This is a genomic window from Moorena sp. SIO1G6 (genome assembly GCF_010672795.1).
In the GTDB taxonomy this organism is placed as follows: domain Bacteria; phylum Cyanobacteriota; class Cyanobacteriia; order Cyanobacteriales; family Coleofasciculaceae; genus Moorena; species Moorena producens.
In genome coordinates, this window is sequence record NZ_JAAHFZ010000040.1 from 1 (window position 1) to 53,098 (window position 53,098).

The following is a 53,098-nucleotide window of genomic DNA, read 5'->3' on the forward strand; positions in this document are numbered from 1 at the left end:
CATGGCCTGTAATCGGCATCTGGTTTACTGCACTGGGCATCAGCACCATGGCATTTAACCTGAATGGCTTCAACTTCAACCAGAGCATCATTGACTCACAAGGTCACGTGATCAACACCTGGGCTGACGTACTCAACCGTGCCAACCTAGGTTTCGAGGTCATGCACGAGCGTAACGCTCACAACTTCCCTCTAGACCTAGCTGCGGCTGAAGCTACTCCTGTAGCTTTGACTGCTCCAGTTATCAACGGCTAATAAGAGTTTAATCTCATCACCCCTAGGGGAGTACACAAGTACCCCCTATCAGCGCTCTCCAAAAAGGGAGCGCTTTTTTATTTGGTGGCAAAGCACCAATCGCTTTTCCAAAAAAAATAAGAGAGCCGTCAAAAAGACTCTCTAGGTCATCAGGGTGCATCTATCTACTGATATCAATATAACAGATTTAGTGAGGGGTGTCACCCCTCATTTAATAATTTTCCAAGCAGCTGACCCTAGGTATAGCGCTACGCGCAAGTCAGCAAGGTTCGAAGTCAGAAGTCAAAAGTAAGCTATGACTAAGTTTTGGAATTTAGGAATGTCCTAATCTAAATGGGTAGTGCTATATGTTCACGTATCAATTTTCCCAAAAAAAAAAAATAAGAGAGCCGTCAAAAAGACTCTCTGGATCATCAGGGTGCATCTATCTACTGATCTCAATATAACAAATTTAGCGAGGGGTGTCACCCCTCATAGATAAAATTTGGTAAAAATTCCCTAATCGACAGTATTGTTCAGCTTAACTGGCTGCTTCCCAATCAAAGCTAAGATTGGCAGTTATTCAGTAATTTAAGATTACGATAGTGCTCTAGTTCCGAGAAAAGGCGAAATTAGCAAAACTCAATTCATTTGTGCCATGCCACTTGTAAATTTGCTTGCGAAACCCCTTCCACTGTTCATAAACCTTCTTAAACTTGGGATCTTTGCTAGCATCTTCCTCAAATAAATCGAATGATGCTTTCTCAGCCGCCTGCAAAATGTCTTGAGAGTAAGGAGTCAACTTAGCACCTGCTTTAATCAAGCGTTCCAATGCCGCTCCATTCAAAGCATCATACTTAGCCCCCATGTTGATATTGGCGTACCTGGCGGCATCTTTAAAGATTTCCTGATAGTCCTTAGGCAACTTATCCCAAGCTTTTTTATTAACCTGTACCTCTAGGGTTGGTCCGGGTTCCCACCAGCCGGGATAATAATAGAACTTAGCTGCTTTGTACAAGCCCAGCTTCTCATCATCATAGGGACCAACCCATTCAGCAGCATCAATGGCTCCCCGGTCTAGGGCAAGGAAAATGTCACCCCCAGGTAATACTTGGACATTCACCCCCAAGCGCTCCATCACTTTACCTCCTAATCCAGGGATACGCATTTTTAATCCCTTCAGGTCAGCTACAGAATTAATTTGTTTCTTGAACCAACCTCCCATCTGAGCACTGGTGTTACCCGCTGGAAAATTAATCACGCCAAAGTCAGCATAGAGTTCCTGAAGTAATTCCAAGCCACCACCGTGGTACAACCAGGCATTTTGTTGTGGAGCGGTTAGACCAAAGGGTACACTAGTGCCGAATGCTAAGGCTGGATTTTTGCCAACGTAGTAGTAACTAGCGGTATGACCACACTCAACGGTTCCCTGTTGCACGGCATCGAGAACCGCTAATCCTGGTACAATTTCACCAGCAGCAGAGGGGGTAATCTGGAAACGCCCATTGGTCATGGCACTGACCCGCTTACAGACAGTATCAGCTCCCCCATAGATAGTATCCAGGGATTTTGGCCAGCTGGTGACCATTTTCCATCGAACTATAGGCTGACTGCCAGATTGAGCAACGGGTCCTGTACTAGCTTGATTACAGGATGCTAAGGCAGCTGTACTGGCTGCACCAAGCGCAGCGTTACTAAAAAATTTTCGGCGTTTCATGGTTGTTGATTCAATAGTGGGTCATCTTTTGGGCAAATTCTATCAACTTTATTAACTAGACACCCTTTCGCCAAAGGAATATCGCAGGTAAGCATTCAGTTATCAGCCGTCAGCCGTCAGCTAATGAATGGACTGAATTGTGATCTCATTTCTGGTTGAATACTTACACTTTTGCGAATCGAAGGCATTTGGCACCCACCCCTAACCCCTCCCAGGAGGGGAATGGCAGCTATGCTGAAGTAAAGGAGTAAGGTTTCAAGGGAGAAAGTTTTTTATCACTAATTCTCCGGACATGATATGAGAATTTTGTTCCCAGATCCGCTGTTCCCAGATCCGCTGTTCCCAGATCCGCTGTTCCCTATTCCCAGATCCGCTGTTCCCTTTGCTATTTACCGAGATGTAATATCTGCGATCGCATTTTTAGTCATAGCTGCGATCGCTTTATCTGTAGCTTTCGGTAAATGATAATACTTACCACCTGCTTGTTTGGCCAATTCCTTAGCAAAACCAGTAGAAACAAACTTACTCTCGGTATCAATCACTAATAATTGAACCCCATTAGCTCGAATCCGAGCGGCAATTTCCAACAATTCCCCTTTAATATCTGGCTTTTCCCCTTCTGGTAGAGGTTCTCCCAAAGAACGAGCTAAGGGAATATTGCCCCGACCATCAGTAATTGCCACAATTACCACTTGACCAATATCCCCAGACAATTGAGCATTCATGCCCACATGCACTGCCTGAGTCAATCCATGAGCTAAAGGGGAACCGCCACCACAAGGTAATCGCTCTAAACGCCGCTTTGCTAAAGCAATGGAACGGGTAGGGGGTAACAGCACATCGGCTTGTTCTCCCCGGAAGGGAATCAGGGAGACTTGATCACGGTTTTCATAAGCTTCCGTCAGAAGCTGCATCACTGCTCCTTTAGCAGATTGCATCCGGTTTAGAGCCATAGACCCTGACGCATCTACCACAAAAACTACCAAGGAGCCAGCTTTTCGGGCTAACCGCTTGGATCGTAAATCCCCTTGTTCGATAATAACCCGACGGTTAGGATGACGTTGCCTACGAGCTTTTTGATAGGGTGCAGCAGCTCTGAGGGTGGCATCTACAGCAATCCGCCTTACTTTACCCTTCGGTAGTATCGGTTTGACATACCGACCCCGGTCTTCTGAAAAGATAATGCTACGGTTTCCGGACTTACCTTGCCGTTGTGCCATCTGGGCAAAGTAGAGCACACTCGGGTCAAGGATCACCCCTTCTGGGTCAAAGAGAAACTCTTCCGGGATATTCGGAGCTTCCTGTTCTTGCTCCTCTGAGTCATTGTCGTCCTCTTTGTCTTCCTCTTGGTCTTGCTCTTCCTGAGATTGATCTTGTGGGGGTGGGGGAGGAGGAGGTTGTGGTGCTTCTTCTGGTGGTGTTTCTACCATAGTGGCACGGGGGACAATTACCAATTCCACCGCCCGACGCAAATCCTCGGAATTAACTGTCTGACGACCCTCTAAGGCTGCTGCAGCTTTTGCAACTCGAACGGCAAACAGTTCTGCCCGATGACCTTGGACACCACCTCGGATGGCTTCATTGACGAGATAGGTAATTTGGTCATGGGTAATCTCAACATCCTTGAGCCACTCTCGCGCTAGAATAATATCCGTCTTGAGGGTATCAAGATCCTCCTGATATTCCTCCAGAAACTGCTGGGGAGAGTTAGCGTATGCGATCGCTTGTTCTACTGCCTCCACCCGTTGCTCTAATGCCAAAACACCGTCAGCAGAGAGGGTAATGGCAATTCTGTCCAATAAATGTTCCCGTAATGGTCCCTCGTCGGGATTGTAAGTGGCAATTAAAATTGGTTTGCAGGGATGTTGGAAACTAATGCCTTCTCGCTCAATTAGGTTCCGCCCTTCGGTTAAAACACTCAGTAGCTGATTAGCAATTTGGTCATCAAGGAGGTTAATGTCATCCACATACAACACACCCCGATGAGCTTGGGCAAGTAATCCTGGTTGAAAGACAGGTTCCCCTTGTTTGACAGACTGTTCCACATCCACTGAACCCAGGAGTCGGTCTTCAGTAACTCCTAGAGGAATTTGGATGAAGGGAGCTGGGATGATTTCGGTATCTGGAGAACCGTCAACCTTCAACTGGTCAACCTGTAACTCTTCTTCTTCTGGAGTACAGTTACTCAAGGAACCCTTAACCACTTCAATTGGGGGGAGCAGAGTGTGGATTGCCCGTGCCATCACTGATTTAGCTGTGCCACGGCGTCCTGCGATCGCAACGCCTCCTAATCCAGGGTCAATGGCCGCGAGGAGGAGGGCGAGTTTAATAGCTTCTTGACCCACCACGGCGGTGAGGGGAAAGGTAGGGTTGGCAGGTTTTGTGGTCAGTGCGGGCATAGAGCAACTATTGTCAAACTTCCCTGAGTCAAATCATAGTAGTCTAATAGTACTCTTTAACGACTCCCTATGGTTGATCTAGCCCCATGGGAAATTCTTGAGGGCGACTTTTTCAATAGGTAAGCATTCAGCCATCAGCTATCAGCTATCAGCTATTAGCGATTCGGCGCTTTAACTGCACTGGTTCGGATCAGTAAAACGAGCAGGGATTGTCAACCAGCCATACTCGTTCGTAAGCTTATTTACTACCTCCTAGCTGACGGCTGACGGCTGATAGCTGAATGCTTACTCCAATAGTAATCTGATTTGGAAGCAGACATATAAGCACCTACACAGAATTAATTACCTACTCCCAATCTCTGTAACCCTTACATTGTAATACTTTGAGTTTTGTAAAATGTGTAATTAATTTTGTTTACCTGCTTAGCCTTTCTCCTAGTGAGGGGAGAGGGAAAAAAACCTGTGTAGCTAATTACTATGAGAAACGCTATAAGTCTAGAAGCTAAACGATTACCATCAATTCAAAATTGCTCTAGGAATCTAGGTCTGACCACACTTATTGTAAAGACTTATGATCCTCGGGTAATTCTAAAACCACCCGATAGGCCGTCGCATAGTATGATGATTGGATCATGGTACCCGCTGTCGCCGCAAAAAGTATCCGGAACGTGCGCCAGATTTGTTCATTTGACTTGTCGATAATATCTGCTTTTTTTTCCATCCAGCGCTCATACATACCCTTAGCCCAAAGATAATAGTTGCGACGGTCATTATAGATGGCTTGGATCTCAAATGGTGATTCTCTAACAGCATCGATAAATTCCGTCATATACACCATCCGAAAGGTCCCCGGCCAGATATACTTGGTAATAAAACTGTGCGTAACAAATGACTCTTTGTCTGAGGCAAAGTCGAGATATACTCGTCCGCCAGGTTTAAGATAGTTCAAGAGACGCTCCATCACGCGAGGATAATCAGACAAATCTTCGATTACCCCCATCATGACTATGCCATCATATTTCTGGCTAGGTTGGAAAGAGAAAAAGTCTTGATACTTGACCTCTGCATCATCAAAGTTGTTTTTTTCAATTAAATCTTCTACATACTGTTTTTGGTGCTTGGATAAGGTAATTCCAGTCACACGGATATTTCTGCGTGCGGCAAAACGCAGGAAACCGCCCCAGCCAGAGCCAATATCGAGTACCGAATCATTCGGTTTGAGATTAAGAGATTGAAAGGCAAAGTCTAACTTGCGTTCAGCTCCAACCTCTAGGCTATCCTCATCTTTATCATATATCCCAGGAGTATAAGTATTGTAATCGGTATCCATGGCGAACAATTGGATATTATTGGAGTCATAATGCTTTGATATCCAATCTGGATTGCATTTTTCCCGCCCAAGTAAGATGGGTTTGAGTCGGCGACCTATCTTTAGCAAAATATGCTGATCGGATAACAGCTCCTGGAACGACATGGCGTTGATTAAGTTCCCTTCGAGATCAATATCACCCTTGATGTAAGCTTCCAGTATCAGTAATTCGTCTAAAGACATGAAAGCTTTTCGACCAGCTGGATTTTTGATGTATATATCCAAGATCGGTTTCTCTTCTCCCATAGTGGTGCTTGACCCATCTTCCCAATGAAGTACAAAGCTAATTGGTAGTTTGCCACGTTTGGATAAGGAGGAGACGAAGTTGGTTACAAATTGGTTTTCAATCATGGGTAACTTAAGATGTTATTGGTTTTTATGCAATTAGCTTACCCCACTAGCTGTCAGCTATCATGCTTACAGCGGTTTGCAATTCAGTCAGGTACAAATTCTTGGGTTTTAGGGAGCAGGGACTTCGGAGCAGGGACTGAGGCCGTAGGCCACGCGGGGCGCGTTCGGAAGAGGGAAGAAAGAGAAAATCCTGTGTACTTGATAGTTATGCAAACCGCCGTAAAATAAATCTTGTTAGCGTAGTGTGCGCCTATGGGCAATGCGCAATACGCAAACGGGAGAATTTAATAGTTCGAGATTAATCAGAATGGAAAGTCTGGGTAAAAGCCCTTGGCCTTTGGCTGATAGCTGACGGCTGATAGCTGAATGCTTAGGATTAACTGACTTATGAAACCATAGTTGGTTAACCGGGATCAATTGTCAATCTAGAATATTCTCAGGCATTGTCAGGTATTTCCAACTGGAACGATGCCGATATAACTAAGCCCAGGAGTTATGAGACCAGGAGTGATGGTGATGAATCCCAAGGCTATTTTAGGACTGCTTAAAGAAACGTTTAAAGAATGGAAGGAGGATAACGCATCTCGACTAGCAGCAGCATTATCCTATTACATGATTTTTTCCCTAGCGCCAGTGCTAATAATTGCGATCGCAATTGTGGGGTCTATTTTTGGGGAAGAGGCGGCTAAGGGCGAGATTGTAGAACAAATCCAAGGATTGGTTGGGGAACAGGGGGCACAGTTTATTCAGACAGCAATTACTAATGCCAATCGGCCTGATGCTAGTGGGGGGTTGGCTTCCTTGATTAGTATTGTGGTGCTGTTGTTCGGTGCATCTGGGGTATTTGGCGAACTCCAAGATGCCTTGAATACGATTTGGGATGTGAAGCTGAAACCAGGACGGGGCATCTGGGGTATTTTGAAAAAACGGATTCTTTCGTTTCTGACCGTGCTGGGTGTAGGACTTTTTCTGCTATTATCCGCTGTGATCAGTACTGCCTTATCCGCTGTGAGGTCTTATAAGAGCGAATTTCTCCAGGAACTGGGTTTACTGTGGCTCTACCAACTTGACTTTGTCTGGACAATTCTGGACTTGCTGGTGTCCTTTGGTATTCTTAGCCTGATGTTTGCTCTGGTTTACAAGTACTTGCCAGATGTGAAAATTGCCTGGAAGGATGTCTGGGTTGGAGCAATTATCACTACCTTACTGTTTAACTTGGGTAAATGGCTATTGTCATGGTATCTCGGCAGAAGCAGTTTTTCTTCAAGTTACGGTGCTGCTGGTTCTTTGGTGGTTTTATTGGCTTGGGTATACTATTCCTCTCAAATTATCTTTTTAGGAGCTGAATTTACCCAAGTTTACGCTAAAATATTTGGTTCAAAAATCGTTCCCGATGACCATGCTACCCCTCTCCCGGCAGTAGGTCAGTTGCCCAGTATCGAGGAAAGGGATAACCCAAGATCGTAGGAACAGTGAACAGTGAACAGGGAACAGGGAACAGGGAACAGGGAACAGGGAATAGGGAATAGGGAATAGGGAATAGGGAATAGGGAAAAAATCCTATGTACCTCATTAAACTAAAAACCGCTTTAATTAATTACGATTAATTAAGATTAATTAATCGTAATTAATATCTTAATTAATATTTAACAAATAATATAGGTCAGATTGTGCTAAACTACCTGAAGTTCCATCGGTTCTGGTGAAGAGCACTCACCAGAGGTAACGGGGAAAGTCCGGTGCAAGTCCGGCGCTGTCCCGCAGCTGTGATGAGGTCTGTCACCTCTTAGTCAGAATGCCCGCCAATGGTGTCAGTTGTTGTTAAATGCATCTGCGAGGTACAGATGATGTCTGATGTAGCATTTCCATAAAAATTAGTCAGTAGGCAACCACATTTCCCAGTAACGTTTGTGATGCCCTTTTTGAGAACTAGTGGTTGAGTAAAAAGTATTTAATAGGTTTGATCTGTAAGCTATCAGCTATCAGCTATCAGCTATCAGCTATCAGCTATCAGCGAACAGCGATTAGCGCTACGCGCACGCTACTTGAGGTGCCAAAGGCCAACGGCTGACCACTGAGCACTGACCACTGATTGCTGACGGCTGACGGCTGACGGCTGACGGCTGACGGCTGACTGCTTACAAAGTAACTAACCCCTAAGAAAGCGCTGACAGTAACTAAGTAAGAAGAAAGTGATAAGAGACTAAAAATTAATAAATTCAACGCTTTATCACTTTCTATTTTATCAGTTTAAATGTGCTACAAGACTACTTTATACTTTTTCAAGCTAGTCTTATAAAGCCTAGTCTGTCAAGGTAATTAGCACTAAACTGTTGCAAGTATTTTTATCAGTCATTGACCAGCATTTACCAGATGTCAAAAAGCAAATTTTCCCCAAGCAATCGGTCTTCTATCTCCCGTTACCAAAACCAGAAACTTGGCTTTAATGCTATGGCTCTGTTGGTATGGATGGGGATTTTAAGTACAGCACAACAAGCTATGGCTCACCATCCCTTTGGTGGCGAGACACCTGATAATTTCATCACAGGATTTTTGTCTGGATTAGGTCATCCCGTCATTGGTTTCGATCATCTCGCGTTTGTGATTGGTGTTGGCTTAATTGCAGCAGGATTTACCAGTGGTTTCCTGATTCCTGGTGCTTTTGTCCTCACCACCCTAGTCGGCACAGGTATTCACTTGCTGGGAATGGACTTACCAATACCAGAGATTGCGATCGCTACTTCAGTGGTGCTGTTTGGCGGACTACTGTTGAGTGCCAAAATTCCCAATATATCCGTAGTGCTAGGGTTAGCGAGCTTAGCTGGTATTTTTCATGGCTATGCCTATGGTGAAGCAATTGTAGGTGCTGAAATCAGTCCACTCTTGGCTTACCTGATTGGCTTCAGTGTGATTCAGTATGGTATCGCCATCCTAGCACTATACCTGAGTAAGAGCTTGATCAAACAATGGAGAGATCAACCCTTCCCACTGATGCGAATTTTAGGCTTTGGTATCTGCTCAGTAGGAGTAGTTTTCTTATCTTCTGCAATTTTTGGATAAGAGGTTTTAATAATGAAGAATGAAGAATTAAGAATGTATAATTAAGAATGTATAATTAAGAATTGATGAGAATTTATAATTCTGCTTTATGTATTCTGCTTTCAGCATTCACCATTCTTCATTTTGCCTTCCGCCTTAGAGGATATCTAAAAAGTTTTTTGATACTGAATTTTGCCCCCTAGCCCCCCAATTATGCGGTGCGCACCGGTGGGGAAGAATCAATTTGCTGCTAAAAGTCCCCCAAGCGAGGGATTGCTCGCTTGGGGGACCAACGGGGGCTTGGATGTAGCAAATGAGACTTATCAGACAACCTCTTAGGTAGCTAGTCCTTTAATTCTGTGTCAAAAACCGATGAAAGCTAACCAAGTTAAACAACTTAACTTTTCCGGTGCCTACATAGATGGGAAGTACGTTGAAAATGTGGAAAATTATCCCATTAACAGTCGTACTATCACCGTTAATCCTGAAGAGACAGATGCTTACCTGAGCGAAACGAACACCAGCATTATTCCGGCTTTTTCATCGACCATCCTCAAAGATACTACTGTCCAAAAAGCCAAATCCTTACTTTTGCTGGAGGTAGTAGAGAGCAAAAACATCGGCAAGATTGTCTTTGAGCCAGGGTGGAATCTATTAGGTAATTTGATCGACTTCCCCAAAGATGTACCGCTGTGGAAGTCTCCTCAAGATGAGGCTGGAATTATAGAAGTCGATCCCTATTTTATGGCAAGGCAATCGAGTACACCCCATCAACAAGAAAAGTTCTCTGTTAAAGTTAACCTTTGGTATGCCCCTTCTCGTACCAATTGTGCCATCCATAACCAACATGACTTTCTTGAAATTCACACCCAAGTCTTGGGACAGGGACGAATGCAGAAGTTCAAAGAAGAGGATTTTGGGACTCTCTATGAAGATCTCTTGATGACTGAGGGATACACCCAGATCGTTCCTTTTTGTGAAGTACACGAAAACCAGCAATATACCTATCCGTGGCATCAGTATTATTCAGATACGGATTGTATCTGGATGGCGATCGAATATCATCCGATTAAAATTTCTAACTGAACCGTTAGATATTGATGTCTTCTCTTATTGGTTTTACTTTCCCGGAAGATTCCAAAGTTGCCAATTGCTCATTGAGCAGCTATAAATACCTCAGCCAAAAAGCTGAGAGGTCACAACTAAAAAGTATTGTTAGCTTATTGAAGAGTTATAAAAAGATAGTCTATGATTTATATAAGTATTTTGGGACGTTTGAAGTGGTTAAAAGCCGGGATATTAACTGCGATCGCAATCGGGCTTTGCTGGGCGTGTTTTTCCGCTCCAGTACTTGCAGATGCTTCTGTTGGGAACGCGGAACCGAGCTTGAACACCAATTTGGTAGCCTATTATAACTGGCGTGCCGATGAAACAACAGAGGAAACGAGAAAGGTATGGGAACACCACATTAATGCATGGGCAAACTCCGACCTAGAGGACATTATCTCTGACTATTCCGAAGACTCCATCTTGATTCTCAACAACACAGTTTACAAGGGTATTGACCAAGTAGCCTGCGTTTTTGACAGTCTTTTTGAAATATTTGCAGATGGCAATAATATAATCGTTCCGGAAACGATCGAAGGTGAAGTTATTTACATTACTTGGAACTACACGCCCTTAAATGACCATGCCTACGATGGAACAGACAGTTTTGTAGTCCGAAACAGCATCATTGAATACCAAACAATTGCTTCTCGATTGTTTGAAAAATACCCAGTATGTACGTTTAGGTAATAGACTTCTTGCAGAAGTCGGGAACAGGGAACAGGGAACAGGGAACAGGGAACAAAAATGATCACAATTCCTACACGGATCCCTATCCCAACCTTAAACCTACCCTACACCAAACGCCAAAGGCGAACAACCAACTAACCTTGGCCAAAAGGCCACGCTACGCGAACAACAAAATAACCTTCAACCTTCAACCTTCAACCTTGGCCAAAAGGCCACGCTACGCGAACAACAAAATAACCTTCAACCAACCAACCTTGGCCAAAAGGCCACGCTACGCGAACAACCTTGGCCAAAAGGCCACGCTACGCGAACAACCAACCAACTTTCAACCAAATAACCTTCAACCAACCTTAAACCTTAACTGTACTCCTTAACTTACTTAAAATGGCTGCAAAAATTCCTGTTACTGTTGTTACCGGATTCCTCGGTAGTGGCAAAACTACTCTCGTGCGTCACCTGCTGCAAAATAATCAGGGCAGGCGCATTGCTGTAATTGTTAATGAATTTGGTGAAGTAGGAATTGATGGGGAACTATTGCGTTCCTGTCAGATTTGTGATGAAGATGATGACGCCAATAACAATATTTTAGAACTAGCGAATGGTTGTCTGTGTTGCACGGTTCAAGAAGAATTTTTACCGACAATCCAAGAATTGCTGAAGCGTCGTGACAAAATTGATAATATTTTGATTGAAACCTCGGGATTAGCGTTGCCTAAACCTCTAGTTCAAGCCTTTCGTTGGCCAGAAATTCGCACTGGCGCTACGGTGGATGGGGTGGTGACTGTCGTAGACTGCGATGCCTTAGCGGCTGGTACTTTAGTCAGCGATATCAATGCTTTAGAAGCCCAACGTCAGGCTGACCCAACCTTAGAACATGAAACTCCCATCGAGGAATTGTTTGAAGACCAGCTAGCTTGTGCTGATATGGTGCTGTTGACTAAAGTGGATTTAGTGGATAGTCCTACTCAAACCAAAGTAAATAATTGGTTGCAACAGCAGTTACCAAGTAGTGTGAAAGTCGTTCCTTGTCAGGAGGGAGACATTAGTCCTGATTTACTGCTAGGATTTAATGCCGGAGTGGAAGATAATTTAGAATCCCGTCCTAGCCATCATGACCATGAAGAAGACCATGACCATGATGATGATATTAATTCAGTTAATTTGATTTTAGATCAGGCATTTGACCCACAGGTAATCAAGACAAAATTACGACAATTGGTGCAACAGCAAGAGATTTATCGCATTAAGGGATTTGTGAATGTTGCTAATAAACCGATGCGGATGGTGATCCAAGGAGTAGGCGATCGCATTGAGAGTTTCTTTGACCGTCCTTGGCAAGCTGATGAAAAGCGTCAGACTCTCTTGGTCTTGATTGGGCGAGGGTTGGAGCAGTTAGAAATTCAGGAGGTATTTGGGTAGTAAAGGGAATCGGGAATCGGGAATCGGGAATCGGGAATCGGGAATAACCAATTTGGTAGAGTGGGCATCTTGCCCGCTCGGGAATAACCAATTTCGTAGAGTGGGCATCTTGCCCGCTCGAATAGATCGCCGAACAGGCAAGATGCCTATTCCACCAAGATGCTCATTCCACCAAGATGCCGGAACATGAAACAGGCAAGATGCCTGTTCTACCAAGATTCCCATTCTAACCATCGGGTCAAACAGCTTTTAGGAGCTGCACCGGATCAGATTACCGTGCAGTTCCAATTTCAATGATGCACAATATTATTGTGCAACTCAGCCTCAATGAAACGATGTCAAGTCGGGAAACTACCTATTCTCAAGCAAAAGCTAACCTAGCTAGCATCCTAGATCAAGTTTACGATCAGCGCGAAATTATCGTCATCAAGCGTAGTAACCAGAAAAATGTGGCGTTAATTGCTGAAGATGAATTGTCCGGTATCTTAGAAACTATTTATTTGTTGCGATCGCCAGAAAATGCCAAGCGTCTGTTTAGGGCCTTGGAATGGGCAGAGTCAGAAGAAGCTACTCCTCAAAGTTTGGAAGAATTGAAAGAGGAATTAGGGATTGAGTCGTGAGAAGGGTAAGAAAGACGGCATTGCTGAATTAACAGAGTTGAGATTCAGTCAATTTATCCAAATCTAGCTACAATACAGCCAATACTCCCATTTTTAGTGCATTGAGGGTGCTCATGGCTGAAAAGGGATATAGGATTGGCTTTACCGTGAGGGGCTAAGGAGAAATTAGTTATGAGTGGCGATCGCAATATTCAAGCTGGTAGGGATTACCGTGAAACAGTAGGTAGAAACTACCGTGACAGCAACTTCAGGGACCAAGGTGCTTACGTCGAGGGCGATTATTACAATAATAACCCAGAGCAAAAACAAAACCTCGCTAAAGCTGCAGCAGAGATTCAACAATTACTAGAGACCTTAGACAAAACTTACCCTACCGATACTACCACTGGAAAGATGAAGGTGGCAGCAGCAGCAGTTGAGCAGATTGACACTAACCCTGCTTTGAGTAATAGAGTACTCAGTGCCTTGAAAGCTGGTGGTGTCAGTGCTTTTGAGCAACTGCTGAACCATCCGGCTGCTAGTTTTGTTATCGGTGCCCTGCAAGATTTGCAGGAAACTAGGCGTTGCTGATTCTGAGTATGGTTTCGCCCCCCTAACCCCCCAATTCTGGGGGGAAAAAACTCTAAAAGTCCCCCAAATTTGGGGGATTTAGGGGGCTTTAGCAAAACCAAACGATTGCGCATTCATACTTCAATTCAGCAACGCAAACTCAGCAGTATTAACAGCAGACTAGACCTCGATCACCCTAGCTTGATTTACAGTCGTGACTGAAGAACCAAAGCAGCCAGAGCGTGAAATTAAGACAGGACGTAATTACCGCGAGACTGATTTTGCTGACCACGGTGTGTATGTTGAGGGTAATTACATTAATCATCGGGAGCAGCCAAGAAATTTGCCAGCTCCCCTTTGGAGAGAATTACAACGCAAGCTAATTGGCTGGCTTGAGCGTGATCAGTATGCTGCTAGTTGCAATCGCAAAGACTTACTGAAAGCAGTTAATTGGGAGGTAACAACTCGACTCCAGGATTCTCTGCACCAAGACCAGTTAGAGATTAATCTGTATCTGGAATTACCAATGGAGCAGAGCAAGGGGGCGGTAGAACGTGACCAGCGACAGAAAGTAATTCCCCTAGCGCCTCAAACCTCAGCAATGGAGGTATTTGAACGGCCAGATGTGCAAGGTCGGTTACTCATTTTAGGGGAACCGGGGTCTGGGAAAACCACCACTTTACTAAGACTAGCAGAGGATTTAGTTAAGCAAGCAGAACAGAATCATGCTGCACCGGTCCCGATCATCTTCGAGCTTTCTGCCTGGAAAAATGATCAGCAACCGATTGATCAATGGTTAGTGGCTCAACTAAAACACAATTACAGCATTGACGAAAAAATTAGTCAACAATGGCTCAAAAACCATCAACTACTGCCCCTTCTCGATGGTTTAGATGAGTTAGGCATACCCCGTCAAAGGCTGTGCGTCACCAAAATTAATCAGTTTTTCAAGCAAAACATCCAACGCCGTGGGGTGGTTTGCTGTCGCCTGGAAGAATATCAGCAGGGAATAGTCAAACTACGTAAACTTAATGGGGCTTATTGCTTGCAGTCCCCCAATGATGTCCAAATCCAAAATTATCTCCAGCGCCTCGGTAAACCGAAGCTTTGGCAAGTGCTATCCAGTGATGCCCAGATGAGAGAACTGGCAGATAAACCCCTGTTTTTAAACGTGATGGTGACGGCATACCAGGGGCAGCCGATTACCAATAAAGCACAACTTTGGTCAGCCTATGTGGAGGAGCGCTTAAAGTTACCCCTTGATCAGCAAAAATATCCCAAGGGAGTTCCTTATGGGGATGAGGATACTAGACATTGGTTGACTTATCTAGCTCGGCAATTAGTAGCCGATTCAACCACTGAATTTTTGATTGAAAATATGCAGTCATATTGGTTAAAAAAAGGTTTTCAAAGAATTATTTTTAGATTAATTTCTGGACTGATTGTTGGTCTGCTTTATGGTTTGATATTTGGTCTGCTTTATGATTTGATATTTGGTCTGCTTTATGGGCTGATATTTGGTATAATTTTAGGGCTAAAATTCACTGATTTTAAAGACTCCGAAAGACAAGCTGAAGCTTTTGATGTCAGTTGGTCTGGGCTGACTTCTTCTCTAATTTTTGGGCTGACTTCTTGTCTAATTTTTGGGCTGACTTCTTGTCTGATTTTTGGGCTGAAATTTTTGCTGATTTTTGGACTGACTTCTTGTCTGATTTTATTTTTAGGTTGGATGATTTTTGGGCATTTTTTTTGCTTAAAAACAGAAATTGCTAAGGAAAATCCTAATCAAAGTATAAAAGAATCTTTTAAAAAAACTTTTATTATTCCCCTGTTTGCTTTTCCGGCTGGGGCATTAATTTTTCCCTTTGTCTCCATCTTTACCCCAGCTAACTTTGATTTGACTAGCTCTTTAAGAATGGGTTTACTTGTAGGATTGGTTTCGGCAATAGCAAGTGGGGGTCAAGACTGGATACCGCACTTAACCCTGAGGCTAATTTTGTGCCAAAGGGGAGCAATTCCTTGGAACTATGCCAAGTTCCTCAGTTATGCCGCAGAACGGCGGTTGATTCAGCAAGTGGGAGGGCGTTACCGTTTTCTTCATGATGCCCTGCGTCAGCATTTTGTGGGCAATCAACCTGTTTCAGCTCCCCTGATTGAAGGTTCTAAAAACACTGGGCTGGGGTATATTCTGTTGGGATTTTCTCTGTTTGTTTTTCTAATTATTAGTAGCAGTATCTATAGGGTTGACAGTGGGCTAGAATCAACGGTAGTACCAGTAGTCCAGAGCGGTGATGTGGTTCTCAGGGATATTGTGACCCGTCATTGGCGCAAATTCCACCACGGAGATCTGATTGACTTTTGGGTTAAAAAAAATTTGGCGCAGCAAGGCTTTAATCGTAAGAAGTACATTATGCGGATTGTGGCTTTACCTGGGGAAACGTTTGCCATTAAGCAAGGAGAAGTTTATATAAATGGTCAACGCTTGAAAACTGACTACATTCAAGGAATTCCCATCCAATATGACCACGAAGTAGACAGAGAAATCCCCTCTTGTTGCTATTTAGTTTTGGGTAAAAATCCAGATGATCAGGATAATCTTTTGATGGGTGTGGTGGCTAGGGATGAAATTTATGGTGAAGTTTTATTCCGTCTGTTTCCTCTTAGGCGATTTGGCCGGGTGGATTAATATATATAGTTGTTTCAATTAAGGATAAGACGGTAATGAGGTAAAATAAAAAGGGTATATTTTCAATAACTGACAGCAATGCCATACAGTCTAGATTTCAGAAAAAAAGTAATAAACTATATAGAAAAAGGTGGAAAGATTACAGAGGCAGCGAAAGTATTTGGGATAGGAAGAGCGACAATATACAAGTGGTTAAATCGTTCAGAACTAAAGGCGACTAAGGTATAACGTCGTCAAAGAAAGCTAGATTGGAAAGCCTTAGAACAAGATGTCAAATAAAATCCAGATGCTAAATTAATAGAGAGAGCGAAAAAATTTGGAGTGCGCCCGAGTGCAATATTCTACGCACTCAAAAAAATGAAAATAACTCGTAAAAAAAAAGAACTTCGTTATCGGGAAAGCGATGCAGCGCGGTCTTGGGGGTTTCCCCGGAGACGAAACCTGATTACGTTGAGCCTTTATGGTTGGTAGGTTATGCAAAAAAGGGTTAAAACTTGAGGCGCGACCCCGTAATTTAATTCGCCATAGGAAAGCGCGCCTCCATTGATTAAGGCGAGCCTGTCTTACGGTAACTATCGCCAAAGGCGACGCTTGGCCGTAGGCCACGCCAAAGGCGAACGCGAACAAACCATGAGCGACTGCATCAAGACAGAGATAGAAAAGAAAGAATAAAGTATTTAAGAGCATTAAGAGAATTAATAAAAATATCTGGAATCAAAAGCCTTGTATTCATTGATTAATCAGGGTTTGACAAAATACAGTCATGCCTTTATGGATGGTCAAAAAAAGGGAATAAACTGTATGGTGAACAAACAGTAAAACGAATAAAAATAGAAAATTTAGTAGCAGGAATAAGGAAGAAATCAAAAGATTTAATAGCCCCTTGTTTAGTGGTAGTCTGAATGCAGAAGTATTTGAAGGATGGTTAAGCCAATATTTATTACCCTCATTAACAATTCCTTCAGTATTAATTATGGATAATGCACCAATTCCTAGAAAAAATGCAATTAGAGAATTAGTAGAGTCAGTCAGTCATCAAGTATTATTTTTGCCGAAATACTCTCCAGATTTCCATGATATAGAGCATGATTTTAGTGCTTTAAAGAGAGCCAGAATGTCTACTTCTATAGACACTTCTCTGGATGAAGTGATTCGTGAATATTGTGCTTCTTAGTGTCTCCTCCTTATTTAAAATAACTATATTTGTTGCTATAAAAGCTGTTGTACTTTGACCCAGCAGTGGTGCGTTACGGGGCGGGCTGTTCCAACTGGCTACGAGGCGAAAAATAAGAGCCCCCCTAACGCACCCTACTCCCGATTCCCGATTCCCGATTCCCGATTCCCGATTCCCGATTCCCGATTCCCGATTCCCTACTCCCTACTTTCTCCTTGTTTGCGGATCCAATGCATCTCTCAATCCATCCCCAATATAATTAATACTAAGCACTGTTAAAAAAATCGCTAATCCTGGAAAAATTGCCATATGAGGCGCTATTTCAATATAATTTTGGGCATCAAATAGCATTCGTCCCCAGGTAGGAACATCAGGGGGAAAACCTAAGCCTAAAAAACTCAGAGTAGACTCAGTAATAATCGCATTTCCCACCGCCAAGGTAGCTGCAACAATTACCGGACTAAGCACATTAGGAAGAATATGAGCCCAAATCAATCGACGAGGTTTAGCACCAATCGAGCGAGCTGCTGTTACAAAATCCATCTCTCGCACTGTCAAGAAACTAGCTCGTACTAATCGCGCCACCGACATCCAATTCAAGCAACCAATTACTAGCACTATCAATATAAAAATACCCAACTCTGGCCCAGCCAGCTGCCGCATGACATCTCGGAATAAATAAATCACTAACAGTAACAACGGTAGCTGAGGTAATGCTAAAAATAAATCCGTCAGACGCATTAGGAAGGTATCAATTACTCCTCCATAGAAACCCGATAACGCTCCAATTAAAGTTCCCAAGGAAATCGCCACTACCATAGCCGCAATCCCCACCGTTAAAGAGATGCGTCCCCCCCACAATACCCGAGCCAGTTGATCCTGCCCTAAATCATTAGTACCAAAAGGATGTTCCCAACTTGGTGGCGCACTGGATAGACTAAAGTCAATTTTGTCAATAGGTGTTTTATCAATGAATGGCCCTAAAACAATGGTAAGCACCATAATTATAAGTACAATAGACCCGATTACAGCCATTCGGTCTTGGCGAAACCGACGCCATCCATCTCCACCAAAAAACTTCCACAGAAAATTCATTTTTTGTATAGTGTATAGGCTTTTAATTAGGTGAGGTAAATTTTAGGGAGCAGGGAGCAGGGAGCAGGGAGCAGTTAAGTTCTAATAAGTAATAGTTTAAAAATTCTGTGTACCTCATTATATAGCAATTCTATATCCCATAAGGTACAAAATGACCCCCCTAAATCCCCCTTAATAAGGGGGACTTTGAGGTTGATAAGCGTACCTCATAACTGCGATAAACGCTATAATATAGACTGCTGTAGACCTCAGTTAGCTATAGCATTTATATCATGAATTGTGATAGTTTTTATTCCCTAATCCCTAATCCCTACTCCCTAATCCCTGTTCCCTGTTCCCTGTTCCCTGTTCCCTACTATATTATCTGAACTCTCGGATCTAGAATGCCATAAAGGATATCAGCGACTAGATTAAAGACTACAATTAAAATAGCGTAGATAAAGGTAATCGCCATCACTACTGGTGTATCGTTTCGATAGATAGAATCAATCAGCAAAGCACCAATTCCAGGTACTCGGAATACTTGTTCAGTGATTAAAGCACCAGTGAATACAGTAGGAATATCTAGGGCGACTAAGGTAACAACCGGAATCAGAGCATTCCGTAAGATATGGCGATTGACCACTACAAATTGATGTAATCCCTTAGCATAAGCAGTACGCACGTAGTCTTGATTTAGCTGTTCGAGTATGGATGAACGAATAAAACGCATCAATACTGCTGCTTGAAATAAGCCTAATACTACGATGGGCATGATAGACTGCTTGACTTGGATAACAAAACTATTCCAATCTGTTACCTTCAGGGTGCTGTCGTAGATAAACGGTAACCAATTTAGCTGGACACTAAACAGAATAATGAACAGCAAACCAGTGAAAAAGGTTGGTAGAGAAAATCCTAGAAAAGCCAGGGTGGTGACAATGTTATCAAAGATAGAGTAACGTTTAAGTGCCGAAATTATTCCTAAGGGAAACGCCAGCAATACAGCAAAAATATAAGCGGAACCTACAACCCATAACGTAGTAGGTAAACGCTGGAGCATTAGGGCACTAACAGGACTACGGCTAGTGAAGGAGTATCCCATATCCCCTTGGATAAATGACCACGCCCATTTAATATACCGAATCGGGATGGGTTGGTCTAAACCAAGGGCTCGACGAATATTTTCCCGCACTTCTGGGGTAATCGAAGGATTAGTGGCAAATTCCCCCATCGGGTCTCCAGGTGCTAAGGCCAGGATACCGAATACTACGATACTGATAGCAATCAAGGTGGGAATAGAAACTAAAAGACGATTAATTAAGTATCGCGTCATTGAAATTGATTATTAGTTAATTTGTAAGCATTCAGCTATCAGCCGTTGGCCGTTGGCCACGCTACGCGAACAGCCGTCAGCTAATGAACAGGAGGTAGTAAACAAGCTTATGCTGGTACGGCTCGTTGAAAATCCCTGCTCATTTTACTCATTCGACCCCCTATAGTTAAAATCCCTCCTAGCTGATAGCTGATAGCTGATAGCTGATAGCTGATAGCTGACGTTAATTGAAACTTGAAACTTGAAAAATTAGGAATAACTATCACTTCCGCTTCCAATCCATAATATTCCAAGTATTGCGATCCCATGGTGTCAAGTCATAACCCTCCAGCTGATTGCTAAACCCAGCTGCGTCAGCCCGATGGACAATGGGCAAAACTACCACATCATCTTTAACCAGTAAGTCATTCATCTGGATAAAGATTTTCCGACGTTTTTCTGGGTCTAACTCCTTTGTAGACTGCTGCCAAAGCTGATCGTATTTCGGATTACAGTAGCGAGAGACATTTTTTCGAGACCATTGATTAGCTTTCTGGGAAATTTCATCACAGGTATAGGTTTTCAGATACGCACCAGGGTCGGGGCTATCATTCCCTGTGGTGAACATTTGTAGGTCAGCATAGAAGCGTTGGTTAGTATCGGTGTTGGCTGGATCACCAGAGAAATAAATACTAGCATCAATACTCTTGAGTTCTACCCCAACCCCAATCGAGGCTAGGGTCTGTTTGACAATTTCCTGAGTCTTCTGGCGCACGGGATTGACCGAAGTCTGAAACAACACGGTCATCTCCACCCCATCTTTATCCCGAATCCCGTTACCATTGGTATCTTTCCAGCCTGCTTCCTCCAACAAGGCTACCGCTTTTTTAGGGTTAAATTCATAGGTAGTATTGGGAGACTTATATTGCTCTGGTAACACTAAGAAATTCCCTGTGGCTTTGCCCGTTGGTCCATAAAGCTGTTGGGCAATGGTTTCCCGGTCTAGGGCTAGGTTAAAAGCCTGACGCACTCGCTTGTCTTTGAAGAACGGATGGGGAAATTTGACACTAGACCGTTCTCCAGAGGGGGCTTGTTGATTGGGGTCGGTTTGATTGATTAAAATCCGTTCTACCAACGCCCCAAAGATAGCCACCACTTTACCTTTACCCCCCGCTTCCAGTCGCTTCAACACCGGTGCTTCCACTTGCAGATTGTAGGCATAATCCCCATCGCCGGTTTGTAAGACTGCTCTAGCAGCAGAGGTAGCATCACCACCGCCTTTTAGTTCTACTCGCTCGAAATAGGGTTTATCGGCTTCTCGGAAGTTAGGGTTTGGCTGATAAACTACAGTATCCCCTGGCTTAAATTCTACGACCTGATAAGGACCGGTTCCTACAGGCATCAAGTTGGCTGGCGCTTGTCGTGCATTGGCACCATTGAAATCTTGATATAAATGCCGTGGCAAAATAATGCCATCACTACCGGAAAAGACTAAAAACCAAGCTGGATTAACATCCTTGAAGTTGACTTTGACTGTGTAGTCGTCGATTGCTTCAACGTTTTTGATAGTTTTATAGGTACTAGCAGTAGTCGAACCTACGGCTGGATTGGTGATGAACTCATAAGTGAACACCACATCAGCAGCGGTGAAAGGGGTGCCATCGGACCACTTTACATTGCGCTTTAGTTTCCAAGTCACCGACTTACCATCAGCAGCAATTCCACCATTCTCTACCGTAGGAACTTCTGCTGCCAAAAACAGAACCATCTCCCCATTTTTGTCATAACTAGTCAGAGGTTCAAGGGTAATCCGACTCGCTTCGGAATCCTTGTAACCATTAGAAAGATGGGGATTGAGGATAGTGGGTGCTTGCCAGTACAGTAGCTTCAAAGTACTGTCCTGGTTGGACTGTAAAACTGCACTATCAGGGGAATTACAGCCAGTTAAACACAGAAGACTCAATAGAATCAGGATATAGTATCTAGTCAAAAATCGTCCCACCAACTTTTCTCGTTCACATACATTTGCCGCAATTGTTGCAATTCTGCCTCAAAAAGTACACGTTTGACTAGACCAACCAATTTTCCCCACTGATAAAGATTAAGCTTTGAGGAAGCTTGCTTAAACTGCTGGGCGTAGAATCGGCTCCAAAAACCCAGGGATTGCTTGGATTTGTGCCTTTTGTCCCGCCGTTTAAGCCAGCGGTCGTAATCTCCAGTTTTTGGGGGGTCTACCCCTAAAATTGGCGGAAAATCGGCGTAGCTGACAAATTGACTGACACCTTTGGCGTGTACGTAAACAACGTGCTGCCAGCAATCGATGCGATAAATTTCCTCTGGTTGGATATTAAAAAACAAGGCTACCGTATTTTCAGTGACAAATCGTGCCAGTGGATGAACCACTCGCGATTTATGGTTGATTTTAGATACGGTGACTACGGGTAATTTATGGCTAGGTGTTGTTAACATAATTAGTATTACCTCCATGTTTCTTGACATGAGGTTTGCTATGTGCGATCGCCCTGGTCTTTAAATTTTTTGAGGGCGATCGCTTTTCATAGTTTGCTCGATTGAACTATTAAACTATAAACTTCATCAATTGTCAAGTATGGGTTTAGTCAGACTGAAAGTACGAGAACTAGCACAGGAGAAGGGCTGGACACTCAAGGAAGTTTCTGACCGTTCCGGAGTGATTTACAGCACTGTAAGACACTATGCCCGCTGTCCTGGTCTAAAAACAATTGACTATACTTCTATGGATAAATTAGCCAGGACGTTTGATGTAATGGTTCAGGACTTAGTAGAGATTTTAGAAGAGTGAAGGAAATCAGCGCTAAATTCTTAAATCTTTCTAAACGTAAGCTATCAGCGTGTCGCGTATCAGCTATCAGCTGATGCCCGTAGCGCAATCGGTGCTTTTGAATAAAATAAGCTGACGGCTGACCACTGACGGCTGACCACTGACGGCTGAATGCTTTGCTGTCTCAAGGACGGGAATTGACGGGATTCTGTTCAAAGGCTCGAATTGTCCCAGCACGACAATCCCGGAGCCAAGTCTTAACCGCTTGACCAATAACACCATTAGTACTTTCCCGTGGCGGTGTAGGAAGTTTGCCTTCTGAAACAGAACCAATACGGGAAAAAATCATCACTAAGCGCCAGCCATCAGAGCTTTTGGTCAAAAATAGCCAGTGATAATTCTGAAACTCTACAGCTTTATCCTTGAAATACTTGCGCTCTAGGGTAGTTAGAAAGATTTGTTGAAGTGCTTCGCTATCCGTTGGGTTAGGTACAGTCGTGGATTGAAAGGACTTAAGGGGCAGAGGTTCAAACTCTGGCTTTCCTGCCACGATTACATAACTGAAATTGTCCACAGTGGAGTCTGAGCGCCGCGCCCTCTGAATCACTCGATTGGCATAGCTAGGTAAATCCTTCAGCAATAGGGAGGTTAAGGTTTCCACCTCTACCGAACAGGTTGGACGGGGTGAAGGTTGAAGGTTGGCAGGTCGGAGGAACCTTGAAGGGTTAAGGTTGGTCGGTTGGAGGTTGGCAGATTGAAGGTTGGGAGGTTGAAGGTTAGTAGGTTGAAAGTTGGCAGGTTGAAGGTTGACAGGTTGAAGGTTGACAGGTTGAAGGTTGACAGGTTGAAGGTTGACAGGTTGAAGGTTGACAGGTTGAAGGTTGACAGGTTGAAGGTTGACAGGTTGAAGATTGACAGGTTGAAGGTTGACAGGTTGAAGGTTGGTCAGTTGAAAGTTGGTAGGTTGTTGGCCAAAGGCGTTCGAGAAGGGTAGGTTCAACAGTAGACCTCTTTCAAAAGTAGTTTTCTGATACTGTTTTCGTGAATTCTTGTCCACTGTTCCCTGTTCCCTGTTCCCTGTTCCCAACTTCTGAAAGAAGTGTAGTTGAAAGTTTTCTGGGAAACCTTCTAGGTTCAACTTGCTAAGGTTCAACCCATTAATCTGTAATCCCAAGTAAGCAATTAGAAGTAATCCCGTCAGCTGAAAGCTATACACCAGTACCAGCTAATTCCTCACAAATCCTATTCCAGGCAGCCACTGGGTCGTCAGCAGCGGTAATTGGTCGCCCTATAACTAGGTAATCTGCACCAGCTTGTAGAGCAGCTAGTGGGGTCATTGCCCGTCGTTGATCACCTTTTTCTGACCATTGGGGGCGTACTCCTGGACAAACCAGGAGAAAATCATCACCACACACTTGTCGTAGCTGTGATACTTCCATGGGGGAGCACACTGCCCCATTCAAACCTGACTCTTGAGCGAGTAGTGCCATTTGTAAGACAAATTCGGGCAACTCGATCGGAATTTTCAGGTCAAAGGCCAAATCCCGGGAATTGAGACTGGTGAGTAGAGTAATACCAATTAACTTTGGGGGGGGACATCCCGCTGTCAAAGCTCCCTCAACTGCCGCTTCAGCCGCTCGTTTGAGAGCATTGCGACCAGCAACAGCATGAATGGTGATTAAGTCCACACCATAGGCGGCTGCAACCCTTGTTGCTCCAGCGACCGTATTGGGGATATCGTGAAATTTAAGATCCAGAAATATCCGCTTTTGCCGATGTTTGAGAGTATGAATAATCTCAGAACCAGTGCTCACAAACAGTTCCAGCCCTACTTTCCAAAAGCTAACCTCAGGCAACTGCTCCACTAATGCGATCGCATCTTCTTTGCTCGGCACATCCAAAGGAACAATAATCCGATCTTCAACCTTCAACCTCCTAACCTCCTAACCTTCAACCTTCAACCTCCTAACCTTCAACCTTCAACCTCCTAACCTTCAACCTCCTAACCTTCAACCTTCAACCTTCTAACCTTCTAACCTTCTAACCTTCTAACCTTCTAACCTTCATTGATACCTTCAACTAACTAAACGGGCAAACTTCTTTTTCCCCACCTGCAAAACCTTTCCCACCAATTGATCAGGGGAATCAAAGGTCTGGTCAACCGCTGAAATGCGATCGCCATCCAACTTAACACCTCCCCCTTGAATCTGTCGCCTGCCTTCGCCACTACTTTGGCACAAACCGGATTCTTTAAGGATATAGAACAACTTAGCGGGAAAGTCCACAGAAGACAATGAAAATTCTGGCACAGAATCCCCCGTACCAGTAGTGCTACCCTTTACTAAGTTTAGTGCTGCCTGCTGAGCTTCTTTTGCCGCTGCTTCACCGTGATATTGGGTCACAATAGTCAGAGCCAATTGTTTTTGCTGCTCCCGTGGCTGTTCTGGAAGCTGATCCAATGGCACATCAGTCAACAGCTCAAAATATTGCGTCAATAGATGATCTGGTGTGCCCTCCAGCTTCGAGTACATGGTCAGGGGATCATCTGACAAGCCCACATAATTCCCCAAAGACTTAGACATTTTCTGTATCCCATCCGTCCCAATCAAAATTGGCAGCAGTAAGCCGAACTGGGGAGATTGCCCAAAATGCCGTTGTAAATCCCGTCCCAAGGCAATATTAAACTTTTGGTCAGTTCCCCCTAACTCCACATCAGCCTTGACTGCCACAGAATCATAGCCCTGCATCAATGGGTAGAGAAACTCATGGAGGAAAATAGGATTTTGTTGTTGATAGCGTTCAGCAAACCCTTCCTTCGCCAGCATTTGCCCTACGGTCATAGTGGCTAACAACTCAATAATCTCAGACAAATCCAACTGGTTAAGCCACTCAGAGTTATAGCGAATTTCTAGCCGTCCTGGGGTATCAAAATCTAGAATAGGGCGCACCTGTGACAGATAAGTTTCAGCATTTTCCTTGACCTGAGCTGGTGTCAACTGGCGACGTACCTCAGACTTCCCGGTAGGGTCACCGATTCTAGCGGTAAAGTCACCAATAATTAAGACAGCGGTATGACCAGCATCTTGGAATGCCCGTAGTTTTCTGACTGGGATACTATGACCTAAGTGGAGATCCGCACCGGTTGGGTCTATACCTAACTTGACCCGTAAGGGACGCTCAGCTTGCTTGAGCCGAATAGCTAGATTTTCACTCGGATCCTGAGAATCCGGTTGTAGGGGAAAAATTTCACTGGTACCTCTGTCTAGCCAAGCTAGCTGGTTAGAAAGGGGAATTTCAAAATTTGACATTGGTTGGGACTATGGTTGGCAATTAACTAGGTTAGTACAGATTGTTTAAATTTATCCTAAGGATCGTTTACAAATTCTAAGCAGCTAGACCGACACTTGCCAAAACCATGTCTAAATGCCGCTAACTATTATACAAAAAACCGTTGACAACTGTTACGAGATGCGGCTTTTGCCCACTCTTCTTGATGCAGTCGCTCATGGGGGGAACCCCCTTTGGCGGCGCTGCATCGCTTGTAAGATAGGGATTAAATCCCCCATGCTTTAGGCTCTCAAGGGTTCAATCGGTGGATGCATCTGCCACAGGGACTGCATCAAGACGGGAAATGACCGTCGTAGAATACAAAATGGTATGAATTGGCTAGAATTAGCTTTAATTCAAAAATTATTTATCGCTACAGTAGTTGAAGCTTAAGTAGAAGCTTACCTGTAGGGCTTGACACTTATCCATAACGTCCTGGCATTATTAAGAAATTCGATGCTCAAGACTTGTAAGTAATCCTCCTAGCCAAAGCCTAGGGAATTCCCGGTAATCTCCGGGATTGCCAACTAGGATGCAGACTCAGGTGCGATTCCTAGGTTGGTTTGGTTATGACACCCAGAGGTGAACTCCAGCTTCTGGCTCTGTCGCTAATCATTAAGACAAAGGCAAATGTGTGGTTAGCCCAACAAGCCATCCCAACATTGTCAAGGAACACATTACCAAATTGAGAGCACTAAAAATGCCAAAGTATGTATTTGTTATTGACACAAACAAGCAGCCATTAAACCCTATTCCACCAAAGAAAGCTCGTCGGTTGTTAGACAAAGGTAAAGCTGCTGTTTTTCGGATGTACCCGTTCACGATCATCTTAAAAACAGCGATTGATAATCCAATTGTATCACCTTGTAAAATTAAGATTGATCCTGGTAGCCAAACAACTGGATTTGCTCTAGTCCAAAACAACCAAATCATTTGGGGAATGGAGTTAGAACACAGAGGAGGGTTGATCAATAAAAAATTAGAGTCTAGAAAAGCTGTAAGGCACCGAAGACGTAATCGTCACACCCGTTACAGAAAGCCACGGTTTTTTAATCGCAAACGTTCAGAGGCTTGGCTCCCACCCAGCCTAGAACACAGGGTTTCGACTATTGAAACGTGGGTAAAGCGATTAACCAAGTTTTGCCCGGTCAATGAAATTTGGGTCGAAAGAGTTAAGTTTGATACCCAGAAAATGCCGAATCCCGAAATCAATGGTATTCAGTACCAACAAGGTGAACTAGCTGGCTACGAAGTTAGGGAGTACTTACTTGATAAATGGGGAAGAGAATGTACCTATTGCGGTAAACAGTCTGTTCCCTTGCAGATCGAGCACATTCACCCAAAGTCATTTGGTGGAAGTAATCGAGTCAGTAATCTCTGCTTAGCCTGCGAAAAATGTAATAAACGAAAAGGAAACAAACCTATAGAGGAATTCCTAAAAAAGAAGCCAAGTTTACTCCAAAAAATCAAAACTAAAGCCAAACAACCATTATTGGATGCGGCAGCGGTAAATGCAACTCGTAACAAGTTAGTGAAAGTACTCCAAAATATCAAGTTTGTAGTTACTGGAACCGGAGCGCAGACCAAGTACAACCGGACTAGACTGGGTCTTCCTAAGGAGCACTGGATTGATGCTGCTTGCGTTGGGGATATTGAGACCTTAGTCTTGAAAACGTCTCAGCCACTGTTAGTTACTGGCAAAGGGCAGGGAGGCAGACAAAAAGCAGCACTCAACAAGTACGGTTACCCCGTCAGGCACAATCCATTAAAACCAATTAAGGGCTGGGTCACTGGAGACATAGCCAAACATCAAAGACTAGGTATAGGCAAGGTAACTCCTAGAAGTAAAGGAAGCTTTGGATTTACCCCGTTAGGAATGAAGGGCTATAAAAGCTGCAACCCTCAAGATATATCAGCAATACACCGAAAAGATGGATACACTTACAGTTTTTGCAAGTAACTGCCGGAATTTACCGAGAAATAATTGTCCTAGACATTCCTGCTCTGCCCACCTATCCTTGGAATTGTCTTATAGAAAGTACTTATAGGAAGTAAAAAAAACACCCCAAGCACAGCCCCTAGCTTACATGTCTGTTCTTTAGTAAGGAAATGAAATCACCGTGCCATATAGCACTATTCGACAACCACAAGATCGGAAAAATCGGAAAAGAAAGCCTTCACAAGTATTGCAGTTTGTGCAAGGGGTGGCTCAGGTAACTGGAGGGACTATCCTCGGGGTTACCATGTTAGCTAGCTCGATTGTAGCTGGTGGACTTGTGGGCTTAGCGACTAGCTTCCGTAACCTGCCAGATGTGCGCATGCTCCGGAACTACACACCGACAGAAACAACTTACATTTACGATGTCAAGGGTAGACCTCTAGTGAGCCTTCATGGGGAAGCGAATCGGGAAGTGCTCGAATTCGGCCAAATCAACCCTCAACTCAAGCGGGCTGTACTAGCTATAGAAGACAGTCGCTTCTATATGCACTATGGGGTTAACCCCAATAGCGTCGGTCGTGCTTTTTTAGTCAACTGGAGACAAGGGACAGTAGTAGAGGGGGGTTCTACAATCACCATGCAGTTGGTGAAAAACCTGTTTCTGACTCGGCAACGCACCTTTAGCCGCAAAATCACTGAAGCTGTACTCGCTATCCGAGTTGAGCAAATCTTCTCTAAAGACGAGATTTTGGAATTGTACCTCAATCAAATCTATTGGGGTCACAATAACTATGGCATTGAAACAGCTGCCCGCAGCTACTTTGTTAAGCCAGCATCTGAGCTATCCTTAGGGGAGTCAGCCATGTTGGCAGGGCTAATCCAGTCCCCAGAAGAATACAGTCCCTTCAGCAACTACTCTAAAGCTAAAGAGCGACAAGCCGTTGTCTTAAGGCGGATGCGGGATTTGGGATGGATTACAGCAGCCCAAGAAAAACAAGCTAAGGAACAGCCCCTGTTAATTGGGAAAAGTACTTCCTGGAGCACCAGTAAATTGCCTTTCGTCACAGAAGCTGCTGTGGTGGAGTTAAAAGAGCGATTTGGTCAGGAAGCGGTCACCAAGGGCGGAATGCGAGTTCAGACCACGGTTGACTACGAATTCCAAAAGCAGGCAGAAAAGATCATTAATCGTGCTCATTACACCCTGCGTCGCCGTGGACTTTACGATAATCAAGTGGCATTAGCCGCCGTTGACCCCCGTACCCATTTTGTGAAAGCGATAGTCGGGGGATACAGCTATGAAAAGAGCAAATTCAACCGTGCTACTCAAGCTCGACGTCAGCCTGGGTCATCCTTTAAGCCATTTGTTTACTATACTGCCTTTGCCACAGGTAAATATTCCCCCCGTTCCACTGTTTACGATACCCCCGTTCGTTATCGAGATGGTAGAGGCTATTACAGACCCAAAAACTATGGTGGTGGCTACTCTGGTGCCATGAGCATTCGCACCGCAATTGTTCAATCGAGCAATGTGCCAGCGGTGAAGATTGGCAGGAGAGTGGGACTTGATAAAGTCGTTGATGTGGTTAAGACCCTTGGGATTAAGAGTCCGATGCAACCGGTGCTATCCTTACCCCTAGGGTCAGTTGGGGTAACACCATTGGAAATGGCAGGAGCCTATGCTACTTTTGCCAATAATGGCTGGCACTCTGACACTACCTTAATTGTCCGAGTGACCGATAGTAAAGGCAATGTGCTGCTAGATAATACCCCTAAGCCTAAGCTGGTGCTAGATCAATGGGCGGTTGCTTCCCTTAACCATACCCTAACCGGTGTAATTAACGGAGGTACCGGAAAATCTGCCTACATAGGGCGTCAGGCGGCGGGTAAGACAGGAACAACCTCTTCAGAGCGAGATGTATGGTTTGTGGGATATGTACCCCAGATGGCTACCGCAGTTTGGATTGGTCGAGACAACAACCGACCCCTTGGGCGAGGGGTAACAGGTGGTGGCTATGCCGCACCGATCTGGCGGAGGTTTATGGCTTACGCTTTGCGGAACGAGCCAGTGAGATACTTCCCTCGACCCTCAAAATTTAAGCGTCCTCGATCTAGATAAATTCTAGATAAATTAGGGATATCAGCCGTCATTATTGGCGGCTCCTTACTAAGGCACTCTCAATCCTGAGCCTAAGACCCTAAGCTCTCAGCTGTCTTGGCAGATGTCCATGTATACCCACCCCCACCAAGGGCGTTCCTGACTACAATTGCTTCTCTAGGTCTGACTTCATCCGCTCCAATGTCATGTTCATCTGGTCAAACATCTGCTGAGGGGTGATCCCAAATTGACCTAACTGAGTATTGAGCTGCTCTATGGTCATCTGAGCCATGAAGTCATCGGATAACTCGAAGCGCTTCATAAAAATACGATAGCGCTCCATCATCTGTTCCATCTGATCGATGAAAATCTTTTTGCCTTCACGGTCAAACTTGCCATAGTCGTTGCCCAATTTAATCAGCTCTTGGTAATCTTCAAACAGCTGTTTTGCCTCTTTTTGGACAATTTCCGAATCAAAAAAACCCATTGCTCTTACCTGTCAACCGGTTTGGTTGTACTCAATCGCCGCTTCTAATCACATTTTAATGTAGCGTCAAACCTGGACAAAATTCGGTTTTCCGTATTAGTCCGTTGAAGATTAGTCAGTTGTTCGCCCAAGGCGTTCGTTGTAGGGTAGGTTGGAGCGTTGAAGGTTAGACCGTTGAAGGTTAGACCCTTGAAGGTTAGACCGTTGAACGCGAATGCGTGGCCTTTTGGCCAAGGTTGAAAGTTAGAGCCTTAACAACTCACGCGCCACATGTATAACTGGCAAGCTGTAACCTGTAACCCGCAACTGGCAAGCTGTAACCTTGGCCTTTGGCCACGCATTCGCGTTCAACCAGTTAACCTTCAACCAGTTAACCTTCAACCAGTTAACCTTCAACCAGTTAACCTTCAACCAGTTAACCTTCAACCAGTTAACCTTCAACCAGTTAACCTTCAACCAGTTAACCTTCAACCTTCAACCTGTTAACCTTCAACCTGCCAACCTTCAACCTTGAACCTGCCAACCTTCAACCTTCAACCTGCCAACCTTCAACCTATAATCTGTAACCTGTAACTTTCGCGTCTGAGATAAGTAATTATTATAGGAACATAGGATTGACAGTTTTTGGATCTCCACCAAGCTATTCAACGCGGGTCAAAGCAAGTATGTTGAGCAAGCCAAAAAGCCGCAAAGTCGCTTCCCTACTGGCATTGAGTGGGGTAGTGATTCCCGTTTGTGGATTACACAAATTTTATCTCGGACAACCCTTCTGGGGAGTAATGTACTTACTCCTGTGTTGGACACCCATTCCTCGCATTGCTAGTGCTATAGAGGGGGTGTGGTATTTACTACAAAGTCAAGATCAGTTTGACCTCAATTTTAACCTCGGTATTGAGTCTACAGTATCTTCCTCAGAGAATCCATCGGCTGGGATTGACCCAGCCAAGGTAGGGGAAATTGCCGATGCCCTAAGACAGCTAGACAGCCTGCGTCAGGAGGGACTAGTGTCTGAGTATGAATTTGAACAAAAACGTCGTCAATTACTTGACCTAATTGCTTGAGTTTCATGGCAATTTTTGATTGGCTATCACCCAAGACTCGACAAAACCCAAATCAGCAATCAATTCAGCATAGGCTGAAGCGTGACCCCTACTATCGGCTACAATCCACAGAAGAAATTGCTGTAGCTGCCAAATTGGGGCTCACCATTGATGTGAATCAAGCTGGTGTGGATGATTGGCTGAGATTGCCAGGGATATCTATCCATCAGGCGCGGACGCTTTTTGAACTCACCAGCAGCGGTGTGCAATTTTGCTGCTTAGAAGATTTGGCCGCTGCCCTAGGTTGGTCAGTACAACGTCTGACACCCTTGCAACCAATTTTGAGGTTTTGTTACTACGATGCTGAGAGTTTAGTAACGCCTGGGCTAGTCAACCCTAACACCGCATCTCTAGAACAGTTGACGAAAATTCCAGCAGTGGACTTGTTTTTAGCTAGAGCGATCATGCAAAATCGCTTTGATGGTGGCCCATACCGTAATCTGGCTGACCTTCAACGACGCCTTGAGCTTAATCCTCAGCTGACATCTGAGTTAATGTACTATTTAATCTTTTGAGATTAATAGTTTGAGCTTACTAGTTTGAGAACCTATCCAGTTTACTACTTATCCTTCTTGGTTGATAGTCACGTAAAACTAGAAACTAGAAACTAGAAACTTGTCAGTGGCCAAGTCACAACTGAGAACTGAGAACTGAGAACTGACAGCTGATAGCTGATAGCTTACCACAAAACCTAAAAAAGGAACAGACTACGAGAAAGTGGTCTAGTTCCTACAGAGAACTGGTTGAATCAGCTATGCTGACGAAAAAATCCGGGAATCTTTAAAATTCCTAGGTCAGACCAATTCCTTAGACTTGCGCTTTAATGAAGTCACACTTAATCCCAGCAAGCTTAGGCTGAACAAGCCCATTGTCATGGGTTCAGGAACAGGTTGAGAATTGGAAGGATGGTTAGGATCCAGAGTTAGATCAACATTAATATCAGCATTGCTAAGAGTAAAAGAACCCGTAGCACCTAGCCAGCCAGACATACCAAAGTTAGTGTTTTTGCCATTAGCTCCAACCCCAACCTGGAAGGCGTATTTACCATTTTCAGGTCTTTGGTAAAGATTCAGTTCCTTGCCATCGTAGAAACCTAGGCCACTTAAGGTCGCCCGAGTTTCATCCATGTTATAGTAGCGCCAATTACTAGTATCGACGGGGCCACCTTTTTCTACGTATTCAGACTTCGGTAGTTCCTTTTTAGGTCCTCCCCAAGGTTCTGGTGTGCTCTCGAACCAAATATCAACCTCCCATTGTTTAGTATCATCTTTTTCGGAAACGATGGTACCCAACAAATTAGCACTCCCATCATCGTATTCATTAAAGATACCTGAAGTGTCAAATACAAATCTCCCTGAGTCCAACTCAGGTAACCAGAAAGCATGTCCTGACCAATATGTGTCTGGGTTGCTATGAGCTTCATCGGCTAACCAGGACTTGACGATATCAGCTGCCTGGGCTTGTCCTACTGCTCCCAAAACTATAGACCCTAAAACTAATCCACTGCTTAAAAATTTAGTTATGTTCATGTTATAGACGCCCTAGTTATTTAAATTAATTAATTGACTGTAGTCTGTAACTAATTGGTTTACTAATTGTGTGACTAACTCGATCATAGCCTGAGCTGTCAGTAAAATCACGTTAAGTAAATTAACTGATATTTATAGTTTGCAAATCTGATGATTGCGATCGCGTTAGCGCTAACGTATAAAACGTATAACTTTTGTATTTTTTGTGTATAAATTAATACCAATAAAAAAATCCCCTCACTTTTGAACTGGCACCAAACTTGATTCCATGACCTGGAGCTAATCTACAGAAAAGAGCTGGTGAATTTTTTCGGTCCTATTCAGGACTATCAAAACAGCGCTGTTTCATTGTCCGACTAAAATGTGATTGGTAGGGATGTAGGGAGATCGGGAGATCGGGAGATCGGGAGATCGGGAGATCGGGAGATCGGGAGATCGGGGGAATTTTTATTAATAAAAAGGTATTTTTAACCTCAAAAAAAACCTCTCCCCAGCACCCCACCTCCCTTTCAATCCCATTGATCTGACAATTTATGCCAAAGAATTAAACAGCCCTGCCTCTCCCCACGCGCACCCGCCCCTCTAACCACACTCTTCCCCCGCCCGATTCCGGAATCCGGATTCCAGAATCCGGATTCCAGCGGGGGTAGCGCTATAGCTTGACAAGTTACCCTTAATTGAGGGAAACTCTAGGTTAGTCTATGGGAGGGCGAAGCAAAAGCACATAAAACCTAGGGTTTGAGCCATTAATTCCTTGCCCGAATTACTTACTTGCCCGAATTACTGGCTCGAATGGGTCGCCCCTACCCAAAAATCAACGACGCCAGACTTTCCATCGGAGGCGTTCTATGCCGGAAAACACGATTTCAGCAGAAATTCAGTCATCCCCCAACCACTCTAGACAAGCTGCTTTAGCTCTACAACAACTTGGCTTCCGGATCCTGCACATTGGACCGACTATCAGTGTACAAGCCCCGCAATCCCTGTGGGAATCAACTTTCAATGTTTCCTTCCAACCACAGCAGAAAACCCTGATCCAGGAGATAGATGGCAGTGACGTTACCTATCCCAAAGCTGCGGTTGACAATCTACAAATTCCTGAGCAACTACAAACCTTGGTAACTGGGGTGATGTTTGTAGAACCCCCAGAATTTTTCTGATCCAGTTAACGATAATCCGAACATTGTCCAGGCTAGAGGCACAATCGGGTCGGTCGTGCCTGTAGTTTTCTATAGTCAAATCTTCAATAGTCAAAAACACCCTGGGGAATTTTAAACAAAAACCGAACAAAACACAAGTACCCACGAGGGTGACGTCAATATGTGATCACATATACCACACTAAAGAAGTAAACCAAAGAAGTAAACCAACTTGGTTTGTTGATCAACAAAGACAGCGATAGTCATCAACCGCTGTCTAACTAGGATTTAACTAACAGGATAATTATGATACAACAACTACAGACTGGACAAGAGCGAGTTTCCTTTGAAGCCATTCTCGCATCAGAAAGTGGCCAGTCCATGTTCGCGACTGACACCTACCTCCAACCGGAGAATCTTCAACAATTCGCTCCACCCCCTGGACGGGGCATTCAAGCTGCAAATATTCTACAATCCCTTGGCTTTCGAGTCCAGCAAATCGGAACCTTTTCCATTAGTGCTGATGGACCACGGGAACTGTGGGAACGGGTCTTTAGTACCCGACTTGAAAGGGACAGCCAACTCATTAACGAGGCTAATCCCAACCTGGGACAAGTGACCTTCTTGCGCCATGTTGCTGGTTCTCCCTTTAGCATTCCCGAAGAGCTATTTGGTTTGATAGAGCGAGCTTATCCCCAACGTCCACCGATTTTATTTGAGTCGCCACTGCCTCCACGGGTTGGTTATCATCACCTTAATGTTCCCTCTGATGTAGCTATGGTATGTCGCTCGACCCCTGTCCACAAAGTCGGGGTAACCGGTAAGGGCGTTTTAGTAGCAATGGTAGACACTGGATTCTACAAGCATTCCTTTTACGAGTGGCATGGCTACAACTACCAGGCAACCCTGGCACCAGATGCTCAAAACGTGGAGCGGGATGAGAATGGTCATGGTACGGCTGAAGCAGCAAATATTTTTGCCAATGCACCGGATATTGACTTTATTGGTGTCAAAATGGGGAGTAACCCCACCCTGGCGTTTAAGATGGCATCGGATTTACATCCAGCGGTGATGACCAACAGCTGGGGCTACAGTATCCCAGAAGGCCCTCTACCGAATTTCCTCAAGCCCCTAGAGGCCGCAGTTATTGAAGCAGTCAAAGAGCGTGGTATTACCGTCTGTTTCTCTGCTGGTAACGGACACTATGGATTTCCTGGTCAGATGCCAGAAGTGATTTCTGTGGGTGGAGTCTATGCCCACGATACTGTTGAGGGCAATGACTTTCGGTTAGAAGCTTCCAACTACGCCAGTAGCTTTGATAGCCAAATTTATCCAGGACGCCACGTCCCTGATCTGTGTGGACTGGTGGGAATGCGACCCCGGGCTGCCTATATCATGTTGCCCGTTGAACCAGGGGACGAAATTGACCAAGGCTTGGGCGGCGGTGAGTATCCGAATCAGGACGAAACGGCTACTGATGATGGCTGGGCGGTGATCAGCGGTACTAGTGCTGCTTCTCCCCAAGTAGCGGGTGTTTGTGCCTTGCTTAAGCAGGCGCAACCTGGTCTGTCTCCATCTCTGATTAAGCAGATTCTGCGGGCATCAGCGCGAGATGTTAAGCTGGGCAAGAGCGCCCATGGTCAACCAGCCGGAGAGGGACACGATGGAGCAACTGGCTCCGGTTTGGTGGATTCTTATGCAGCCTATAAGTTAGCTCGATCCGTGACCATCCGCAATGTTCATGACTTGCCAGCACCTCGATGAGATAGCGCTTCTCAAATAGGTGAGCTATATTTGGGATTTTAGGGAATCGGGAATTCAGAAGTCAGAAGTCAGAAGTCAGAAGTCAGAAGTCAGAAGTCAGAAGTCAGAAGTCGGGAATCGGGAATCGGGAATCGGGAGTCGGGAATCGGGAATCGGGAATCTCCCTACACTTCCCACACTTCCCACACTTCCCACACTTCCCACACTTCCCACACTTCCCACACTTCCCATCTTTCCCTCTCTTCCCCTGCTCCCTGTTCCCTGTTCCCTTTGCTACATATGCTCACTAATAAGATAATCGCCCATCGTGGCGCTTCTAATTGTGCGAAAGAGAATACTATTGAAGCCTATGAGAAAGCGATTGAAATTGGGGCTGACTTTATCGAATTTGATGTAAGAATCACTAAAGATGGGGAATTGATTTCCCATCATGACCCAATGATAGCTAATCAAGCTATCAGTCAGTTAAGCTTTGCTGAAATCAATTCCCTTGCTGGTAAGCAAGGGTTTAGAGTGCCTACGGTTGAGGAAGTTTTAAGACTGACACGTAACAAGATTAAACTAGCGGTTGAACTAAAAGAAGAAGGCTATGAAGAAAAAGTTCTGGCGCTAGTAATGGGATATATCAAGATAGATAATTTTGTTATTTTATCATTTAATGTTTCATCGTTAAGATGGATAAAATCTAAGTATCCTGGGGTTAAAACTGGATTGCTATTAAGCAAAAAAAAGAATAATTATCTGATTATATTACTCAGGTTTTTCGGTATTTTGGTGTTTCATAAACTGATCCGACTTACACCGGATATACTCGCACTACAGTGGGAAACGTTAAAATTTGGTTTATTGCAAATTGCTGCTAAACAGGGCAAACCGGTTTTTGTTTGGACTGTAAATGATCAAAAAATGATTGGAGAGTTTCTAAATGATAATCGGGTACATGGTATAATTACCGACAAACCGGACTTAGCTCGTAAGCTATTAGCTATTAGCGGTCAGCGGTCAGCGGTCAGCAGTCAGCGGTCAGCTTTTTAATAAAACAGGTAAACATTCGTTTAATTTATTTTAGGTCTGCTGTCAGGGATTCATAGTCTTTGACTGAATGCTGAACGCGCACGCGTGCGCGTAGCGCATAGGCTGAATGCTGATAGCTGATAGCTAAATGCTTAGGAAGCTATTGACTAATCTTGAATGTACTCTTCGCCATTGATCATCGCTATCTCGGCTCTGACAAATTCTCGTCCTAGGTAAAGGGCGTGATCGAAGCGACTTAAAGGACAGGGTTTAGTTTCTTCGGTAATTTTCATGCCTAGTTCCTTGGCTGTCCTACCTTTGAAAATAGCGGTGGGAGTACGGTTTAATTTACCATCGCAGGGAAATGGTTCTCCGGTTTCTGGATCAACTGCTAAGCCTTTCTCATTAATTTTGTTACTGTAGTGTTCAGCACAGATCAGACTTGCCTCTCGGTCTATGTAAATAATGAAGTAGCCCTCTGGATCGAGTTCAATAAAGCGTTTGGAGAGCTTCTCATCAATAGCAGTCATGTCTTGGGCAGTGATCATCATGGTGAACGGTCAAGGGCTAAAGCTGATGGCAAATTCCACTATTATAACTTTAACAGAACAATTAGACAAGGTCAGTTCATGTAGTTCATGTAGGGTGGGCAGTGCACCAGACAGATAATCAAGCTGGCAAAGCGCGTTGGTAGGCACTGCCCACCCTAGGATTAATGACAATGGTGCAAGTACTCAGTTTAACAGAACAATTAGACAAGGTCAGGAATGAGTAAAACAGGGAAAGACAGAGTGGCGCGGCAGATGTTGGAGGTGTGGGGAGTTACTTGGTCAGTTACTTAAAAAAATTGATAAATTTTACTGCTATACTTACTCTAGATTTAGTATAGTAGAGCTTGTAAACTAAAGAGTTAACCCTATTGGTAGTGTTGTACCTTGAGGTTAGCAAGCAATAGTGTATTATATCTAAGATTCTGAGCAACTGCTGAAAAGGCCACAAACCCTGTCGGCAACAACTATAAGCCAAGTCAATCCAGATTTAGTATAGTAGAGCTTGGGAATTAAATAGTTAACCCTATTGGTAGTGTTGTACCTTGGGGTTAGCAAGTCATGGTGTGTTAAATCTAATATTCTGCCCAACCAGTGAAAATGCAACAAACCCTGTCGGCAACAACCATAACCCAAAATCAAGGTAATATTCAGGTGATCAAACGCGATGGTTCTCTGACTTCCCTTGATATCTCGAAAATTCGTGCTGTTGTTGAGTGGGCTTGTGCTGGCAAGGATGTCAATCCGATCACTCTAGAAGCCGGACTCACTACCCGCTTGCGTGATGGTGTTACTACCAGAGAGATTCAGGATAACTTGATCAACTGTGCCCTGGAAATGTGTAGTCCTGATCAGCCTGACTGGCGCTATGTAGCAGGACGACTACAGATCTGGAGTCTATGGAAAGACACCCTGGTAAACCGTGGTTATGAGTACGGTGACTACCCTAGAACTGTTCGCTCCAAAGTAGAGTCTGGTCAATATGACCCCAGTATCTTAACCTATACGACTGAGGAGCTACAAGAAGCAGGTTCTTGGATTAATCCGGATTGGGACACGGATTATGATTATGCAGGGGCTGTACTGCTAACTCGTCGGTATCTCCTAGGGGATGAGTTGCCCCAAGAGGCATTTTTAACTTGTGCTCTGCTGCTAGGGTCAGTGGAAGTCCCGGAAGATAGACTAGGTTGGGCAAGGCGATTTTATGAAGCGATCGCACAACGGAAAATATCTCTAGCTACCCCGATCCTGGCTAATCTCAGAATTCCTCAGGGGTCTCTGTCTTCCTGTTTTATCACTAGCATTGATGACAACCTGGAAAGCATCTTTGAAGGAATTACTGATACGGCCAGAATCTCCAAAAACGGTGGTGGTGTTGGGGTCAATGTCAGCCGGATTCGGTCAACCGGTAGCTGGGTGATGGGCAAAGCCAATGCTTCGGGCGGGGTAATTCCTTGGATTAAACTGCTTAACGATACTGCGATCGCAGTTAATCAAGGAGGCCGTCGGGCAGGGGCAGTGACAGTTAGTGTAGATGTGTGGCATCTCGATGTGCCAGAGTTTCTGGAGATGCAAGCGGAAAATGGCGATCCCCGGCGCAAGGCTTATGATATCTTTCCCCAATTGGTGATTCCCGATGAGTTTATGCGTCGGGTGGTTAATAAAGAAGACTGGACATTAATCGATCCCTATGAAGTACGGATCAAGCTAGGCATTGAGCTATCGGAACTTTGGGCAGAAGAGTTTGAAAGCGCCTATCAAACCATTGAAGCAGCCATCGGCGAAACCCTGACTCTCTATAAGACCGTGAATGCTCGGGAACTCTTCAAGACGATTATGCGATCGCAAGTAGAGACCGGAATGCCTTACTTGGCGTTCAAGGATACCATTAACCGCGCTAATCCTAATCAACACCAGGGCTACATCCCAGCGGTAAATCTTTGTACCGAAAGTTTCTCTAATGTCGAAATTGGACATGCTGCTCACTGTTGCAATTTGGACTCGATCAATCTCGCCAATATTGAAGAAACTGAATTGCCCAATATCTGTCGTCTAGCAGTGCGGATTCTGGATAACACTATTGATTTAAGCACTCCTCCTTTTAAAGCAGCTCATAGTCACAATCAGAAATACCGCACCATCGGAGTAGGTTGTATGGGATTAGCGGATTGGTTAGCTAAACGGTGGCTAACCTATAACAACCTCAAGGAAATTAGTAACTTATTTGAGGATATTGGCTACTACTGCACCCATGCATCTATGGAACTGGCTATCGAACGTGGTGCTTACGCTGCTTTCGATGGTAGTGAGTGGAGTAAAGGTAAGCTAATTGGCGCTAAACCGGTGGAATGGTTTGTAGAAAATTCCCAGCATGGAGAGCGTTGGGTAGCCCTATCTCAGGATATTCAACAATTTGGGATTCGCAATTCTCATATTAGTGCGATCGCACCCAATACATCCTCATCCTTAGTACAAGGGTGTACCGCTAGTGTCTTACCAGTTCACAGCAAATTCTTCTATGACAAATGGGCAAAAGGCACTGTACCCATTGCCCCACCCTTTATTAAAGACAATTTTTGGTTATACCACGAAAACAAAAACTTTGATCAGAAAAAAGTTGTTAAAGCAATCGCCACTATCCAGCAATGGATTGATACTGGGATTTCCATGGAATTGTTATTTAACTTAAACCAAGGAGTCTATTTCCCAGACGAACCTGAACGCACCCTCAAAGCCAAAGACATCTATGAAACCCTAGTCATGGCTTGGGAATTAGGATGTAAAGCCGTGTACTATATCCGAACCGTCCAGCGTGACAACTTCAAAGAATTAGACAACACTTGTATCGCTTGCGCGAATTAGTTAGTAAGCATTCAGCGGTCAGTGGTCAGTGGTCAGTGGTCAGCTTTGTGGAACAGGCTTCCAGCCTGTGAAGCATAGGTCAGCGGTCAGCGGTCAGCGGTCAGCGGTCAGCGGTCAGCGGTCAGCCTTGTGGCACAGGCTTCCAGCCTGTGACTTCACTCAGATTAAACAAATGCTTACCTGTGTTATTCACAAGCTGATAGCTGATGGCTGATGGCTGATGGCTGATAGCTGATAGCTGATGGCTGTTGCTCCCCACCCTCCCCAAACTTCCCGCGCCCACTCCCCACACTCTCTGTTCCCTGTTCCCGACTCCCGACTCCCGAGTCCCGACTCCCTAGAAAAAAAATGCTAACTACAATGCCAATTAACCCTATCTTTAATCCAGATGGGGATGACAAAACTGAACACCGTTCAATTTGGTTTGGTAATACCACTAACTTGATGCAACTCAATGATGTCCGTTATGCTTGGGCAATTGGGTTGTATCAACAGATGCGGGAGAATTTCTGGATTCCCCAGAAACTAGACCTAACTCAAGATGTAACAGATTACTCCAATTTAACGCCAGCAGAACGTTATGCTTATGATGGGATTCTCTCCTATTTAACCTTTTTAGATTCCGTTCAAACCTGCAATATTCCTCACATCAAAAGTAGCATTACTGCCCCAGAAGTTAGTCTGTGTATGGCGGAACAAATTTCTCAGGAAGGGATGCACAATCAAAGTTATCAATATATCATTGAAACCGTTATCCCTACTGAACATAGAAGTAAAGTCTATGAATTCTGGCGCACTGATAAAGTGCTCAGGGATAGATGCGAATTTGTCGCCAGTTTCTATCAAAAGTATGTTGATAATCCCACCCCAGAAAACTATTTTGTTTCCTTACTGGCTGACTTTTTATTAGAAGGAATGTACTTCTATAATGGCTTCATTTACTTCTACAATCTCGCCTCTAGGATGCTGATGCCAGGCTCAGCGGACATTTTTAAAATGATTAATCGAGATGAACTGAGTCATGTCCGCCTTTATCAAAAGTTAATCCCCATGGCCATGGACGTATTTCCCTATTCCAGTGAGCAAATTTATGAAATGTTTGCCACAGCAGTGGAGCATGAATGTCGCTGGACTAATCATATTGTTGGTAACGATATTTTAGGGATTACCGAACGGAGTACTGAGCACTACACCAAGTATCTCGCCAATATCAGGTTACGTTCTATTGGATTAGACCCCCTTTACAAGGGCGAAAACTATCAAAAGAGTCCCTACAGCCACTTAGAGCGTTTTTCTGATACTAAAAAAGATGCTCATACTAAAGCCAACTTTTTTGAAGCTAGCGTAACTAGTTATGTGATGTCTTCTGGGGTCAGTGGTTGGGATGAAATTTAGGGAGTAGGGAATCGGGAGTAGGGAGTCGGGAGCGGTGCGACCCGTGGCGAATTTAATTCGCCAACGGAAAGCGCACCGAGGGAGTCGGTAGTGAGGTAAACAAGATTTTTTCCCTGTTGCGGTGATCCGCTGTTCCCTATTCCCAGATCCGCTATTCCCTGTTCCCTTCCCCCAAATAGTAAACTAGAAACCAAACCATCCAAATCCACCAATAAATTCTCAGTGACTAGAAGCCGCGAACCATTGCCCAGCCTGCTGCTGTATCACGCCCTGAAGTGGTCAGTGGTTAGCCCCTTAATCCATACCTATTTCCGGGGTCGCATTTATGGTGCTAAACACGTACCCACGTCGGGACCACTGGTGGTGGTGAGTAACCATGCTAGTGACTTTGACCCACCGATTTTAGCCAATTGTGTGGGACGTCCAGTAGCCTTTATGGCCAAAGAAGAATTGTTTCGTGTGCCAGTCCTGAAACAGTTTATTGAATTGTATGGTACTTACCCGGTTAAACGAGGGACACCAGACCGGAATGCCCTGCGTTCTGCTCTCGATTGCCTCGACAATGGCTGGGCCGTTGGTGTGTATTTGGATGGCACCAGGACACGGGATGCTCGCATTCATAACCCCAAGCTTGGTGCGGCCTGGATTGCAGCCCAAGCCCAAGCACCACTGCTACCGGTTACCTTGTGGGGAAGTCAAGCAATTGTTAAAAAAGGTTCCTTGATGCCACGGTCTGTACCCTTAACCGTGCGCATTGGTAAGCTGATTGCTCCTCCTAGCTCCAGTAACCGAGAAGAATTGCAAGCTGTGACCCAACAGTGTGCTGCAGCGATTAATGCCCTCCATGATTTGGGACGTTGATTATGTGGGAATAGGGAGTCGGGAGTAGGGAATCGGGAATCGGGAATAGATGTAGGGTGGGCAGTGGCTCAGACAGATTCCGAACCTTGCCATCAAGTTGGTAGCCACTGCCCACCAATTTGATGTAGTTGCGTAGGGTGCGTGATAGGACGGGCTCCCTCTCATTTTCCGCCTCGTAGTCAGCCTTGGAACAGCCCGGCCCGTAACGCACCACCGGGTCAAACAGTAGAATTTGATGTAGGGTGGGCAGTGGCTTAGACAGATTCCGAACCTTGCCATCGGGTTGGTAGCCACTGCCCACCAACTGCCGACCAACTACCTCGCCTCGCCAATCACAGTAAAAGCCGCCCAAGCTTTCGGGTCTGGATTACCATCTTCATCATTGAGCATCGATAACATCGCCTCTCGCATGGCTTTGGCTTTATCCATTTTGTGAGTATAAATATTAGTGTAAAACTCCCTCATCAACTTGGCCGTATCATCATCAGGCACTTGCCATAAGGACACCACTAAACTGGGTACACCTGCGGCAATCAAAGAACGGGATAAACCAACTACCCCTTCCCCTTTAATCTCACCCCTACCAGTATCACAAGCACTCAGAACCACTAACTTTGCTTTCAATAAGGATTTTTCCGGTAGTCCGTAACCAATCAGAATTTCATCACTGGTCAGAAAGCCATCATGGTCTGGTTGGTCAGGAGCTAATGCGATCGCACCGGGATAATCAATACCATTGACATCATCGAGTAAACCATGGGTAGCGAAATGGATAAGCGTTGCATTGGCCATTTTCCGCACAATGGTTGGTTCTGTTGCTTCCAAACCAATTAGAGCTTTTGTATTCAGCAATTGAGCAATGGTTAATGCTTCTGTTTCTGCACCCAGTAGAGGGGTTAAGGGTTTTTGTTCTAGTCCTATTTTAATCGTAGGCATGGTGGGATTACCCACAATCAATGGTTTTCCCCGGCTGTGTTGGACTCGATGCCAATGTTGACGGGTAAACGACAGGGATTGGATCGAAGGAGCAGTGAGAATGGTATGGTTTTCGATTAGATACTTGTGGTTATTATCTTGGAGAGCAGCAAAGGGGACTAGAAATAGTGAGTGATGGGGAATAAAAATAATACGGTCTGATGGGTTTATTGGTAATACGTCAACAATGGGAGTAATCAGCAGTTGGTAGAGTTGGTGTAGTCGATTACTATCGTTAGTGGTTTGTAGTGAAGCAGCATTCTGATTACCTCGACCTCTGACACCAATCTGCATACGACTGACTTTGACTAGTTCGGCCAGAGAAGTATCTTGTGGTAATGTATTACTACGGAAAGTAATCTCACCAGTAGGAGCAATCACCCAAATATAAATCTGGTCATCAACAATGGAATATTCCACCAAAGTGGCTTGTTGTTGTTGAGCAATCTCTTGAATGTCTTTAAGAGTAGGAGCTTTAGTTTTTTGAGGAGTTTCAGATAACTGTGCCGCTAATAAATCAATCAGAGCGCGGTTGCGACCCCGTTCGGAAATCTCTAAGGCTTGTTTTGGTTTACCTTGAGCAACCAATACCTGTTGTAAAAGACGATAGCTGGCAGCTTGTGTTTCAAAAATAGAAACCTTCCAATCATCTTCGTTACCGAGGTCTTGGCGGATATCTTCCCAAATTTCAATGGCATCAAACAGGTGAGTTTGGGCTGGTTTTAGTTGATTCTTTTTTAAGAATGTAGCACCGAGATTATTCAGGAAGACAGCTTCACCCTTGCGGTTTCCGATTTCCCTAGCAATAGCTAAAGATTGTTGGTAGTAATCAATCGCTTTTTTATAGTCTCCCAGATTATCGTATGCATTACCCAGATTATTCAGGGAGGAAGCTTTACCTTCGCGGTGTCCGATTTCCCTAGCAATAGCTATCGATTGTTGGTAGTAATCAATCGCTTTTTTGTAGTCTTCCAAACTATCGTATACATTCCCCAGATTACTCAGGGACCGAGCTTCACCCAGGCGGTGTCCGATTTCCCTAGCAATAGCTATCGATTGTTGGTGGTAATCAATCGCTTTTTTATAGTCTCCCAGATCATAGTATGCATTACCCAGATTATTCAGGGAGTAAGCTTCACCCAGGCGGTCTGAGATTTCCCTAACAATAGCTAAAGATTGTTGGTGGTAATCAATCGCTTTTTTATAGTCTCCCAGATTATCGTATGCACTACCCAGATTATTCAGGGAGGAAGCTTCACCCAGGCGGTCTGAGATTTTCCTATCAATAGCTATCGATTGTTGGTAGTAATCAATCGCTTTTTTATAGTCTCCCAGATTCTGGTATGCATTACCCAGATTAGTCAGGGAGCCAGCTTCACCTTCGCGGTGTCCAATTTCCCTAGCAATAGCTAAAGATTGTTGGTAGTAATCAATCGCTTTTTGATAGTCTCCCAGATGATTGTATGCATTACCCAGATTATTCAGGGAGTTAGCTTCACCCTTGCGGTCTCCAATTTGTTTATAAATCACCAATGCTTGCTGCCAAGACTCTAATCCTTCTGGGAACTTACTGCGACGAAGGTGACTAAGTCCTTGCTTAAATAGTTTGTCCGCCTCTGCTTGATTAATGGCTACTTGAACTATGGCATCCCTAGGGGCTAAATTCCCCTCTTGCTCTGGGCTAACCGTGTTTTGTTCTTGAGCCAGTGGTGGTAAAGTCAGGAATCTAGCCACAACAGGCAATTTCCCAGGGGTGAGGTAGAGAGTGAGAAGTCCCAACCATAAGACGTGCTTAAGTTTCATATCGGATATTGAATTATTCCCTATTTGGCCATATCTGATAGATTCGTGAACCTATGCAATGATTAAGGGAGTCGGGAGTCGGGAGCGGTGCGACCCGTGGCGAATTTAATTCGCCTACGGAAAGCGCACCGAGGGAGTCGGGAATCGGGAGTCGGGAACTCTCTACCGCGCTTCACCAATAACAGTAAAAGCCGCCCAAGCTTTCGGGTCTGGATTACCATCTCCATCCTTGAGCATCGATAACATCGCCTCTCGCATGGCTTTGGCTTTATCAAATTCGTGGGTGTAAATATTAGTGTAAAACTCCCTCATCAACTTGACCGTATCATGATCAGGTATTTTCCATAAGGACACCACCAAACTGGGTACACCTGCGGCAATCAAGGAACGGGATAAACCAATTACTCCTTCCCCTTTTATCTCGCCCCTACCAGTATCACAAGCACTCAAGACCACTAACCTTGCTTTCAATAAGGGGGGTTTCCGGTGTTGGTCACTGATCATAATTTCACGACTGGTGAGAAAGCCATCATGGTCTGGTTCGTCAGGTGCTAATGCGATCGCACCGGGATAATCAATACCATTGACATCATCCAGTAAACCATGGGTAGCGAAATGGATAACCGAAGCATTGGCCATTTTCCGCACAATGGTTGGTTCTGTTGCTTCCAAACCAATCAGAGCTTTTGTATTGAGCAATTGAGCAATAGTTAATGCTTCTGTTTCTGCACCCAGTAGAGGGGTTAACGGTTTTTGTTCCAGTCCTATTTTAATCGTAGGCATGGTGGGATTACCGACAATCAATGGTTTTCCCCGGCTGTGTTGGACTCGATGCCAATGTTTACGGGTGAACCACAACGATTGGATCGAAGGAGCAGTGAGAATGGTATGGTTTTCGATTAGATACTTTCCGTTATCATCTAGCAGAGCAGCAAAGGAAACCAGAAATAGTTCTTGATGAGGAATGAAAATAATACGGTCTGATGCCGTTATTGGTAATAAGTCAACAATCGGAGTAATCAGCAGTTGGTAGAGTTGGTGTAGGGGATGTTGTAGTAGATTACTATTGTTAGTATTTAGTTTAGGGTTTGGTAGTGAAGCAGCATTTTTCTCACCTCTACTTCTGACACCAATCTGCATACGACTGACTTTGACTAGTTCCGCCAGAGAAGTATCTTGGGGTAATGTATTACTACGGAAAGTAATCTCACCAGTAGGAGCAATCACCCAAATATAAATCTGGTTCTTAACAATCGAATATTCAACCAAAGTTGCTTGTTGTTGTTGAGCAATTATTTTAATGTCTTCAAGAGTAGGAGCTTTAGTTTGACGACGTTCAGATAACCGTGCCGCTAATAAATCAATCAGAGCGCGGTTGCGACCCTGTTCGGAAATTTCTAAGGCTTGGTTTGGCTTCCCTAGAGCAACCAAAACCTGTTGTAAGAGACGATAGCTGCGAGCTTGTGCTTCAAAAATAGAAACCTTCCAATCATCTTGATTACCCAGGTTTTGGCGGATATCTTCCCAAATTTTAATGGCATCAAACAGGTGATTTTTTGCCTGTTCTAGTTGATTGTTTTCTAAGAAAGTAGCACCGAGATTATTCAGGGAGTAAGCTTCACCCTTGCGGTGTCCGATTTCCCTAGCAATAGCGATGGATTTTTGGTGGTAATCAATTGCTTTTTTGTACTTTCCCAGATTACCGTATGCAATACCGAGATTCTCTAGGGCGTGAGCTTCACCCTTGCGGTGTCCGATTTTCCTAAAAATCCCTAAGGATTGTCGGTGGTAATTAATCGCTTTTTTGTAGTCTCCCAGATTACCGTATGCAATACCCAGATTATCCAGGGAATACGCTTCACCCCGGGGCTTTGCGATTTCCCGTTTAATAGCTAAGGATTGTAGCTGGTAATCAATCGCTTTTTCGTAGTCTCCCAGATGACGGTATGCATTAGCCAGATTACCCAGGGAGCCAGCTTCACCCTCGCGGTTTTCGATTTCCCTAGCAATAGTGATCGATTGTAGCTGGTAATCAATCGCTTTTTTGTAGTCTCCCAAACTCTCGTATGCATTACCCAGATTACTCAGGGAGCGAGCTTCACCTTGGCGGTTTCGGATTTCCCTAAAAATGTCTAAAGATTTTCGGTGGTAATCAATGGCTTTTTTGTAGTTTCCCAGATTACCGTATGCAAACCCCAGATTAGTCAGGGAGCGAGCTTCACCCTCGCGGTCTCGAATTTGCCTAGCAATAGCTATCGATGGTAGGTAATAATTAATTGCTTGTTTGTACTCTCCCAGATTAGCGTATGCACGACCCATATTACCCAAGGAGTTAGCTTCACCCTCGCGGTCTGGGATTTGTTTATAAATCACCAATGCTTGCTGCCAAGACTTTAATGCTTTTCGGAACTCACTGTCACCAATGTGACGAAGTCCTTGCTTAAATAGTTTGTCCGCCTCTGCCTGCTTACTGTCTACTTCAACAAAGGCATCACCAGGGGCTAAACTCCCTTCTTGCTCTAGGCTAACAGTGCTTTGTGCCTGATCCAGTACTGGTAAATTCAGGAATCTAGCCAGAACAGGGAATTGCCCAGGGGTAAGGCAGAGAGTGAAAAGTCCCAAAAACAAGACCTGTTTAAGTTTAATAGGATGTGGTATCATAACCTATTTACCTAAATCTGAGACATTCCTCAGCCTAGGCAATTATTGGCAAGGGTAGGGTGCGTTAGGGGTGGGCTAACCCGGATGGATTTTCAAGCACTGAGCGCCTGGTTGAAATAGCCCACCCCGTAACGCACCACAGCAGAATTAGGGAGCAGGGAGTCGGGAGTAGGGAGTCGGGAATAAAATTTAGATGTACCTGACTATACAAGAAAACACTAATACTCCTCAGACCTACTTCCTACCCTTCACTTATACACTTCAAGCCCAATTTTTTCCACAAAATGCATAGGGTCGGATAGTTACCAGATAGGTAAGAGTAAGATTTGGTTCCCTTGTCGGCGGAGATTGCTAGGATGCATCTCACTTTGCTTTTTGACCCTGTGGTGCGTTACGGGGCCGACTATCCCAACCCTGGCGCTCGAGCCGAAAATTAGGGCAAGTGGTGCGTTACGGGGCCGACTATCCCAACCCTGGCGCTCGAGCCGAAAATTAGGGCAAGTCCGCCCCTAACGCACCCTACGCACTTGCCTCTTGCCTCTTGCCTCTTGCCTCTTGCCTCTTGCCTCTTGCCTCTTGCCTATTGCCTCTTGCCTCTTGCCTATTGCCTCTTACCTACTCCCTGCTCCCTATTCCCTCATGAAAACCAGCTTAGCCAAATACTGGACACTCAATTATATTAATCGTTTGGGTCAACATCAAACTAAACCCATAGAAGAGGCTAAGGAATTTATCAGTGCCCAAGCTCTTACCTTGTCTACAGGTGAAGACACCATAGACCAAGCCCTGATTAGCAGACTGTGGCAAAGTTATCACACCCAAGACGAGGACCTTGAGCTGGCCGAGGTTTGTCTACGTTGTTTAGTTTCTCAGCAAATCAAAGAGGTTTGTTATCAGTTAGTAGAGCAATTTGGTCAGCACCATAATTTTACCATGGATGATCTACTGCCATTAGTCCTTGACCGTTATCCTGAGCCCGATCAAGGCCCTAAACTAGGGGTAGATAATTCTATAACTACCTATACGTTACAAACCTTTGATCCAAATAAAAGTAGCTTATTTTCCTGGACAAAAAGACTGGTTAAAACCAATAAGGAGGTTAAACAATTTTTACTCTACTATGGAATTGAGCAGGTAACCGATTGGTTATTACTGAAACAAACTACTCCTGGTAAACTAAACCGGATTCTATCGGAGTTTCATCAGCTAACTGCTCAGGAAATTAACCACTATCGTGAGTTATTAGAAAGTTATCAAACGATTTATGTAGGTCAACTGCAAGCAGAGCGTAATCAAATTAACCAACAACGACAACAACAAGGCTTAGGTAAACTCACAACTCCCTACCCAATTCCTACCAAAGAGCAATTACAGCTGATAGGTAAACTATCTCCAGAAGCAGTGCTTACTGATTTACAAACCTTAGCTCAGCTAATTCGAGACTATAAACGGAATCATGGCCGGAATGTGCCCACTCAAGCTTTAGGAAAATTTGAGCATCAATTAGCAGCTGATGATAGGAGTAATAATCAGGAAGAAAACGAAGTATTAGCTGCCTATGACCAATTACTACAGGATTGTTTAACTACTGCTATTCAAGAAGTTATACAAAACCGCGTTGCTTATCTAAGTCGTAAACAAAAGCCAAAACATCAGCAATTTTTAGAAGCACTAGATTTATTTCACTGTCAGCATGTTACTATGACTAAGATTGCTGCCCAAATCGGCTTCACTGCTCAATATCAAGTCAGTCGCTTGCTAGACCTGAAAGCTTTTCGGGCTGATATTGCTAGATGCACTTCCGTAAGATTACATCAGCAACTTGTGGAGTTAGGCCAAGCCTACGCTTCTGCACAAGAGGTTAAGGAATTAGACAAACGAATTAGTCAGTTTGTAGAGGAAGAAATTAACCGGATTATGACTGCAGCTAGGAAGGAGACCTTTGTTAAAAACCAATACAAACTGTCTAGTAATTTTTCTCGCACCTTATGTGACTTATTAAAAAAGGGAATCGGGAGTAGGGAGTAGGGTGTGGGGTGTGGGGTGTGGGAATTTTATTGGAATTTTGGCGTTGCTGATTCCCTGTTCATCGATCCCCCCTAACCCCCCTTAAAAAAGGGGGGGATTAGATTCAACACGCCCCTTAAAAAAGGATAAAGTAGATTCAATACGCCCCTTAAAAAAGGACAAAGTAGATTCAATACGCCCCTTAAAAAAGGACAAAGTAGATTCAATACGCCCCTTAAAAAAGGGGAAAATTATATTCAAAATTACCTTAAAAAAGGGGGGGGGATTATATTCAAAAGTCCCCCTTATTAAGGGGGATTTAGGGGGATCTCAATCATGGTCTACTCCCGATTCCCGATTCCCTACCCCCCACACCCCACACCCTAACCCCTGCTCCCTGCTCCCTGCTCCCTGCTCCCTAAAACCCAATAATTTGTACCTCACCCAATTGAAAACTGCTGTACTAAAAAAATGCTAAATACATCTACAGAAATGATTTCATTCCCAGCATTAACGGAAACCCTAACGCTGGAATTAGAGCAACAACAAAAAGCCCTGGATATAGCTAACCAGATGGCAGAAAAATCAGGAATATTAGCTATCTATCTCCAAGAGTTAGCCTTACTAGTCTTTGAAGATTGGCTGGCAAAACGAGAGCCAAGTTTACGGGTAGAACGGTCAGCTAATGAGTTAGTAAACTCGGAATTATCTCAAGCTATTGCTAAAGTTATTAATGCTGTGTGTAATCTACGAGTAGGAGATTTTAAGATTTGCCTTATTCCTAGCTTGGGATTTAGTGACCCGTTGGTAAATCTGCCTCAAGGGATTGTTACTATTCCCCAATTTACTGCTCATTTTTATGTGGTGATTGCCATTGATGATGACTTAGGTATTGCTGGGATTAAAGGCGTAAATCGATACGACCAGCTAGTCAAAGATATTAGTAATCTAGCTGTTGGCTCTGATCATAATTACGAGCTCCCTTTATCTAGGTTTACTATGAGTGGAGACGACTTACTACTGGATTTACAATGTCTATCTCCTGAGGAAATTCCTTTACCAGAGATACCACAGCGCGAGCCTAATTATGTTAGAGACGTAATCGAAATCCTGAATCAACGAGCGATTAATGTGGGACAATGGTTATATAATCAAATTGATGACCTAGCTCAAGAGTTATCTTGGCAGCTATTACCAGCACCTTCCCCAGCATTGCGGTTTCGTCCTACCCCAGCCCAAGAATTAGCTGAGATTATAACTATTATTGATATCGAAATTCCTGCTGCCGCTGTTCGTAGTTATCGAGATTTTAAACTAGCTGGAATTCCACTGCGCCTTTATGCTGTAACTTGGCAATTACCCCAGTCTGAACCAGAGGGAGATTGGACTATAGTGCTAATCCTGGGAGCTAGCCCAGGTAATACTCCACCTTCGGGGATAAAATTGCGTATTACTGACTTTACCATGGTCTTGGATCAACAGGAATTTACCACTGATGATGACTATTTATTTACTCAGTTTGTGGGAGCTAATCATGAAAAGTTTCTAGCTACAATTACCACTGCTGAGGAAACAGTACAAACCTCGATGTTGTTTGAATTTAAAGGGAGTAGGTAGATCAGCTATCAGCTATCAGCTATCAGTTATCAGTTATCAGCTATCAGTTATCAGCTATCAGTTATCAGCTATCAGCTATCAGCTATGAGTTATCAGCTATGAGTTATCAGCTATCAGCTATCAGTTATCAGCTATCAGCTATGAGTTATCAGCTATCAGCTATCAGCTATCAGCTTAAGCGCTACGCGCACGCTACGCGAACAGCTATCAGCTATCAGCCATTGGCCGTAGGCCAAGCTACACCGAAAAGCTTTTGAATAAAATAAGCTGACGGCTGACCACTGACTGCTGACTGCTGACTGCTGACTGCTGACTGCTGACTGCTGACTGCTGACCGCTGACCGCTGACCGCTGACCACTGACCGCTGACTGCTGACTACTATAAGTAACATGAAAAGTAAAATTTTTCACCTTAAAGTCATCAAAATCAAGTCAGGATGTAACTTTGAGTTATCTTGGGAAAATGGTAAGACTATTGCTGCCATAGTAGATTATCCTCAAGACCTTGATCAAGGTTACCAAGACTGGAAACAGGCTTACATTAATTGTTACAAAAATTTGCGAGGTAAAGTCCCAAAAAGTGGTAGACTTACAGTTAAGAAGGATCCAGCTGCCCTGTTGCGGGAAGCAGAAGCTAGGTTTTTATCAATATTTCATAGTTGGTTACGGGATGGAGAGTTATATGAAATTCGTGAGGAAATTGCTAAGGCAGCTACGGATTCGTCTATTAATCGTCGGTATTGGGTTGATATTCTCCTCACCTGTAATTGTCCTGAATTAACTCGCTTACCTTGGGAAGCTTGGGAAATTAGTACTACTACTAGGACGAATTTATCGGGATTCGGAACTATCCGGATTGCTCGGGTTTCTAATACTATCCATGCTGGGATTAGTCATGATAAAATTATTCCTTCAATCCGTCGCAGAGCCAGAGTTTTGGCTATCTTGGGTGATGAAAAAGGATTAGACTTTAAAGAAGACCGCAAAGCGTTAGCTCACCTGTCTAAGCTAGCTGAAATAAAATTTATTGGTTGGCAACCAGGAAAAGACTCTACTAATCTTAAGCAGGAAATTGTTCAGGAAATTGCTAATCCTAGGGGTTGGGATATTTTATTCTTTGCTGGACATAGTAATGAAACTGCCTGTACTGGTGGAGAATTACATATTGCTCCTGATGCTTCTCTAGGAATTAATGAGATTAAACAATCCCTCCAACAAGGGATAGCTAATGGCCTGAAGTTTGCTATTTTTAATTCTTGTGATGGTATCTCGATTGCGGAATCCCTAATTGCTTTAGGGTTACCTCACTGGGGGGGCGACAAGCGCCCCGTAAACCTTGATATATATTAAATTGAGCGAATTATGGTAAAAAAAGATAGGTCAGAAATTGTCAAGACGACCTATCAAGTTAGAATGATACCAGAATTATACCA

The 53,098-nt window shown here is 44.2% G+C and carries 49 protein-coding genes, 3 pseudogenes and 1 riboswitch; of the genes and pseudogenes, 30 read left to right on the forward strand and 22 right to left on the reverse strand.

The window, feature by feature from the left end; all coding sequences use genetic code 11:
• Window positions 1-254, forward strand: a pseudogene (locus tag F6K63_RS26660) (photosystem II q(b) protein); the annotation flags it as partial.
• A gap of 589 nt (window positions 255-843) precedes the next feature.
• On the opposite strand, the gene F6K63_RS26665 reads toward F6K63_RS26660, so the two are convergent.
• From F6K63_RS26665 to F6K63_RS26675, 3 genes are all read right to left on the reverse strand, one after another.
• Window positions 844-1,950 carry a TRAP transporter substrate-binding protein gene (locus tag F6K63_RS26665; RefSeq protein ID WP_008185167.1) on the reverse strand — a complete coding sequence of 369 codons (1,107 nt, stop codon included), beginning with the start codon at window positions 1,948-1,950 and terminating at the stop codon, window positions 844-846.
• A 389-nt stretch (window positions 1,951-2,339) separates the two neighbouring features.
• Entirely contained in the window at window positions 2,340-4,349 is a 2,010-nt protein-coding gene (gene bchD / locus F6K63_RS26670; protein WP_287265897.1) for a magnesium chelatase ATPase subunit D, read from the reverse strand.
• A 556-nt stretch (window positions 4,350-4,905) separates the two neighbouring features.
• Complete coding sequence (locus F6K63_RS26675; RefSeq protein WP_287252132.1) at window positions 4,906-6,069, reverse strand: SAM-dependent methyltransferase; 1,164 nt, start codon at window positions 6,067-6,069, stop codon at window positions 4,906-4,908.
• 495 nt (window positions 6,070-6,564) lie between these two features.
• Between F6K63_RS26675 and F6K63_RS26680 the strand changes: the two genes are divergently transcribed.
• Window positions 6,565-7,536, forward strand: a complete 972-nt coding sequence (locus F6K63_RS26680; RefSeq protein WP_008185171.1) for a YihY/virulence factor BrkB family protein — start codon at window positions 6,565-6,567, stop codon at window positions 7,534-7,536.
• A 210-nt stretch (window positions 7,537-7,746) separates the two neighbouring features.
• Window positions 7,747-7,890, forward strand: a riboswitch (cobalamin riboswitch).
• 189 nt (window positions 7,891-8,079) lie between these two features.
• Here the strand turns inward: F6K63_RS26680 and F6K63_RS26685 are convergent.
• A complete protein-coding gene (locus F6K63_RS26685; protein ID WP_154659813.1) occupies window positions 8,080-8,292 on the reverse strand; it encodes a hypothetical protein in 213 nt (70 codons plus the stop codon).
• Window positions 8,293-8,442: 150 nt separating this feature from the next.
• Between F6K63_RS26685 and F6K63_RS26690 the strand changes: the two genes are divergently transcribed.
• The 5 genes from F6K63_RS26690 to cobW all read left to right on the forward strand — a co-directional run bounded on the left by F6K63_RS26690 (window position 8,443) and on the right by cobW (window position 12,324).
• Window positions 8,443-9,129, forward strand: a complete 687-nt coding sequence (locus F6K63_RS26690; RefSeq protein ID WP_287313552.1) for a HupE/UreJ family protein — start codon at window positions 8,443-8,445, stop codon at window positions 9,127-9,129.
• A gap of 351 nt (window positions 9,130-9,480) precedes the next feature.
• Window positions 9,481-10,194: a hypothetical protein gene (locus F6K63_RS26695; RefSeq protein ID WP_008185175.1), complete on the forward strand. Its 714-nt coding sequence runs from the start codon at window positions 9,481-9,483 to the stop codon at window positions 10,192-10,194.
• 162 nt (window positions 10,195-10,356) lie between these two features.
• Complete coding sequence (locus tag F6K63_RS26700; protein WP_287313553.1) at window positions 10,357-10,905, forward strand: nuclear transport factor 2 family protein; 549 nt, start codon at window positions 10,357-10,359, stop codon at window positions 10,903-10,905.
• An 8-nt stretch (window positions 10,906-10,913) separates the two neighbouring features.
• The gene (locus tag F6K63_RS26705; protein WP_287313554.1) at window positions 10,914-11,279 is read left to right on the forward strand and encodes a hypothetical protein; all 366 of its coding nucleotides are present in this window, start codon (window positions 10,914-10,916) and stop codon (window positions 11,277-11,279) included.
• Between the two features lie 10 nt (window positions 11,280-11,289).
• The gene (cobW, locus tag F6K63_RS26710; protein ID WP_071105840.1) at window positions 11,290-12,324 is read left to right on the forward strand and encodes a cobalamin biosynthesis protein CobW; all 1,035 of its coding nucleotides are present in this window, start codon (window positions 11,290-11,292) and stop codon (window positions 12,322-12,324) included.
• On the opposite strand, the gene F6K63_RS26715 is transcribed toward cobW, so the two are convergent.
• Window positions 12,298-12,558 (reverse strand): hypothetical protein, encoded by a 261-nt coding sequence (locus F6K63_RS26715; protein WP_287313555.1) that lies wholly within the window; start codon window positions 12,556-12,558, stop codon window positions 12,298-12,300. The genes cobW and F6K63_RS26715 overlap by 27 nt on opposite strands.
• Before the next feature lie 101 nt (window positions 12,559-12,659).
• Between F6K63_RS26715 and F6K63_RS26720 the strand changes: the two genes are divergently transcribed.
• From F6K63_RS26720 to F6K63_RS26750, 7 genes and pseudogenes are all read left to right on the forward strand, one after another.
• The gene (locus F6K63_RS26720) at window positions 12,660-12,944 is read left to right on the forward strand and encodes a type II toxin-antitoxin system Phd/YefM family antitoxin (protein WP_044493454.1); all 285 of its coding nucleotides are present in this window, start codon (window positions 12,660-12,662) and stop codon (window positions 12,942-12,944) included.
• 171 nt (window positions 12,945-13,115) lie between these two features.
• Window positions 13,116-13,514, forward strand: a complete 399-nt coding sequence (locus F6K63_RS26725) for a hypothetical protein (RefSeq protein WP_008185185.1) — start codon at window positions 13,116-13,118, stop codon at window positions 13,512-13,514.
• Between the two features lie 193 nt (window positions 13,515-13,707).
• Window positions 13,708-16,179, forward strand: coding sequence for a signal peptidase I (gene lepB / locus F6K63_RS26730; RefSeq protein ID WP_287313556.1), 2,472 nt, complete (start codon window positions 13,708-13,710; stop codon window positions 16,177-16,179).
• 78 nt (window positions 16,180-16,257) lie between these two features.
• Window positions 16,258-16,578 (forward strand): annotated as a pseudogene (locus F6K63_RS26735) (IS630 transposase-related protein); the annotation flags it as partial.
• A gap of 144 nt (window positions 16,579-16,722) precedes the next feature.
• The gene (locus F6K63_RS26740; protein ID WP_267872134.1) at window positions 16,723-16,851 is read left to right on the forward strand and encodes a hypothetical protein; all 129 of its coding nucleotides are present in this window, start codon (window positions 16,723-16,725) and stop codon (window positions 16,849-16,851) included.
• Window positions 16,830-17,353: pseudogene (locus F6K63_RS26745) on the forward strand (IS630 family transposase); the annotation flags it as partial. The gene F6K63_RS26740 and the pseudogene F6K63_RS26745, both read left to right, overlap by 22 nt.
• Window positions 17,354-17,407: 54 nt before the next feature.
• Window positions 17,408-17,632, forward strand: a complete 225-nt coding sequence (locus F6K63_RS26750) for a hypothetical protein (protein WP_287313557.1) — start codon at window positions 17,408-17,410, stop codon at window positions 17,630-17,632.
• Here F6K63_RS26750 and F6K63_RS26755 read toward each other — a convergent pair.
• The 4 genes from F6K63_RS26755 to F6K63_RS26770 form a co-directional block, all read right to left on the reverse strand.
• Window positions 17,558-18,448: an ABC transporter permease gene (locus F6K63_RS26755; protein ID WP_008185203.1), complete on the reverse strand. Its 891-nt coding sequence runs from the start codon at window positions 18,446-18,448 to the stop codon at window positions 17,558-17,560. The two genes, F6K63_RS26750 and F6K63_RS26755, sit on opposite strands and share 75 nt — an antisense overlap.
• Window positions 18,449-18,803: 355 nt before the next feature.
• Entirely contained in the window at window positions 18,804-19,763 is a 960-nt protein-coding gene (locus tag F6K63_RS26760) for an ABC transporter permease (protein ID WP_008185204.1), read from the reverse strand.
• A 262-nt stretch (window positions 19,764-20,025) separates the two neighbouring features.
• Window positions 20,026-21,732 carry a peptide ABC transporter substrate-binding protein gene (locus F6K63_RS26765; RefSeq protein ID WP_287295456.1) on the reverse strand — a complete coding sequence of 569 codons (1,707 nt, stop codon included), beginning with the start codon at window positions 21,730-21,732 and terminating at the stop codon, window positions 20,026-20,028.
• Entirely contained in the window at window positions 21,729-22,211 is a 483-nt protein-coding gene (locus F6K63_RS26770; RefSeq protein ID WP_008185207.1) for a hypothetical protein, read from the reverse strand. The genes F6K63_RS26765 and F6K63_RS26770 overlap by 4 nt, the downstream gene beginning before the upstream one ends.
• Window positions 22,212-22,350: 139 nt before the next feature.
• On the opposite strand from F6K63_RS26770, the gene F6K63_RS26775 reads away from it, so the two are divergent.
• Window positions 22,351-22,563, forward strand: coding sequence for a helix-turn-helix domain-containing protein (locus tag F6K63_RS26775; protein ID WP_008185208.1), 213 nt, complete (start codon window positions 22,351-22,353; stop codon window positions 22,561-22,563).
• A 163-nt stretch (window positions 22,564-22,726) separates the two neighbouring features.
• On the opposite strand, the gene F6K63_RS26780 is transcribed toward F6K63_RS26775, so the two are convergent.
• The 3 genes from F6K63_RS26780 to tyrS all read right to left on the reverse strand — a co-directional run bounded on the left by F6K63_RS26780 (window position 22,727) and on the right by tyrS (window position 25,850).
• Window positions 22,727-23,758, reverse strand: coding sequence for a pentapeptide repeat-containing protein (locus F6K63_RS26780; RefSeq protein WP_008185209.1), 1,032 nt, complete (start codon window positions 23,756-23,758; stop codon window positions 22,727-22,729).
• A complete protein-coding gene (gene pyrF / locus F6K63_RS26785) occupies window positions 23,751-24,473 on the reverse strand; it encodes an orotidine-5'-phosphate decarboxylase (protein WP_008185210.1) in 723 nt (240 codons plus the stop codon). Before pyrF ends, F6K63_RS26780 begins: the two co-directional genes overlap by 8 nt.
• 144 nt (window positions 24,474-24,617) lie before the next feature.
• A complete protein-coding gene (gene tyrS / locus F6K63_RS26790; protein WP_287250712.1) occupies window positions 24,618-25,850 on the reverse strand; it encodes a tyrosine--tRNA ligase in 1,233 nt (410 codons plus the stop codon).
• 719 nt (window positions 25,851-26,569) lie between these two features.
• Between tyrS and iscB the strand changes: the two genes are divergently transcribed.
• Both iscB and F6K63_RS26800 read left to right on the forward strand, forming a co-directional pair.
• On the forward strand, window positions 26,570-27,829 hold the full coding sequence (gene iscB / locus F6K63_RS26795) for an RNA-guided endonuclease IscB (protein ID WP_287313558.1): 1,260 nt from the start codon (window positions 26,570-26,572) through the stop codon (window positions 27,827-27,829).
• A gap of 160 nt (window positions 27,830-27,989) precedes the next feature.
• A complete protein-coding gene (locus F6K63_RS26800) occupies window positions 27,990-29,924 on the forward strand; it encodes a transglycosylase domain-containing protein (RefSeq protein WP_008185213.1) in 1,935 nt (644 codons plus the stop codon).
• 142 nt (window positions 29,925-30,066) lie between these two features.
• Here the strand turns inward: F6K63_RS26800 and F6K63_RS26805 are convergent, their stop codons facing one another.
• Window positions 30,067-30,390 (reverse strand): DUF1825 family protein, encoded by a 324-nt coding sequence (locus F6K63_RS26805; RefSeq protein ID WP_008185214.1) that lies wholly within the window; start codon window positions 30,388-30,390, stop codon window positions 30,067-30,069.
• A 111-nt stretch (window positions 30,391-30,501) separates the two neighbouring features.
• A complete protein-coding gene (locus F6K63_RS26810; protein ID WP_287313559.1) occupies window positions 30,502-30,624 on the reverse strand; it encodes a hypothetical protein in 123 nt (40 codons plus the stop codon).
• Window positions 30,625-30,660: 36 nt separating this feature from the next.
• Between F6K63_RS26810 and F6K63_RS26815 the strand changes: the two genes are divergently transcribed.
• From F6K63_RS26815 to F6K63_RS26825, 3 genes are all read left to right on the forward strand, one after another.
• The gene (locus F6K63_RS26815; RefSeq protein WP_287313560.1) at window positions 30,661-30,876 is read left to right on the forward strand and encodes a hypothetical protein; all 216 of its coding nucleotides are present in this window, start codon (window positions 30,661-30,663) and stop codon (window positions 30,874-30,876) included.
• Between the two features lie 179 nt (window positions 30,877-31,055).
• Window positions 31,056-31,451 carry an NINE protein gene (locus F6K63_RS26820; RefSeq protein ID WP_287313576.1) on the forward strand — a complete coding sequence of 132 codons (396 nt, stop codon included), beginning with the start codon at window positions 31,056-31,058 and terminating at the stop codon, window positions 31,449-31,451.
• A 5-nt stretch (window positions 31,452-31,456) separates the two neighbouring features.
• Complete coding sequence (locus F6K63_RS26825) at window positions 31,457-32,005, forward strand: ComEA family DNA-binding protein (RefSeq protein ID WP_008185217.1); 549 nt, start codon at window positions 31,457-31,459, stop codon at window positions 32,003-32,005.
• A gap of 279 nt (window positions 32,006-32,284) precedes the next feature.
• Here F6K63_RS26825 and F6K63_RS26830 read toward each other — a convergent pair whose 3' ends face one another.
• Window positions 32,285-33,019 (reverse strand): SP85-like N-terminal domain-containing protein, encoded by a 735-nt coding sequence (locus F6K63_RS26830; RefSeq protein ID WP_287250715.1) that lies wholly within the window; start codon window positions 33,017-33,019, stop codon window positions 32,285-32,287.
• An 848-nt stretch (window positions 33,020-33,867) separates the two neighbouring features.
• On the opposite strand from F6K63_RS26830, the gene F6K63_RS26835 reads away from it, so the two are divergent.
• Complete coding sequence (locus tag F6K63_RS26835) at window positions 33,868-34,179, forward strand: hypothetical protein (protein ID WP_008185223.1); 312 nt, start codon at window positions 33,868-33,870, stop codon at window positions 34,177-34,179.
• Window positions 34,180-34,464: 285 nt separating this feature from the next.
• Window positions 34,465-35,922 (forward strand): S8 family serine peptidase, encoded by a 1,458-nt coding sequence (locus F6K63_RS26840; protein ID WP_287313562.1) that lies wholly within the window; start codon window positions 34,465-34,467, stop codon window positions 35,920-35,922.
• 96 nt (window positions 35,923-36,018) lie between these two features.
• On the opposite strand, the gene F6K63_RS26845 is transcribed toward F6K63_RS26840, so the two are convergent.
• Window positions 36,019-36,153: a hypothetical protein gene (locus tag F6K63_RS26845; RefSeq protein WP_287313563.1), complete on the reverse strand. Its 135-nt coding sequence runs from the start codon at window positions 36,151-36,153 to the stop codon at window positions 36,019-36,021.
• Between the two features lie 48 nt (window positions 36,154-36,201).
• Between F6K63_RS26845 and F6K63_RS26850 the strand changes: the two genes are divergently transcribed.
• Window positions 36,202-36,957 (forward strand): glycerophosphodiester phosphodiesterase, encoded by a 756-nt coding sequence (locus tag F6K63_RS26850; protein ID WP_287313565.1) that lies wholly within the window; start codon window positions 36,202-36,204, stop codon window positions 36,955-36,957.
• 146 nt (window positions 36,958-37,103) lie between these two features.
• Here F6K63_RS26850 and F6K63_RS26855 read toward each other — a convergent pair whose 3' ends face one another.
• A complete protein-coding gene (locus F6K63_RS26855) occupies window positions 37,104-37,487 on the reverse strand; it encodes a DUF4346 domain-containing protein (protein ID WP_008185234.1) in 384 nt (127 codons plus the stop codon).
• Between the two features lie 597 nt (window positions 37,488-38,084).
• On the opposite strand from F6K63_RS26855, the gene F6K63_RS26860 reads away from it, so the two are divergent.
• The 3 genes from F6K63_RS26860 (at window position 38,085) to F6K63_RS26870 (ending at window position 41,741) form a co-directional block, all read left to right on the forward strand.
• The gene (locus tag F6K63_RS26860) at window positions 38,085-40,346 is read left to right on the forward strand and encodes a ribonucleoside-diphosphate reductase subunit alpha (RefSeq protein WP_287313578.1); all 2,262 of its coding nucleotides are present in this window, start codon (window positions 38,085-38,087) and stop codon (window positions 40,344-40,346) included.
• A 28-nt stretch (window positions 40,347-40,374) separates the two neighbouring features.
• Window positions 40,375-40,560 (forward strand): hypothetical protein, encoded by a 186-nt coding sequence (locus F6K63_RS26865; protein ID WP_131827162.1) that lies wholly within the window; start codon window positions 40,375-40,377, stop codon window positions 40,558-40,560.
• Between the two features lie 146 nt (window positions 40,561-40,706).
• Complete coding sequence (locus F6K63_RS26870; protein WP_008185238.1) at window positions 40,707-41,741, forward strand: ribonucleotide-diphosphate reductase subunit beta; 1,035 nt, start codon at window positions 40,707-40,709, stop codon at window positions 41,739-41,741.
• Here F6K63_RS26870 and F6K63_RS26875 read toward each other — a convergent pair.
• Window positions 41,738-41,953, reverse strand: a complete 216-nt coding sequence (locus F6K63_RS26875) for a hypothetical protein (RefSeq protein ID WP_131827163.1) — start codon at window positions 41,951-41,953, stop codon at window positions 41,738-41,740. The genes F6K63_RS26870 and F6K63_RS26875 overlap by 4 nt on opposite strands.
• A gap of 10 nt (window positions 41,954-41,963) precedes the next feature.
• On the opposite strand from F6K63_RS26875, the gene F6K63_RS26880 reads away from it, so the two are divergent.
• Complete coding sequence (locus F6K63_RS26880; RefSeq protein WP_287251576.1) at window positions 41,964-42,602, forward strand: lysophospholipid acyltransferase family protein; 639 nt, start codon at window positions 41,964-41,966, stop codon at window positions 42,600-42,602.
• Here the strand turns inward: F6K63_RS26880 and F6K63_RS26885 are convergent.
• From F6K63_RS26885 to F6K63_RS26895, 3 genes are all read right to left on the reverse strand, one after another.
• The gene (locus tag F6K63_RS26885; RefSeq protein ID WP_287262778.1) at window positions 42,574-42,954 is read right to left on the reverse strand and encodes a hypothetical protein; all 381 of its coding nucleotides are present in this window, start codon (window positions 42,952-42,954) and stop codon (window positions 42,574-42,576) included. The two genes, F6K63_RS26880 and F6K63_RS26885, sit on opposite strands and share 29 nt — an antisense overlap.
• The gene (locus tag F6K63_RS26890; RefSeq protein ID WP_287313567.1) at window positions 42,918-45,380 is read right to left on the reverse strand and encodes a CHAT domain-containing protein; all 2,463 of its coding nucleotides are present in this window, start codon (window positions 45,378-45,380) and stop codon (window positions 42,918-42,920) included. Before F6K63_RS26890 ends, F6K63_RS26885 begins: the two co-directional genes overlap by 37 nt.
• 162 nt (window positions 45,381-45,542) lie before the next feature.
• Window positions 45,543-48,041 carry a CHAT domain-containing protein gene (locus F6K63_RS26895; protein WP_287313568.1) on the reverse strand — a complete coding sequence of 833 codons (2,499 nt, stop codon included), beginning with the start codon at window positions 48,039-48,041 and terminating at the stop codon, window positions 45,543-45,545.
• Window positions 48,042-48,575: 534 nt separating this feature from the next.
• On the opposite strand from F6K63_RS26895, the gene F6K63_RS26900 reads away from it, so the two are divergent.
• Together F6K63_RS26900 and F6K63_RS26905 are read left to right on the forward strand one after the other, a co-directional pair.
• A complete protein-coding gene (locus F6K63_RS26900; RefSeq protein ID WP_287313570.1) occupies window positions 48,576-50,069 on the forward strand; it encodes a hypothetical protein in 1,494 nt (497 codons plus the stop codon).
• 450 nt (window positions 50,070-50,519) lie between these two features.
• Window positions 50,520-51,665, forward strand: a complete 1,146-nt coding sequence (locus F6K63_RS26905) for a DUF1822 family protein (protein ID WP_287313572.1) — start codon at window positions 50,520-50,522, stop codon at window positions 51,663-51,665.
• 237 nt (window positions 51,666-51,902) lie between these two features.
• Here the strand turns inward: F6K63_RS26905 and F6K63_RS26910 are convergent, their stop codons facing one another.
• The gene (locus F6K63_RS26910; RefSeq protein ID WP_158026648.1) at window positions 51,903-52,076 is read right to left on the reverse strand and encodes a hypothetical protein; all 174 of its coding nucleotides are present in this window, start codon (window positions 52,074-52,076) and stop codon (window positions 51,903-51,905) included.
• Here F6K63_RS26910 and F6K63_RS26915 point away from each other — a divergent pair.
• Window positions 52,056-53,015 (forward strand): hypothetical protein, encoded by a 960-nt coding sequence (locus tag F6K63_RS26915; RefSeq protein WP_287313574.1) that lies wholly within the window; start codon window positions 52,056-52,058, stop codon window positions 53,013-53,015. The genes F6K63_RS26910 and F6K63_RS26915 overlap by 21 nt on opposite strands.
• The last annotated feature ends 83 nt before the right edge of the window (window positions 53,016-53,098 follow it).

Bases quoted from the DNA above. Each gene is read 5' to 3' on its own strand.
- F6K63_RS26840 (WP_287313562.1), top strand. From the start codon at position 34,465: ATGATACAACAACTACAGACTGGACAAGAGCGAGTTTCCTTTGAAGCC.
- F6K63_RS26845 (WP_287313563.1), bottom strand. From the start codon at position 36,153: ATGGGAAGTGTGGGAAGTGTGGGAAGTGTGGGAAGTGTGGGAAGTGTG.
- F6K63_RS26675 (WP_287252132.1), bottom strand. From the start codon at position 6,069: ATGATTGAAAACCAATTTGTAACCAACTTCGTCTCCTCCTTATCCAAA.
- F6K63_RS26690 (WP_287313552.1), top strand. From the start codon at position 8,443: ATGTCAAAAAGCAAATTTTCCCCAAGCAATCGGTCTTCTATCTCCCGT.
- F6K63_RS26805 (WP_008185214.1), bottom strand. From the start codon at position 30,390: ATGGGTTTTTTTGATTCGGAAATTGTCCAAAAAGAGGCAAAACAGCTG.
- bchD (WP_287265897.1), bottom strand. From the start codon at position 4,349: ATGCCCGCACTGACCACAAAACCTGCCAACCCTACCTTTCCCCTCACC.
- F6K63_RS26725 (WP_008185185.1), top strand. From the start codon at position 13,116: ATGAGTGGCGATCGCAATATTCAAGCTGGTAGGGATTACCGTGAAACA.
- F6K63_RS26815 (WP_287313560.1), top strand. From the start codon at position 30,661: ATGTATAACTGGCAAGCTGTAACCTGTAACCCGCAACTGGCAAGCTGT.
- F6K63_RS26835 (WP_008185223.1), top strand. From the start codon at position 33,868: ATGCCGGAAAACACGATTTCAGCAGAAATTCAGTCATCCCCCAACCAC.
- cobW (WP_071105840.1), top strand. From the start codon at position 11,290: ATGGCTGCAAAAATTCCTGTTACTGTTGTTACCGGATTCCTCGGTAGT.
- F6K63_RS26695 (WP_008185175.1), top strand. From the start codon at position 9,481: ATGAAAGCTAACCAAGTTAAACAACTTAACTTTTCCGGTGCCTACATA.
- F6K63_RS26715 (WP_287313555.1), bottom strand. From the start codon at position 12,558: ATGGTTAGAATGGGAATCTTGGTAGAACAGGCATCTTGCCTGTTTCAT.
- F6K63_RS26830 (WP_287250715.1), bottom strand. From the start codon at position 33,019: ATGAACATAACTAAATTTTTAAGCAGTGGATTAGTTTTAGGGTCTATA.
- F6K63_RS26760 (WP_008185204.1), bottom strand. From the start codon at position 19,763: ATGACGCGATACTTAATTAATCGTCTTTTAGTTTCTATTCCCACCTTG.
- tyrS (WP_287250712.1), bottom strand. From the start codon at position 25,850: ATGTCAAATTTTGAAATTCCCCTTTCTAACCAGCTAGCTTGGCTAGAC.
- F6K63_RS26850 (WP_287313565.1), top strand. From the start codon at position 36,202: ATGCTCACTAATAAGATAATCGCCCATCGTGGCGCTTCTAATTGTGCG.
- F6K63_RS26775 (WP_008185208.1), top strand. From the start codon at position 22,351: ATGGGTTTAGTCAGACTGAAAGTACGAGAACTAGCACAGGAGAAGGGC.
- F6K63_RS26915 (WP_287313574.1), top strand. From the start codon at position 52,056: ATGAAAAGTAAAATTTTTCACCTTAAAGTCATCAAAATCAAGTCAGGA.
- iscB (WP_287313558.1), top strand. From the start codon at position 26,570: ATGCCAAAGTATGTATTTGTTATTGACACAAACAAGCAGCCATTAAAC.
- F6K63_RS26855 (WP_008185234.1), bottom strand. From the start codon at position 37,487: ATGATGATCACTGCCCAAGACATGACTGCTATTGATGAGAAGCTCTCC.
- F6K63_RS26860 (WP_287313578.1), top strand. From the start codon at position 38,085: ATGCAACAAACCCTGTCGGCAACAACCATAACCCAAAATCAAGGTAAT.
- F6K63_RS26890 (WP_287313567.1), bottom strand. From the start codon at position 45,380: ATGAAACTTAAGCACGTCTTATGGTTGGGACTTCTCACTCTCTACCTC.
- F6K63_RS26820 (WP_287313576.1), top strand. From the start codon at position 31,056: ATGTTGAGCAAGCCAAAAAGCCGCAAAGTCGCTTCCCTACTGGCATTG.
- F6K63_RS26770 (WP_008185207.1), bottom strand. From the start codon at position 22,211: ATGTTAACAACACCTAGCCATAAATTACCCGTAGTCACCGTATCTAAA.
- F6K63_RS26895 (WP_287313568.1), bottom strand. From the start codon at position 48,041: ATGATACCACATCCTATTAAACTTAAACAGGTCTTGTTTTTGGGACTT.
- F6K63_RS26825 (WP_008185217.1), top strand. From the start codon at position 31,457: ATGGCAATTTTTGATTGGCTATCACCCAAGACTCGACAAAACCCAAAT.
- F6K63_RS26680 (WP_008185171.1), top strand. From the start codon at position 6,565: ATGAGACCAGGAGTGATGGTGATGAATCCCAAGGCTATTTTAGGACTG.
- F6K63_RS26700 (WP_287313553.1), top strand. From the start codon at position 10,357: ATGATTTATATAAGTATTTTGGGACGTTTGAAGTGGTTAAAAGCCGGG.
- F6K63_RS26755 (WP_008185203.1), bottom strand. From the start codon at position 18,448: ATGAATTTTCTGTGGAAGTTTTTTGGTGGAGATGGATGGCGTCGGTTT.
- F6K63_RS26720 (WP_044493454.1), top strand. From the start codon at position 12,660: ATGTCAAGTCGGGAAACTACCTATTCTCAAGCAAAAGCTAACCTAGCT.
- F6K63_RS26870 (WP_008185238.1), top strand. From the start codon at position 40,707: ATGCCAATTAACCCTATCTTTAATCCAGATGGGGATGACAAAACTGAA.
- F6K63_RS26905 (WP_287313572.1), top strand. From the start codon at position 50,520: ATGCTAAATACATCTACAGAAATGATTTCATTCCCAGCATTAACGGAA.
- F6K63_RS26665 (WP_008185167.1), bottom strand. From the start codon at position 1,950: ATGAAACGCCGAAAATTTTTTAGTAACGCTGCGCTTGGTGCAGCCAGT.